The sequence below is a fragment of the Lysobacter gummosus genome (assembly GCF_001442805.1).
Classification (GTDB): Bacteria; Pseudomonadota; Gammaproteobacteria; order Xanthomonadales; family Xanthomonadaceae; genus Lysobacter; species Lysobacter gummosus.
This window is the reverse complement of sequence record NZ_CP011131.1, coordinates 749,427-804,529: the sequence shown is the minus strand read 5'-3', so window position 1 is coordinate 804,529 and position 55,103 is coordinate 749,427. Positions and strand designations below refer to the sequence as shown.

The window sequence follows — 55,103 nt, the reverse complement described above, 5'->3', positions numbered from 1 at the left end:
CGCGCGGGTGGACGTGGCCCAGCTCGAACAGTGCCTGATCAATCTGCTCAAGAACGCGCACGAATCCGGATCGCCGGCCGATGAAGTGCGGCTGCAGTTGCGGCGAGTGCAGGATGCCTGGCGCATCGACATTCTCGATCGCGGCACCGGCATGAACGATGCGGTGCTATCCAACGCGCTGCTGCCGTTCTATTCGACCAAGCGCAACGGCACCGGCCTGGGACTGGCGCTGGCGCGCGAGATCGCCGAAGCGCACGGCGGCCGCATCGCCCTGCTCAATCGCGACGGCGGCGGCCTGTGCGTGTCGATGGTGTTGCCGGATTGATCGCGAGCCGGAGCGGACCGCTCCGCGCCGCTCACCCCTTCGCCTGATCAGCCGGCTTTTTTCGCCGCGCTCTGGCGGCGCTTGGCCGCGCGCGCGCGCTCGGCCGATTGCGCGGCGTGCGCCTGCAGGATCGCCGGCAGCAATCCGGGGAAGCGCTGTTCGATATCGGCGCAACGCGTGGTGTTGTGCATCTCCACCCCGCGGCGCTCGCTGCGGATCAACCCGGCCTCGCGCAAGGCGCGAAAATGCAGGGACAGCGTGGACTTGGGGATGTCGCGGTCGCTGATCTGCAGGAAGTTCGAGCAGTTCATGGCGCAGGCCGACCCGGCGATCTGGGCATAGATCGCCGCGCGCACGGGGTCGGACAGTGCGTGGAGAACGCCCTCCACGGTGATGTCCTCGATCGAGGGGTGCACCAGCGGTTTCATGGCGCCATCTTATCGGCCCTTGATTTCTAGTTCAATAGTTCATATGTTTTGAACCATTGGAATTTAACCCCACTTCACCCACCCCCACAGGAATCAACCGTCATGAGCAACAAACTCGCAGGCAAGGTCGCCCTGGTCACCGGCGCATCCAAGGGCATCGGCGCGGCCATCGCCAAATCGCTGGCCGCGCAGGGCGCGTCGGTCGCGGTCAACTACGCCTCCAGCAAGGCCGGCGCCGACGCCGTGGTCGCGGCCATCGAAGCGGCCGGCGGCAAGGCCATCGCCGTGCAGGGCGACGTGTCCAAGGCCGCCGACGCCAAGGCCATCGTCGATGCCACGATCAAGCAGTTCGGCCGTCTCGATACCCTGGTCAACAACTCCGGTGTCTACGCGTTCGCGCCGCTGGCGGAAATCACGGAAGAACACTTCCACCAGCAGTTCAACGTCAACGTGCTCGGCCTGCTGCTGACCACCCAGGCGGCGTCGCCGCATCTGGGCGAAGGCGCCAGCATCATCAACATCGGCTCGGTCGTCAGCCGCATCACGCCCGCCGACAGCGCGGTCTACACCGGCACCAAGGGCGCGGTGGACGCGATCACCGGCGTGCTTTCGCGCGAACTGGGCCCGCGCAAGATCCGGGTCAATTCGCTCAACCCGGGCATGATCGAAACCGAGGGCACGGTGTCGGCCGGCTTCATCGGTTCGGACTTCGAAACCTGGGCGGTCGGACAGACGCCGCTGGGCCGCATCGGCCAGCCCAACGACATCGCGTCGATCGCGGTGTTCCTGGCCTCGGACGATTCGTACTGGCTCACCGGCGAGCAGTTGCTGGCCGGCGGCGGTACGCGCTGAGGCAAGGCGAACCTCCGCGATCGCGGAGGTTCGATCCATCGCGCTGCGCGCCGCGGTTTCGATCGCGGCGCGCAGCGCTTTTTTTTGCGTATGGGCGATGCAGCGATGTTCGACGCGCGGCCTGCGCGATATCGCAATCGATAAGCGATGGCGCCGTGCATTCACTGCATCGCAGTCGCGGGCGATGCCGCCCGTATCCACCTCGCCGCAATGGCCGGGTAAGCGCCCCTTGGTATCGCGGCGAAGTTGCGCACGTGATCGCATCGCGCGCGAAGCATTGAATCTACGATCGTCGATGTAGGGGAGTGGCCTTCGTCTCCGTTTCTAGACAGGAGGGTCGTGAACCTCAATCGCGACAGGACGTTCGCGCCCGTCAAATCGAATGTTTTTTCCAAAAAACAGAACAGGAGATTCGCCAATGCTTCGCAAATCTACGCTTTTGGCCGCCGGTCTAATGGCATTCCTTGCAAGTTTCGCGGCTTGCGCGCGCAACGTCGTATTCCTGAACAATCCATCGCCGCAGGACGTGAAAGACGTCGGGCACTATGTCGTCACAAGCACCGGCAAGCCGTTCTTCTCCGACCTGGTGCTGTTCGCCGCCAACATCAACGGCAGCACGCCCAACTCGCCCGTGCTGTACTACAACTCGCAGATGAGCGCGATCCTGAACGACAACATCGACATCGTGCGGGAGTTGCAGCAGAAGGGGATCAAGGTCCAGATCTCGTACCTGGGCAATCACCAGAACGCGGGCTGGTCGTGCAACATGACCACCAAGGCCGCGACCAAGCTCGGCAACGCGATGGTGGCCGAAGTGGTGAAGTACGACCTCAACGGCATCAGCGTCGATGACGAATACTCCACCTGTTCCGGCAACGCGACCGCGTTCTATAACGTGCTCAAGGCGATCCGCGCCAACCCGTATTTTTCCGGCAAGACCTTGAGCAAGGCGCTGTGGTCGGACTCGCAGTATTTCAGCGCGCCCACCAACGCGGCCACGCAGCTCACCGAAGGCTATGAGATGACCTACGGCGGCAGCGTCAGCTATCTCGCGCCCTATGTCGGCTACGGCATGCTGAAGAGCAACCTGTTCCTGGGCATCTCGCCGCAGTTCAGTTCGGCCTCGCAAGCCGGAACGATCGCCGGCAGCGTGTCCAGCAACGGCTATCAAGGCGTGATGATCTGGGCGCCGAACGCTTTCCTCGACACCACCACGGCCGCCGCCTACTACACGCAGATCGTCAAGGCGCAGGTGGGCTCGACCGAGACGGTGACCTACGTTCCCTGATCGCGCTCGCCGAAAGGCAAGGCATCGGTTCGTAAGTGTTCGATGATCGGCCCCACCGCGACATCGCCGGGGCGTATCAGAAACTCGGGACGCCGATCGGCGTCCCGAGTCTTCGCAACGAACGGTTTGCCCGGAGCCTCGCGCCCCGCCGCCGCTCAGCCCTGCGGCTTTTTCTTGACCGGCCGCTTCCAGCCTTCCACCGTGGTCTGGTGCGCGCGCGCCACGGTCAGCTGATCCGCCGGCGCCGGCTTGGTGATGACCGAGCCGGCGGCGATGGTCGCGTTGCTGCCGATCGTCACCGGCGCCACCAGCGAGGAATTGGAGCCGATGAAAGCGCCGTCCTCGATCGTGGTCACCGACTTGTTCACGCCGTCGTAATTGCAGGTGATGGTGCCGGCGCCGACGTTGACGCCCGCGCCGATCACCGCGTCGCCCAGATAGGTCAGATGGTTGGCCTTGCTGCCCACGCCGATCTTCGCGTTCTTGGTCTCGACGAAATTGCCCACGTGCGCGCCGTCGGCGAGCACGGTACCCGGACGCAGGCGCGAATACGGGCCGATCTGCGCCGCGCCTTCGACCACCACGCCGTCGAGATCGCAATGCGCGCGCACCAAGGTGCCGGCGCCGAGCTTGACGTCCTTGAGCCGGCAGAACGGCCCGATGATCACGCCGTCGCCGAGTTCCACCGTGCCTTCCAGCACGACGTCGACATCGATCTCCACGTCCTGGCCGACGCGGACATCGCCGCGCTGGTCGAAACGCGCCGGATCGGCCAGGCGCGCTCCCTGCACGCACAGCGCACGCGCGGCGCGGCGCTGGTACGCGCGTTCTAGCTGGGCCAGCTGCCAGGGATCGTTGGCGCCTTCGACTTCGATCGGATCGGCCACGTGGACCATTTCCGCCGGGCTGTATTCGGCGGCGGCGGCGGCGAACACGTCGGTGAGGTAGTACTCGCCCTGCGCGTTGTCGTTGCCCAGCCGGTCCAGCCAGCGCCGCAGCGGTTCGCCGTCGGCGACCAGGATGCCGGTGTTGACGGTGCGGATCTCGCGCTGTTCCTCGCTGGCGTCCTTGTGCTCGACGATGCTGCCGACCCGGCCTTCGGGATCGCGCACGATGCGGCCGTAGCCGCTGGGATCGTCCAGGTCGGCCACCAACACCGCCAGACGCCCCGGCGAGTCCAGCAGCGACTGCAAAGTCTGCGCGGTAATCAGCGGGACATCGCCGTACAGCACCAGCACCCGCGCGTCCTGCGGCACGCCCGGCATCGCCTGCTGGACGGCATGACCGGTGCCCAGGCGCTGCGCCTGTTCGGCCCAATGCAGATCCGGCTGGTCCTGGAAGGCCTGCCGCACCTGTTCGCCGCCGTGGCCGTAAACGACGTGGATGCCAACCGGGCGCAGCGCGCGCGCGGTGTCGATCACCTGGGCCAGCATCGGCCGGCCGGCGATCTTCTGCAGCACCTTGGCCGTCGCCGACTTCATGCGCTTGCCCTCGCCTGCGGCGAGAATGACGATGTGCAACTGGTTCATCGACTCATGAGCCATGTATGAAACCTTCCTTACATTCGGTTGCTTGACGTGGGCCCCCCGTCAGGGCCGAATCTTACCAACTGCCTTACTCAGGACTATGCATGCCCGCTGAGCGCGCTTCCCGGCGGACCGCCGCGCTGGTCGCCCTATTCTTCACCGCGATCGCCACCATCGCGCTGCGCCAGGACGCGAACTGGGATCTGCGTAACTATCACCTGTATACGCCGTTGGCATGGCTGGAAGGCCGGCTGGCGGGCGACATCGCGCCGGCGCAGCTGCAGAGCTGGCACAACCCGATCGTCGATATCCCCTTCGCGCTGATGGTCCGCGCCGGCCTGGGCGGCGTGCCGATCGCGATCTGGCTGGCGATTCCCAGCCTGCTGGCGCTGTATTTCGGCCTGCGCCTGCTGGACACGCTGATGCCGGCGCAGCGCAGCCGCGCGCGCACCTGGATCGCCGGTTTCGTGGCGATCACCGGCGCGGCGGTTTATCCGGGCACGGCGGCGATCTTCAACGACCATATCGTCGCCGCGTTCATGCTCGGCGCGCTGCTGTGGCTGGCGCAGTCGCAGCAGCGGCGCGGGCCGGTCGCGACCTGGCTGCCGATCGGGCTGATGGCCGGCGCCGCCGCCGGCTTCAAGCTGACCGGCGTGACCTATTGCCTGGGCTTCATCGCCGCGGCCGCGGTGGCCGGGCCGGTGCGGCAACTGCCGCTGCGCATCGGCGCGCTGGCAGTCGGCGGCGGCGTCGCCGCCGCGCTGTGCTGGGGGCCGTGGGGCTGGTACCTGTGGCAGCACCACGGCAATCCGCTGTTCCCGTATTTCAATCAATGGTTCCTGTCGCCCGACACCATCGCCGATTCCTGGCGCGATAAGCGCTATCTGCCCGAGAGCGCGGTCGAGGTCCTCGACGCGCCGCTGCGCCTGCTGCGCCGCAGCCGCGACTTCTCCGAACCGCTGCTGGCCGACCCGCGCGTGCTGCTGGGCCTGTGCGCGCTCGCGGCGTGGCTGTGGCTGCGCCGCGATCGCCGCATCGAGGCGGCGCAGGCCGTTCCAGGCCCGGCGCAGGCCGATCCCGAACTCATCGCCGCCGAGCAAAACGCCGCCGCGCTGCGCTGGCCGCTGCTGGCCTTCGTCGCGGTCGGCTATTTCTCCTGGCTGACCTTCTACGGCATCTACCGCTACCTGATGCCGCTGGAACTGCTGTTCTCGCTGCTGATCGTCGGCGTCGTGTCGATGCTGTTCGCCCAGCGCTGGACCCGCACCGCGATGCTGATCGCGATGGTGCTGGTGATCGCGCCGACCAAGCATCCCAACTGGGGCCGCGACCCGTTCCGCTCGCCGATGATCGAGGTGACCTTCCCGGCCTTGCCCCAGGGCAGCATCGTGCTGACCAGCACCGAGAATCCGATCGCGCACGCCGTCGCCTTCCTGCCGCGCGAGGTGCCGGCGATGGCGATCCGCAACAACTTCATGGACCCGCAGCGCTGCACGCGCCTGCAAGAACGCGTGGAGCGCACCGTCGCGACCCACCCCGGCCCGTTGTGGCTGCTGCGCCCGGTGCGCGTGGATCACCCCGCCGCCGAACGCATGGCGCTGTACGGCCTCAGCGTCGGCGGCGCCTGCCTGCCGGTCGCAGACAGCCTGGCCGAGATCGAACTGTGCCCGCTGGCGCGCGCGCCGTTCGCGCCGATTTGCGTGGCGGGGAAATAGGACTCGCCGCCGCTGCAGTGATGGGTGCATGACCGCCGGCCGTCGTCGCGATTCGATCGCGCGACGGCGCCGCTCTGCGCACGCGGAACCGCGACACGCGCGAGGCTTACTCCGACTTGCGATGCACCACTTGGTCGGTAATCAGCCGCAGGATTTCGTTCGAGCGCCGATTCACCGTATCCAGGATCAATCCGGTGGCGAGCAGGATGAACGCGGTCAGCGCCAAGGCCGCGGCGAGCACCGCGGTCGAGGGATGGCTGACTTCGCCGGTCAGGCTGAACTCGTGGAACACGAAGGCGCCGAAACCCAGGCTGGCCAGTCCGGCCAGCAATGCGGCGCTGCCGAAGAACAGCAGCGGGCGCAGGTCCTTGTAGAGAAAACCGATGGTGCGCAGCACGCGGAAACCGTCGCGGAAGGTGCTGAGCTTGGATTCGCTGCCTTCCGGGCGCACGCCGTAAGGCACGGTGCGCTCGCTCAGCACGAAGGCGTTCGCCATCGCGAACACGGTCATCTCGGTTTCGATTTCGAAGCCGCGCGAGAGCACCGGCATGGATTTGACGAAGCGGCGCGAGAACGCGCGGTAACCCGAAAGCACGTCGCGCACCGGCTGACCGAACAAACGGCCGATGCTCCAGCGCACCAGCTTGTTGCCGAAGCCGTGGAAGCGCCGGAACGAGGCGCTGTCGTGCTGTTCCAGGCGCGTGCCCACGACCATGTCGGCGCGGCCTTCGATGATGTCTTCGAGCAATTCGCCGGCGTGGTCGGCAGGATAAGTGTCGTCGCCGTCGACCATCAGATAGACGTCGGCCTCGACCTCGCGGAACATCGCCCGCACCACGTTGCCCTTGCCCTTGGCCGACACCCGGTACACCTGCGCGCCGGCCTGGCGCGCCAGTTCGGCGGTGCCGTCGGTGCTGGCGTTGTCGAACACCCAGATGTCGGCCTGCGGCAGCGCGCGGCGGAAATCGGCGACGACCTTGGCCACCGTGCGCGCTTCGTTGTAGCAGGGGATCAGTACCGCGCTGCGCACTACCGCCACTCTCGATATCCGGATCGCGCGATGGTACAGGGTCTGCCGTGGAGCGTCTGGCTAGAATACGGCCATGACCGTAGCCGCCCCCGTCCTGCCATCGCGCCCGCTTCCGCCATGCCCGCCGCCGCGTCCGGCCGCCGGGGCGCGCGCGTGAGCCTGTCCCGGCAGGGCCGCAACTACCTGATCTTCGGCGCGCTGCAGTACTGCGTGGACTGGAGCGTGATGGTCGGCCTGAGCCATCTGGGCATGCCGGTGGAAGCGGCCAATCTCGCCGGCCGCATCAGCGGCGCGATGCTGGGGTTCTGGCTCAACGGCCGCTTCACCTTCGCCAGCGAGAACACCGCGGTCGGCAAGCGCCAATTCGGCCGCTTCGTGATGCTGTGGCTCGGCACCACCCTGGTCAGCACCTGCGCGATCAGCCTGATCGACACCTACGCCGGGCTCAAGTGGACGTGGGCGGCGAAGCCGGTGATCGAGGTGATACTGGCCGGCGTCGGGTTCCTGGTGTCGCGGCATTGGGTGTATCGCCGCTAGCCGCGCGAAGCCGTCGCGGCTAGCGCGCGCCTGAAACGAAAAACGCCGGCGCGAGGCCGGCGTTTTCGTAAGCGGCGGTGTATCGCCGGCTCAGTGCTTCATGCTCTTGCGCAGACGCTCCAGCGCCTGCAGCTGCGCCATCGCTTCGGCGAGCTTGGCCTGAGCCTGGGCGACGTCCATCTGCGGGCCGCGGTTGGCCAGCGCGCGTTCGGCTTCTTCCTTGGCGGCGCGCACGGCGGCTTCGTCGATGTCCTGCGCGCGGATCGCGGTGTCGGCCAGCACGGTCACGACCTGCGGCTGCACTTCCAGGATGCCGCCGGACACGGCGAAATCCAGCTGTTCGCCGCTGGGCAGGGTCACCACGACCTTGCCCGGCTTCAGGCGCGTGATCAGCGGCGCGTGACGCGGCGCGATGCCGAGTTCGCCGATCTCGCCGGTGGCGACGAGCAGCGTCGCCTCGCCGTGGAAGATTTCTTCCTCGGCGCTGACGATGTCGCAACGGAACGTGGTTGCCATAAAAAAACGCCTCTATTCATTGTCCCCCTCTCCCGCAAGCGGGAGAGGGCAGGGGTGAGGGCACACGGGGCAAAAGCGCGAACGTCACTTAGGTCAAACGAGCAACAGCGCCCTCACCCTAACCCTCTCCCGCTGCGCGGGAGAGGGAACCGTGGGTTTAGCCCACGCCCATCTTCTTGGCCTTCTCGACCGCTTCCTCGATGCCGCCGACCATGTAGAACGCCTGCTCCGGCAGGTGATCGTACTCGCCGTCGCAGATGCCCTTGAAGCCGCGGATGGTGTCCTTCAGCGACACGTACTTGCCTTCGGCGCCGGTGAACACCTGCGCGACGAAGAACGGCTGCGAGAAGAAGCGCTCGATCTTGCGCGCGCGCGACACGGCGGTCTTGTCCTCTTCCGACAGCTCGTCCATGCCCAGGATCGCGATGATGTCCTTGAGCTCTTTGTACTTCTGCAGCGTCGACTGCACGCGGCGCGCGGTGTCGTAGTGCTCGGCGCCGACCACGTTCGGGTCGAGCTGACGCGAGGTCGAGTCGAGCGGATCCACGGCCGGGTAGATACCCAGCGCGGCGATGTTGCGGCTCAACACGACGGTGGCGTCGAGGTGGGCGAAGGTCGTCGCCGGCGACGGGTCGGTCAGGTCGTCCGCGGGCACGTACACGGCCTGGATCGAGGTGATCGAACCGGTCTTGGTCGAGGTGATGCGTTCCTGCAGCACGCCCATTTCTTCCGCGAGCGTGGGCTGGTAGCCCACCGCCGACGGCATGCGGCCGAGCAGTGCCGACACTTCCGTGCCTGCCAGGGTGTAGCGGTAGATGTTATCGACGAAGAACAGCACGTCGCGGCCCTTGCCGCTGGCGTCCTTTTCGTCGCGGAAGTACTCGGCCATGGTCAGGCCGGTCAGCGCGACGCGCAGGCGGTTGCCCGGCGGCTCGTTCATCTGGCCGTACACCATCGCGACCTTCGAGTCCTTGAGGTTCTCGAGCTGGATGACGCCAGCTTCGGCCATCTCGTGGTAGAAGTCGTTGCCTTCGCGGGTGCGCTCGCCGACGCCGGCGAACACCGACAGACCCGAGTGCGCGCGGGCGATGTTGTTGATCAGCTCGAGCATGTTGACCGTCTTGCCCACGCCGGCGCCGCCGAACAGGCCGACCTTGCCGCCCTTGGCGAAGGGGCACATCAGGTCGATGACCTTGATGCCGGTTTCCAGCAGATCGTTGCCCGAGGACTGGTCGGCATAGGCCGGAGCCGCGCGGTGGATTTCCCAATGCTCGGTGGCGTCGATCGGACCGGCTTCGTCGATCGGCTCGCCGAGCACGTTCATGATGCGGCCCAGCGTGCCCGCGCCGACCGGCACGGCGACCGGACGGCCGGTGTTGGTGGCGATCAGATTGCGCTTGAGACCGTCGGTGGAGCCCAGCGCGATCGCACGGACGATGCCGTCGCCGAGCTGCTGCTGCACTTCGAGGGTGATGGCGGTGTTCTCGACCTTCAACGCGTCGTACACCTTCGGCACCGACTCGCGCGCGAACTCGACGTCAACGACCGCACCGATGATCTGAACGATCTTGCCCTGGCTCATGGTTGTAACTCCAGCTAACTTTGTTTGATTCGTTTGTCGGGAATGGGGAATTGGGAATCGGGAATGGGAAGTCAAAAGCCTTTGCTTTTGTCGATTCCCTATTCTCGATTCTCCATTCCCGGCTTAAACCGCCGCGGCGCCGCCGACGATTTCGGAGATTTCCTGCGTGATCGCTGCCTGACGGGCCTTGTTGTAGACCAGGTTCAAGGTGCCGATCAGCTTGGTCGCGTTGTCGCTGGCCGACTTCATCGCCACCATGCGCGCGGCATGCTCGGACGCCACGTTCTCCAGCACCGCCTGGTACACCAGCGACTCGATGTAGCGCGTCAGCACGTGGTCGAGCACGGTCTGCGCATCGGGTTCGTAGATGTAGTCCCAATCGTGCTTGGCGACCTGCGTCTCCGGCGCCGGCAGCGGCAGCAGCTGATCGAACGCCGCGCGCTGGGTCATCGTGTTGACGAAGTCGTTGTAGCTCAGGAACACGCGATCGATGGTGCCGCCGCTGTAGGCGTCGAGCATGACCTTGATCACGCCGACCAGCTGCTCCAGATGCGGCTGGTCGCCCAGGTGGGTGACCGAGGCCAGCATGTTGACCTTGATGCGGCGGAAGAACACCGAGGCCTTCTGACCGATGGTGACCACATCGACCTCGACGCCCTGTTCCTGCCACTTGCGGATTTCGCCGAGCAGCTTGCGGAACAGGTTGTTGTTGAGGCCGCCGGCCAGACCGCGGTCGGAGGACACGATCACATAGCCGACGCGCTTGGGATCCTTGCGCTCGACCATGTACGGATGCTGGTAGTCGGTGTTGGCCTGGGCCAGATGACCGATCACCTGCTTGATCACGCGCGCATACGGACGCGAGGTCTTCATCCGATCCTGCGCCTTGCGGATCTTGGAAGCCGAGACCATTTCGAGCGCGCGCGTCACCTTGCGGGTGTTCTGCACGCTCTTGATCTTGGTTTTGATTTCTCTGCCGCCGGCCATTACTCGCTCCGCTCGTGGGATTGGGGATTGGGGATACGGGATTCGTCAGAGCGGGGACCGGGTTCGGCGCTGCCGAATCCCGAATCCCCAATCACGAATCCCGGCCTTGATCACCAGGTCCCGGTCTGCTTGAACTCTTCGATGCCCTTCTTGAAGGCGGCTTCGATTTCGTCGTTCCAATCGCCGCTGGCGTTGATCTTGTTGACCAGCTCGCCCGCGGTGTTGGTGAAGTGCGCGTGCAGCGCCTCTTCGAACGCGCCGATCTTGTTCACCGGCACATCGTCCATGTGGCCCTTATCGACCGCGTAGATCGACAGCGACTGCAGCGCGATCGACATCGGCGCGTACTGCTTCTGCTTCATCAGCTCGGTCACGCGCTGACCGCGCTCGAGCTGCTTGCGGGTGGCTTCGTCCAGGTCGGAGGCGAACTGCGCGAACGCGGCCAGCTCACGGTATTGGGCGAGCGCGATACGGATGCCGCCGGAGAGCTTCTTGACGATCTTCGTCTGGGCGGCGCCGCCGACGCGCGACACCGAGATACCGGCGTTCACGGCCGGGCGGATGCCGGCGTTGAACAGGTCGGTTTCCAGGAAGATCTGCCCGTCGGTGATCGAGATCACGTTGGTCGGCACGAACGCGGACACGTCGCCGGCCTGGGTTTCGATGATCGGCAGCGCGGTCAGCGAACCGGTCTTGCCCTTCACTTCGCCGTTGGTGAACTTCTCGACGTAGTCGGCGTTCACGCGGGCGGCGCGCTCGAGCAGGCGGCTGTGCAGGTAGAACACGTCGCCCGGGTAGGCTTCGCGGCCCGGCGGACGGCGCAGCAGCAGCGAGATCTGACGGTAGGCCACGGCCTGCTTGGACAGATCGTCGTACACGATCAGCGCGTCTTCGCCGCGGTCGAGGAAGAACTCGCCCATGGTGCAGCCCGAGTAGGCGCTGATGTACTGCATCGCGGCCGATTCCGACGCGGTCGCGGCGACCACGATGGTGTGGGCCAGGGCGCCGTTTTCTTCCAGCTTGCGCACCACGTTCGAGATCGAGCTGGCCTTCTGGCCGATCGCGACGTAGATGCACTTAATGCCGGTGCCCTTCTGGTTGATGATCGCGTCGATCGCCATCGCGGTCTTGCCGGTCTGACGGTCGCCGATGATCAGCTCGCGCTGGCCGCGGCCGATCGGGATCATGGCATCGACGGTCTTGTAACCGGTCTGCACCGGCTGATCGACCGACTTGCGCCACAACACGCCCGGAGCGACGCGCTCCACCGGAGCGCTGAGGGTCGCGCCGATCGGACCCTTGCCGTCGATCGGCTCGCCGAGCGCGTTGACCACGCGGCCGAGCAGCTCGCGGCCGACCGGCACTTCCAGGATGCGGCCGGTGGTCTTGGCGACGTCGCCTTCGCCCAGGTGTTCGTAATCGCCCAGCACCACGGCGCCGACCGAGTCGCGCTCCAGGTTCAGCGCGAGTGCGAAGGTGTTGTTCGGCAGTTCGATCATTTCGCCCTGCATCACGTCAGCCAGGCCGTGGATGCGCACAATGCCGTCGGCGACCGAGGTGACGGTGCCTTCGTTGCGCGCTTCGGCGGCCAGCTTGACCTTCTCGATGCGGGTCTTGATCAGTTCACTGATTTCGGACGGGTTGAGCTGGGTGCTTGCCATTGTCGTTTCCTTGGTCCTGCATCGCGATGGGGCGACGCGCGGGTGCTTTCTTTTGGTCGGGATTAGGGATTTGTGATTCGGGATTCGCTGAAGCTTTTGCGAATCCCGAATCCCGAATCCCGAATCCCAGCTGTTAACCGGCCAATGCCGTCTGCAGGCGCGCGAGCTTGCCCTTGAGCGAGCCGTCGATCACCACATCGCCTGCATCGATCACCGCGCCGCCGATCAGCGATGCGTCGACCGCCGTCTCGACTTCGACCTGGCGGCCGAAGCGCTTGATCAGCGCGGCCTTGATCGCATCGAGTTCGGCCGCGGGCAGATCGCTGGCGGAGGTGACCTTGGCCTTGACCACACGGTCGGCTTCGGCGCGCAGTTGCTCGAACATGCCGGAGATTTCCGGCAGCAGCGACAGACGGCGGTTGTCGGCCAGCAGCGCCAGGAAGCGCTGCACGGACTCGTCCGCGCCATCGATCGCGACCAGGGCGACGGCGTCGCCGGAGGTCAGCTGCGGATGACCGAGCAGCGACTGCACCTGCGGATCGGCCGAAACGCGCGCCGAAAAGGCGAGCGCCTGCGACCAGTCGCCGGGGCGGCCGGCTTCGCGCGCCAGCGCGAATGCAGCGCGGGCGTACGGACGGGCGAGGGTGAGGTTCTGGCTCATCGCGTTGGGCTATCCCCGATCAGATTTCTGCGGCGAGCTCGTCGAGCAACGCCTTGTGGGCGTTGGCGTCGATTTCGCGCTTGAGCAGCTTTTCGGCGCCGGTCACGGCCAGCGCGGACACCTGCTTGCGCAGATCCTCGCGGGCGCGGTCGGCCGCCGCGGCGATTTCGGCATCGGCCAGCGCCTTCAGACGCGTGCCTTCGACCATCGCATCGGTCTTGGCCTGATCGACGATCTGATTGCCGCGCTGATGAGCCTGGTCGATGACTTCGTTGGCCTTGGTACGAGCCTCGCGCACGATCTCGTCCGCCTGCGCCTTGGCCTGCTGGATGAGAACTTCGGCGCCTTCAGCGTTCGCCAGACCTTCGGCGATCTTCTTCTGGCGCGCTTCGATCGCTGCGTTCAGCGGCGGCCAAATGAACTTCATCGTGAACCATACGAGGATCGCGAAGGAGAGCATCTGACCGAAGAAAGTCATGTTGGGATTCATGACGGGTCCTCGACGTTGCTTACGTTGGGCCGGCTAGCGCCGGCCCGGATTGCCGAATCGTGCCCCGGTCGGGGCACGGTTCTGCCTGATCAGCCAGCGGCGCCAGCGAGCTTGACGGCTTCGATCAGCGGGTTGGCGAACGCGAAGAACAGGGCAACGGCGAGGCCGATGATGAACGCGGCGTCGATCAGACCGGCGAGCAGGAACATACGGCCCTGCAGCATCGGCACCAGCTCCGGCTGACGCGCGGCGGATTCGAGGAACTTCGAACCCATGATCGCGATGCCGAGGCAAGCGCCCAGCGCGCCCAGACCGATGATGATGCCGATCGCGATCGCGGTCAGACCCTGAACGTTGGCGATGAACTCCATGGTGCTTCTCCTGGTAGAGGTAGTGCTAAACGGTGAAGGGAAAACGAATAAGGGGCGGTGCAGCGGGTGAGGCGGCTTGAATCAATGGCTTTCGCGGGCGCCTGCGATGTAGACGACCGTGAGGATCATGAAGATGAAGGCCTGCAGCAGGATGATCAGGATGTGGAAGATCGCCCATGCCGCGTTGGCCAGCACGCCGGGCAGGAAGGTGTAGACGCTTCCCATCAGGCCGGCGATGAGCATGAACACCAGCTCGCCGCCGTACATGTTGCCGAACAGTCGCATCGCGAGCGAAACCGGCTTCACCAGCCACTCGATGATGTTCATGATCAGGTTGACCGGCACCAGCACGATCTTCATCACGCCATGCGCGTGGAACGGCGCGGTGACCAGTTCCTTGCCGAAGCCGCCCACGCCCTTGGCCGAAACCGCGTGGCCGATCAGGATGAAGAACACCGAGGCCGAGATCGCGAAAGTGGTGTTGAGGTCGGCGGTCGGCACGGCGCGGAAATACGTGTGGTGCGCCGTTTCCGCGCCGGCGGTGACGTGCACCAGCCAGCCGAACAGATCCAGCGGCAGCAGGTCCATCGTGTTCATGAACACGACCCACATGAAGATGGTCAGCGCCAGCGGCGTCACCGAACGACGGTCGCCGTGGAAGGTGTCTTTGACCTGGCCGTCGATGAATTCGAGGATGATCTCGACGAACGCCTGGCCTTTGCTGGGAACGCCCGCCGTCGCCTTGCGCGCGGCCAGGCCGAACCACAGGATGAACACGAGACCGAGCACCAAAGCCACGATCCACGAGTCGAAGTTGAACTTCGACATCGCCTCGCTGCCAAAGACCTCACTGGTGTTGTGGGTCAAATGGTGCTTGATGTATTCGTTCAGGCCGCCCGAACCGGTCTGTTCACTCACGAAAGACACCTTATCGTTTCAGAAGATTGGCCAGTACGAAGGCCAGCGTCGCCGCCAGCAATCCCACCAGCATTGGTAGCGGCGGCAGATGCCACCGGGCCATACCGAGCCCGAGAACCATCAATACCGCCACCCACTTGAATATGACTCCGGCCAACAACCGACCCATCGCCATTCCGGCCGGTTGCACGCCCCCCCCCAATGCCATCCTGGCCGCCACGAAGCTGCCAGCTACCGCCGCGCCGCCGCCCACCGCTGCCGCCAGCGCATGCATCGCGCCGAGGGAGAAGAAGGCCAGCGAGGCCAGCGCCGTTGCGCCGGCTTGCCAGGCAATCGCGCGCGACGCCAGCCGGCGGCCTGCGGACATTGGATCGTGCACGCGGGTCTCGTCGGTCTGGGGTTGGCGCTGCAAAGCGCCCGGTAGAGCCGCAAAAGTATAGAACGCGGGCGACTTTGCGGCAACCGGCGGCAGTCACGGGACCGCCATAGGCCGGATGTTGCCTAGTCACTACAGCGATCGCGTCCGGTTTCATGCCCGCAACTATGAGGCGAGCGGCTAGTGCGTTGAATTACCTGGGAGGTAAGCAAGGCGCCGCCGGACCCATCCGCCATAGCCGACGGCTATCGAAGCGGTCGCTACATTCGATTTGCTTTTTCCTTGGGTCGGCGTATGTTGAGAATCATTCTCATCTAGGCCACCCCCATGAGCAAGACCCTCAGCTTCGCCTGCATACATTTCTGCGTGGCCTTCCTGGTCGGATACGTGATGACCGGCAGCATCTGGGTCGGCGGCGCGCTGGCCCTGGTCGAACCGGCCTGCAACACGGTGGCCTTCCACCTGCACGAAAAGGTCTGGAAACGCATCGAACGCCGCCGCGCCGAGAACGCATCGGCCAACGCGTTGGCGACTTGATCGAAATCTTTGACCGATTGCGGAACCTTTCGCCGAAGCACCGGTCAGTATCAGTGAACGCCCGCCGCCACTCTCTCCTCGTCAATGGCAAAAGCTGCGGTGGGCACCCCGAAGCCCCGGCATGACCCGCCGGGGCTTCGCCTTTTGTGAAACAGTTCACCTTATTGCCGATACGGCTTTGCCGAATCGGCCACCCCCGTTTTTTTCACGATCACTCCACCCCGCGATTGGCATTCATGTACGCACCAGTACACGAATGTGCTGTATTCCCCCGCATACGGAGTGAACTTGTGACTGCCAAACTTCTTCCCCTGTCGCTCGCGCTGGCCGCGTGCGCCGCGTACGCATTGCCCGCGCACGCAGAAGACGACCGCTTCACCGTGCGCCTGGGCGCAATGTCGGTCGATACCAGCGGCGAACTCAGCGCCGGCACCAATTTCCAAGGCCAGCCCTATCGTTTCAGCCAGGACTTCGACTTCGGAAGCAAGGAAACCGTGCCGCGCATCGAAGGCCTGTTCCGCTTCAGCGAACGCAACCGCCTGCTGTTCAACTACTGGGGTTACGACAAGAGCAAGCGCGCCACGTTGAACGAGAACGTCTCCTTCGACGACACCACCATCCCGGCCGGCAGCTTCGCCAAGGCCAAGGCCAAATTCGAACTGGCCAGCGTGATGTACGACTACTCGGTGATCGAAACCGACACGGTCAGCTGGGGCCTGCAGATCGGCGTGGAATACGCCAAGCTCGAAGGCAAGCTCGACGCCGCCGCCGGCACTGCCAGTTATCACACCAGTTCCAGCGAAGACGGCTACGCGCCGGTGGTCGGCACGCGCGTGACCCTGTCGCCCAGCGATCACTGGCGCTTCGTCGTGCAGGGACAGTACCTGGACGCGGGCTGGGGCGATTTCGGCGACTACAAGGGCGACATCAGCCGCGCCAACGCGCTGGCCGAGTACCGCTTCACGGAAGGCTTCGGCGTGTTCGTCGGCTACGACTGGTTCAAGATCGACGCCCGCCGCGGCGGCAACGACGGCGTGATCGGCCTGGACCAGCGCTTCAAGGGGCCGATGGCGGGCGTGACGTTCTCGTTCTGACCGACGTGACGCAAACAAAAAACGCCGCCGGAAACGGCGGCGTTTTTCATGGCGAACGCGCGATCGCGATCAGCCTTTCTTCTTCGGAATGTACAAATCGGTGATGGTGCCGTCGAACACTTCCGCCGCCATGCCGACCGATTCGCTCAAGGTCGGGTGCGGGTGGATGGTGTGGCCGATGTCGGCGACTTCGCAGCCCATTTCGATCGCCAGGCCCACTTCGGAAATCAGATCGCCGGCGTGCACGCCGACGATGCCGCCGCCGACGATGCGGTGGGTGGCTTCGTCGAAGATCAGCTTGGTGAAGCCTTCGGTGCGGCCGATGCCGATGGCGCGGCCGCTGGCGGCCCACGGGAACTTGCCGACGCCGACCTTCAGGCCCTTGGCCTTGGCTTCGGTCTCGGTGACGCCGACCCAGGCGATTTCCGGATCGGTGTAGGCCACCGACGGGATCACCCGCGCGACCCATTCCTTCTTCTCGCCGGCGGCGACTTCGGCGGCGAGCTTGCCTTCGTGCGTGGCCTTGTGCGCGAGCATCGGGTTACCGACCAGATCGCCGATGGCGAAGATATGCGGCACATTGGTGCGCATCTGCCGGTCCACCGGGATGAAGCCGCGATCGGTGACGCCGACCCCGGCCTTGTCGGCGTCGATCTTGCCGCCGTTGGGCGAGCGACCGACCGCGACCAGCACGCGATCGAACACCTGCGCCTCGGGCGCCTTTTCGCCTTCGAAAGTGACCTTGATGCCTTCCTTCAGCGCTTCGGTGCCCGCGGCCTTGGTCTTGAGATACACCGCCACGCCCTGCTTCTTCAGGCGATCGGCGAGCGGCTTGACCAGGTCCGGATCGGCGCCTGGCATCAGCTGATCGAGGAACTCGACCACGGTGACTTCGCTGCCCAGCGCGCGGTACACGGTAGCCATTTCCAGACCGATGATGCCGCCGCCGACGACCAGCAGTTTCTTCGGGATCTCAGCCAGTTCCAGCGCGTCGGTGGAATCCATCACGCGCTTGTCGTCCCACGGGAAGCCGGGCAGCTTCACCGCCTGGGAACCGGCGGCGATGATGCATTGCTCGAAGCGGATCAGCTGGGTGCCGCCCTCGCCCGTCACTTCCAGTTCGTTCGCGGAAATGAACTTGCCGGTGCCGGCGACCACGCGCACCTTGCGCTGCTTGGCCATGCCGGTCAGGCCCTTGGTCAACTGGCCGACGACTTTTTCCTTGTAGCTGCGCAGTGCGTCGAGATCGATCTTCGGCTCGCCGAAACTGACGCCGTAATCGCTGGCGTGCTTGGCTTCGTCGATGACCGCGGCGGCGTGCAGCAGCGCCTTGGACGGAATGCAGCCGACGTTGAGGCAGACGCCGCCGAGGCTGGCGTAGCGCTCGACCAGCACCGTGTCCAGGCCGATGTCGGCGGCGCGGAACGCGGCGGTGTAGCCGCCGGGGCCGGAGCCGAGCACGAGCATGCGGCATTCCACGTCGGCCTTGCGGCCGCTCGCGGCGGCGGCGCTGGGCGCGGGTGCGCCCGCGGCAGCGGCAACCGGCGGCGCGCTGGCGGCGGGCGCCGGTGCCGGCGCGGCTTTCGGCGCTTCTGCGGCGGCCGGCTTGGTTTCGGCCGCGGCCGGCTTGGGCGCATCGCCCTCTCCCTGCGTTTCCAGGATCGCGATCACCGCGCCCTCGGCCACCTTGTCGCCGATCTTGACGCTGATCGACTTGACCACGCCGTCGGCCGACGACGGCACTTCCATCGTCGCCTTGTCCGATTCCAGCGTGACCAGGCCCTGATCCTTCTTGACCGTGTCGCCGACCGCGACCAGCAATTCGATGACCGGGACGCCGTCGTAATCGCCGATGTCGGGAACCTTTACTTCAATGCTGCTGGCCATCGCGCTGCGTCCTCTTCGGTGCGTTGCGGGCGCGCGGTGCGCGTCCGTCGTGGGGGCGCACGGCCAGGCCGTGCGTTCGGCGCCCGCCGCGAAGGCCGGCGCCTGCGATGCTTGCCCGGCGATGCGCTGAGGCAGCGCGGGCCGGCGCGCGGCTTATCGGGCCGGCGCCGCGGTGTCCGTCAATTCCTTGTCGAGTTCGTCCAGCGACTCGCCCAGCGCGCGCCAGCGGCGCTCGCGCTTGGAGGCGCTTTCGTTGGAGGCCTCGGTCAACAAACTCGCCTGCTTCATGATGATTTCGCCGGCGCCGCAATCCGGGCGCACGCCGCTCACGCGCAGGCCATCGACCACGAACAGCAGTTGGTCCTTGTCCTGGTATTCGGCCGGTTTGTCCTTCGGCGCCATGCTTTCCAGCGCGCGCTTCCAGCCGGCGACCAGACGCTGCGCGAGCGCGGCCGGGATCGGCGCTTCCTCGTTATCGACTTCCTGCTCCACGCGCAGTTGCAGGGCGCCGCTGGCGCGCCCGGTGTTCCACACCGCGACGCGCTCGTTGGGCATGGCGTGACGCAGCGTCCAGTCGGCGTCGCCGCTGCCGGGGATCAGCAGCAGGCCGCTTTCGGTGCCGCGGGTGGGCAGGTAGGTCAAGGTCAGACGCGCTTCGGCCTTGGCCGCCAGCAGTTGTTCCACCGCCGAGCCGTGATTCTCGGTCGCCGGCGGCCAGCCGCGGCCGAGCGCGAACTGGCACTGATCGGCGGCCTGCGCGAACGGCGCGGCCAGCGCGGCGGCGAGGCCGAGCCAGGCCAGGCGGCGGGAGGCGGAAGCGGTACGCGAGGAACGAATCATTGCGGCGGGGGATCCTGTTGGGCGACGGCGGTGACGAATCTCGAACACGAGGGCGGCGCGAATTCGGCCGCCGTCGGCGACGGCGCGGGCGGCGATGCGGGGCGAAACCGCCGCGCATCGACCGCAGACTTGACGTGCGATCGGCGCGTTACAGCAGCACGCGGCGCATGTCGGCCAGCAACTGCGCCAGATACGCGGTGAAACGCGCGGCGGCGGCGCCGTCGATGACGCGGTGATCGTAGGACAGCGACAGCGGCAGGATCAGGCGCGGCGCGAACTGCTTGCCGTCCCACACCGGCTTGGTCGCCGACTTGGACACGCCGAGGATGGCGACTTCCGGCGCGTTGACGATCGGCGTGAACGCGGTGCCGCCGATGCCGCCGAGCGAGCTGATCGAGAAGCAGCCGCCGCTCATGTCGGCCGGGCCGAGCTTGCCGTCGCGCGCCTTGGCGGCGAGTTCGCCGGTTTCCTTCGCGATCTGCAGCACACCCTTCTTGTCGCAGTCGCGCACCACCGGCACGACCAGGCCGTTGGGCGTGTCGGCGGCGAAGCCGATATGGAAGTACTTCTTCAGGGTGAGATTTTCGCCGGTCGCATCCAGCGATGCGTTGAAGTTCGGGAACTTCTGCAGCGCCGACACCGAGGCCTTCATCAGGAAGGCGAGCATGGTCAGCTTCAGGCCGGCCTTCTCGTTCTCCTTGTTGAGCGCAACGCGCAGCGCTTCCAGGTCGGTGATGTCGGCATCGTCGTGCTGGGTGACATGCGGGATCATCGCCCAGTTGCGCGCCAGATTGGCGCCGGAGAGCTTCTGGATGCGCGACAGTGGCTTGGTTTCGGTCTCGCCGAACTTGCTGAAATCGACCTTCGGCCACGGCAGCAGATTGAGGCCGCCGCCCAGGCTCGGCGCCGCACCGGCGCTGGCCGGCGCACTGCCGCCGCCCTGCATGACGCCCTTGACGAAGGACTGCACGTCTTCCTTGCTGATGCGGCCGCCGCGGGCGCTGCCGCTGACCCGCGCCAGATCCACGCCGAGCTCGCGCGCGAACAGGCGCACGGCCGGGCTGGCATAGGGCACCTTGTCGGGCATGAGCTCGTCGGCGGTGAAGGCGACCGGCGGCGTGCGCGGAGGCATGGCTTCCGGGTCGGTGCCGGCATTGGCGCCGGCGATGGGCGCGGGGGCAGCTTCGGACTTGGCCGGGGCCGCGGGTTGCGGGGCTTCCTGTTTCGCGGGCGCGGGGGCTTCGGCTTTGGCCGGGGCGGCGGGCGCGGCCGGGGCGGCGGGTTTTGCGGATTCTTGCGGTTGCGCTGGCGCCGCTTTTGCTTCCCCTTCGGTTGGCTCGATCAACGCCACCACGCTGCCTTCAGCCAGCTGATCGCCGATCTTGACCTTGAGTTCGCGGATGATGCCCGCGAACGGCGCCGGCACTTCCATGGTGGCCTTGTCGGATTCCAGCGTGACCAGTCCCTGGTCCTGGGTCACCGTGTCGCCGACCGCGACCAGCAATTCGATGACGGGTACGCCGTCGTAGTCGCCGATGTCGGGGACGCGTGCTTCCTTCAGATCAGCCATGTTCGTGGGGCTCCGCAATGCGCGAAAACCCTATTGTGGCGTGTGCAGGCGGTCACGCCAACCGCACAGGGCACGGTGCAGTACTAAAGGCCTAAGCGGCACAGCCGGCGCGCCGTGGCGGACTTGCGTACGCCACAGTACTGGGAAACGACCCGGTCGCTTCGATGGGTCGTCCGGGTTGCCGAGTCGGGGGGCGGCGCCGCGGGAAGCACGTCAACGCCCGGGATGGCCGACTACTTCGCCTGCTTTTCCCTGGCCTCGACCTTGAGCAGCTCCAGCGGCTGACCATCGAAGCGGTAGCTCAAGGCATTGTCGAGCGCGTCCAGCTCGCGCATGCGCCGGCACAGGCCGTCGGCGCGGCGGCCCAGCGCGTCGGCGCGGGGCTGCACCGCCGCTTCGATCTGCGCGTCCAGATTGTCCAGGCGCTTGAACTTGTCGGTGTCGCCGCTGAAGGCGGCGGTGACGGTGCCGCCGACCAATTCGCCGATCACGGTCGGCAGGGTCTCGCCGAGCGCGTCGGCGATGCCGTCGCCCAGCGCCTTGCCGCTGAAACGGGTCGGGGTGATGACGTGGCTCAGGCGGGTGTCGAGCTGCTTGCGCGCCTTGTCGACGTGGGCACGGGTGCGGTCGGGATGGTTGCCGAGCACCGCGGCGACTTCGCCGAGCGCGGTGAAGGCGATATCGGCGGCCTCGCGGCCGATGTGCTGGGCCTCGGGCATGGCCGCGCGCGTGCCGCGCTCGAACTCGGCGATGCGTACGGCGTCGGCACTGCTCAGTTGCACCCAGCGGTCATCGACGAACATCCGGCCCTGGCGCATGACGATCGCCTTGGGCGCGCCGTCCTCGCGGGTCAGGATCAGGCTGCGCTCGTTGAGGGTCAGCTCGAAGGGGCTGTCGATTTCGCAGTTGGCGTCCACATGGACGTCGGCGAAGGCGGCGCCGCAGGCCAGCGTCATTGCGGCCAGGGCGGTGAGTCGGAGCGGAAGGCGAGTGCGCATCGTCAGATCCTCGACGGTGGAATGGCATTCAGATTGCCTTGAAGGCCCGCGCGCTGCCCGTGCCGTTGGATGGCGTGACATTAGTCATGGCTATTCGCCGTGCCGGTTGTGGCGGTTCGCGAGGTGCGGCGTGTGCCAGTCAGGAAACATTTGGAGCGCAGTGGACAGCCGCGAATGGTCCGCGCTTATCCATACGATGAGAAAGTTCCACGCATGGATCCAGCTTTCAATTCGATGCAGAAAAACAGGCGTTTCTACGCTGTTTAGGTGCGCGCTGAAGATATTCCGATCGCGTCAACCGCGTTGAACGCATCGCCTTCGGATCGCAATTCATGCGATCCACGATTCGTTCATCGAGCGCATGAACGCACGGAAATCGCTGTTTCAAAGGCTTTTCGCTGCCATGAGCGAACATATGAGCGCAAACGTCAAACACTGAACAACACGCGGCGATAAAAAATCAAACACCGTTTCCGACCAGTCCGAATATATTCATTTCGTTCATTTTTCCCTTGAAAACAGGCATCTAACACGCTTCTCGCGTGAAAAGTTCCTTCACACCGATTCGCGCGGCAAGTTCGGTTCATGGATGCGTTGTTACCTTGCGCACCGCCTCCCCCAAGGCGTCGTGCAACACACAACACAACAACAGGAGTCCACTCCATGATCCGTTTTCGTCATTTGACCCTTGCCATGATCGGCGCGCTGGCGTTCGCCCCCGCCGCCTTCGCTCAGGATGCGTCCACCGACAGCGCCAGCGGCAAGCGCTTCGCCATCGTCGGCGGCTATGCGCTGACGCAGCCGACCAAGAATCCGCAGATCGCCGGCACCCGCACCGACCTGGACGGTGACGGCGCGCCGACGCTCAGCGCCAGCTACTTCATCAACGACAACATCGCCATCGAGGCGTGGGGTTCGGCGGACAAGTTCGGCCACCGCGTCAACGCCGGCGGCGGCAAGATCGGCAGCGTCGATTCGCAGCCGATCGCGCTGAGCGGCCAGTACCACTTCCGCGGCGCCGACTCCATCGTGCGTCCGTTCGTGGGCCTGGGCTATTACGAAGCCAACTACAGCAATGAATCGCTGTCGGGCGGTCAGCGCCTGGGCGTGGAAAACGCCAAGGGCGCCATGGCCACGGCCGGTGTCGATCTCAACATCAACCCGACCTGGTTCGCCCGCGCCGACGTGCGCTACATGCAGGGCAAGCCGGACGTGAAGCTGGACGGCGTCAAGGTCGGCGAAGCCGAACTGAACCCGGTCACCGTCGGCGTCGGCATCGGCGCGCGCTTCTGATCGACCGGGCCGGTTGAAACGGCAAGCGCAGTAACGCAGTTGCAGTAGACGCTGCAGCGACACCGCAGCGGCAGTAAGCAGTACCAGAACGGGCTCCTTTGGGGCCCGTTCTGTTTTGTGGCGGCGCGACCGCGCTAGCGCCCGGCTTCGCCGACAAAATGGATCACGTAGAACCCCGCGCCGGTCGGATCGTTGAGGCGGGCGATGCGGGCCACGCCGGTGGCGTCGAACGGCGCGAACGCGAGTTGTCCGCCCAGCGCCAGCGCGCGCTCCACGTACAGGTCCACATCCGGCACCTGCACGTAGATCGACCAGTGCGGCGGCAGATCGCCCCAGTCGGGCTGCATCTGCAACAGGCCGCCGAGCATGCGCTGCTCATCGACGAACACGCGATAGCCGGTCGGCGCATGCGGATGCGCCTGCATGCGCCAGCCGAACAAGCGCTGGTAATAGGCCTCGGCGCGGGCGATGTCGCGGGTCGCCAGTTCCGCCCAGCACACCGCGTTGTCCACGCCGATCGCGTCCACGCCCGGATGCGCGCGCTGCTGCGCCAGCGAAAACACCACGCCTTCCGGATCGGCGCATACGGCCATGCGCACGTGTTCCATCAGTTCGAACGGCGCGGCGATCATCTGCCCGCCCAAGGCCACCGCGCGCGCGGCCACCACGTCGCAGTCGGCGGCGCGGAAATACACGCCCCAGTGCGAGGCGGTGTTGCCGTCGGGCCCGGGCAAGGCGCCGGGCACCAGACTGTAGGTGCCGGCGACATCCAGGCCGTTGAGTTTGAAAATCGTATACGCGCTGGCGTCGGGCATCGGTGTGCGTTCGACCGTCCAGCCGAACAGCGCGCAGTAGAAAGCCTCCACGGCGGGTTGATCGTCGCTCGCCAACTCGAACCAGCACGGTGCCCCGGGAGCGTGGACGAGCGCGGTCATGTTGCTTCTCCCCTGACTACGCTTCGACACTACGCCGTGGCGAAGCGATCGTCATGGCGCGCTGCGGCGAAGCGCGCACGCATGTTCACTCTCGTTCACACGCGACCGCGCACGCGAGGTTGCGGGACAACTGTATAGACGCGTGATCGCGGCGTTTACCGATCCGCTTGCGCGAGATCGCGCTTAAGGATGTTCAGCTTCCGCGTGAACGCGCTCGCGGCGCAGCAGGTACAGGCCGCTGGCGACGATGATCGCCGCGCCCACCCAGGTGATCGAATCGGGCAGCACGCCCCACAGGCTCAGATCGAGGATCACGCCCCAGATCAGCGCGGTGTATTCCAGCGGCGCGATCAGCGAGGCCTCGCCGAGACGGAACGCCTCGGTGATCGCGTACTGGCCGAGCGAACCGGCCACGCCCAGGCCCAGGATCAGCCACCAGTCCTCGCCGCGCACCGGCACCCAGCCCGACCAGGCCAGGGCGCCGGCGCCCAGGCTGATCATCACCATCAGCCACACCATCATCGACTGGGTGCTGTCGGTACGCGACAGCACGCGCACGGTAATCGCGGTGACCGCATACGCCAGCGACGCGGCCGCCACCGCCAGCGCGGCGGTGCTGAGCATGCCTTCGCCGCTGGGGCGCAGCAGCACCAGCACGCCGAGCAGGCCGACGCCGATCGCGATCCAGCGCCGCGGCCCGACCCGTTCGCCGAGGATCGGCCCGGACAGCGCGGTGATCAGCAGCGGCGCGATGAAGAAGACCGAGTACGTGGTGGACAGCGGCAGCCGGTTCACGCCGTAGACGAAGGCGGCCATCATGCCCACGCCCAGCACGCCGCGCAGCAGATGCAGCGGCCAGCGCACCCGCAACAGCGCGCGCAGGCCGACGCTGGCCAGCGCCCAGGTCAGCACGAACGGCAACGACGACAGGCCGCGCAGGGTCGCGACCTGAAACGGCGGATAGTGCTCCGACAGCAGCTTGAGCAGCGCGTCCATCATCGAAAACATCAGCACCGCGATCAGCATGCTCGCGATCGCGCGGCGCTGCCGCGACGCGATCGCGGTCATGGCGTACGCCCGCGGGCGCTGCACGGAGGGATGCGGGGACGAAGCAGGACTGTCATGGCGGCCGGCACGAACGGGACCGGTCATCATGCCGCGCCCGCGGCGGGTGCGTCACCTGCGCTGTGTCACCTCATCGCGCCGCGGCGAACGCGCGCGCATGCCGGCGCAGGCGCCGCCGCAGTCCCAGGGTGTAGATCTGGTAGTAACCCAGCAGCACACCACCGACCGCGAGCAGGCTGCCTTGGCGCGGCAGCCAGCCTTCGTGCATGTCGCTCCAGGCGTGCGCGGCCTGCCACAGGCCGTAGACGACGCGCGCGGCGACGATCAGGGTCAGACCCAGCACCAGCCAGCGGTTGGGGGTGTAGTACAGGCCCCGAGCTTCGTCTTCGAAGCGGGTCAGCACCAGGCCCAGAGCGCCGAGCGCGCAGCCCGCCGTCAGCCCGGCGGCCGCGTACACCGGCGCGTCGTCGATCCAGTGCCCGATCACCCAGGCGCTGGCGAAGAACAGCAACAGCGAGATCAGCGACAGCGCCGTCGCCAGAGCGACCGCCCACGGCAGCGCGCGGCGCCGCGCTTTGCCGTAGCGGTAGCGTTGGATCAGGCCGATCGGAATCAGCAGCGCCCACAGCGCCAGCAGGACCAACAGCAGCAGGGGAATCAGCAGCAGTAGCGGCATGGCCGCAGCTTACCCGGCTGCGATGCGGTGGGGCGTGGCGAGCGGGCGCGGACGTCTGTGGAGTCCCGCCTTCGCGGGGATGATGGCTTGGAACGAAGCCGCGCCGTCCCCGCCTTCACGGGGACAGCGGCTTCGAAACCGGCGACCGTCGCGCCGCCTCAGGCCGCCTTGTCGAAGCTGGCGATATCGATCACGAAGCGATAGCGCACATCGCCCTTGAGCATGCGCTCGTAGGCCTGGTTGATCTGGTCGATGTCGATCAGCTCGATATCCGAAGCCACGCCGTGTTCGGCGCAGAAGTCGAGCATTTCCTGGGTTTCGCGAATGCCGCCGATCATCGAGCCGACCAGCTTGCGGCGCTTGCTGATCAACAGGCCCGCCGCGACCGGCGCCGGGGTTTCGGGAATGCCCAGCAGCACCATCGTGCCATCGACCTTGAGCAGGCCCAGGTAAGCGTTGTAGTCGTGCTCGCCGGAGACCGAGTCGATGATGAAATCGAACTTGCGCGCCAGTTGCTTGAACGTGGCCGGATCGCGGGTCGCGGCGAAGGCGTGCGCGCCCAGCGCCAGCGCGTCGGCGCGCTTGGACTCCGACGTGCTCAGCACCGTCACGTGCGCGCCCATCGCCACCGCCAGCTTGACCGCCATATGGCCCAGGCCGCCCAGGCCGACCACCGCGACCTCGTCGCCGGCCTTCACGCCGTAATACTTCAACGGCGAATAGGTGGTGATGCCCGCGCACAGCAGCGGCGCGGCGCGATCGAGCGGAATCGACTCGGGGATGCGCAGCACATAGGCCTGATCGACGGTGATGCGGGTCGAGTAGCCGCCGTAGGTCGGCGCGCCGGTGGCGCGTTCGCGCGAGTTGTAGGTGCCGGTCATGCCCTGGTCGCAATATTGCTCATCGCCGGCCTTGCACTGCGGGCATTGCCGGCACGAATCGACGAAACAGCCGACGCCGACCGCGTCGCCGGGCTTGAACCGGGTGACGTTGGCGCCGGCCTGGGCGACCCGGCCGACGATTTCGTGGCCCGGCACCATCGGGAACACCGACCCGCCCCATTCGTCGCGGGCCTGGTGGATGTCCGAGTGGCAAACGCCGCAATAGAGGATGTCGATCAGCACCTCGTCCGGGCCGGGCTCGCGGCGGTCGATCGAAAACGGGGCCAGGGGCGAAAGCGCGTTCTGCGCGGCGTAGGCAGCGGTCTTGTGCATGGCGGTTCCAGGTGAAGTGGAGACGGGCGCGGCGGCGAGGGGTCGGTGCGGTCGCGGGGACTGCGGGGACCGGGCGGGCGGCGGATGCGCCGGCGCCGAAGCCGAAACGGTGCCCGGCCATTCTAGGCCGGCGATGCGCCGGCGGCGTCAAACCGGCCGATAGTTGACCGCATCGCGGCTGCAACGCTGCGTATCGCCGCCGCGCTTGCGTTACCCTTTGCGGCGTTTCCCTTCATTACCTGCGAGTGCGCCATGCCTTCTTTCGACGTCGTGTCCGAAGTGGACACCCACGAATTGACCAACGCGGTCGATCAGGCCAATCGCGAACTGTCCACCCGCTTCGATTTCAAAGGCGTGGACGCCAAGTTCGTGCTCGACGACAAGCACATCACCCAATCGGCTCCGAGCGAGTTCCAGCTCGAACAGATGACCTTGATCCTGCGCCAGCGCCTGGCGGCGCGGCAGATCGATGCGCGCTGCCTGGAATTCGGCGAGGTCGAGAGCAATCTGGCCGGCGCGCGGCAGAAAGTCACCGTGCAGCAGGGCATCGAGCAGAAGCTGGCGAAGAAGATCGCCGCGGCGATCAAGGACGCCAAGCTCAAGGTCGAGACCCAGATCAACGGCGACAAGCTGCGCATCACCGGCAAGAAGCGCGACGACCTGCAGACCGCGATCGCGCTGCTGAAGTCCAGCACCTTCGAGCGGCCGCTGCAGTACGACAACTTCCGCGACTGAGTTCGCCATGAGCCAGGCCCCCGCCGCCGACCCGATCGAAACGACCCGCCGCTGGCTGGAGCGCGCGGTGATCGGCCTGAACCTGTGTCCGTTCGCCAAGGCGGTGCTGGCCAAGGGCCAGGTGCGCTTCGTGCTGAGCCAGGCGCTCACGCCCGAGGATTTGCTCGAAGAGCTGGCCTCGGAACTGGTGCTGCTGGAGCAGAGCGATCCGGAGAAGATCGACACGACCTTGTTGATCCATCCGAAGGTGTTGACCGACTTTCTGGACTTCAACGATTTCCTCGACCTCGCCGACGGCGCGGTCGCGGCGCTGGACCTGGAGGGCGAGATTCAGGTCGCCAGTTTCCATCCCGACTATCAGTTCGCCGGCACCGATTTCGACGATGTCGGCAATTGCACCAACCGTTCGCCCTACCCGACCTTGCATCTGCTGCGCGAGCTCAGCGTCGAGCGCGCGGTGGCGGCGTTTCCGGATCCGGAGGTGATCGTGGAGCGGAATCTGGAGACGTTGGACAAGTTGGGGTTTGAGGGGTGGCGGCGGTTGATGGGTTAGGGGAATTTGGGTTTATCGCTTAGAAGCAAAAGCGAATCCCCCCTGCCCCCCTTTTTCAAAGGGGGGAACAGCAAAAGATTGCTCGCAACGAAGTCGCGCGCCCATCCGCCCCTTCGCCTCCCCAAGAACGCTTCCCCCCTTTGAAAAAGGGGGGCCAGGGGGGATTTGCTCTTAACCGCGAACCCCACCCGCAACCCGCCCATCCCCACCCCGCAGCACCGCATCGAGCAATTCATGCGCCCGCCCCAGCGAGGCGACGATGCGATGGCCGAAGCCGCGCAACTCCTCTCCGGGCGCGACCAGATCCGGCACCTGGATCGGCGTCGCCCCGGCCGCGAGCGCCGCGCGCACGCCGGGTTCGGAGTCTTCCAGCACCACGCACCGGCGCGGGTCCACGCCAAGCTCGCGCGCGGCCAGCAGATAGATGTCCGGCGCCGGCTTGGGATGTTCGACATCGCTGCCGGTCACGATCACGCCGAAGCGATCGATCAGCCCGCTGGCGGCGAGCTTGCTCAGCGCGCGCTCGCGCCGGGTCGAGGTCGCCACCGCCTTGGCGATGCCGCGGGCTTCCAGCAGATCCAGCAATTCCAGCAAACCGTTCTTGCGCGGCAAGCCGGCGACCACGCGCTCGTCGTACAGGCGATAACTGGTATCGCGCAGCCGTGTCGCCGCGTCTTCGCCCAGATGCCCGGCCAGCATCGCGAAGCTGGCGCGATCGTGCATGCCGACCATCGACAGCCACAGGCCGTCGTCGGCGTCGATCGACTCGGTCAACGCCGCTTCGCGCCAGGTTTCCAGCATCGCCCGTTCGCTGTCGAGCATCAGCCCGTCCATGTCGAACAACACCGCGGCGGGGACGAAATCGAGCGGACGCACGGCGAACTCATCCACGGAACAAGGTCTCAAGGTCGGTGGAATCGAGCGTGCGCCATTGCCCGCTCGGCAGATCCTGCAGCGACAAACCGCCGATGCGCGCGCGATGCAGCGCGTCCACGTGGTTGCCGACCGCGGCGAACATGCGCCGCACCTGGTGATAACGGCCCTCGGTGAGGATCAGCCGCGCCCGGCGCGGTTCCAGCACTTCCAGAGCGGCCGGCGCCAGCGGCGTCTTCTCCGCTTCCAGCATCAGCTCGCCGCTGGCGAAGATCGCACCTTCATCGCCGCGCAGATCCGAGGCCAGCGTGGCCTCGTAGACCTTGGCCAGATTGGCCTTGGGCGAGACGATCCGGTGCAGCAGGCCGCCGTCGTCGGTCAGCAGCAGCATGCCGCTGGTGTCGCGATCCAGCCGGCCGACCGTGGACAGCAGCGGCGAACGCAGACGATAACGCGGCGGCAGTAGGTCGTAGACGATGCGGCCGGGGTCCTTGGTCGAACACGTGTAGCCGACCGGCTTGTGCAACAGAATCGTCAAGCCCAGCGGCGGATCGATCGCTTCGCCGTCGATGCGGATGGCCGCGTGCTCGACTTTGTCGTCGGCGTACAACACCTCGCCGTCGGCATCGGTAATGCGGCCCTGGCGGAACATCGCGGTCACGTCCTTGCGGCTGCCGTAACCCAGGTTGGCGATCAGCTTGACCAGCTTCATGCGCGGCCCCGCGCCTTGATCGCCTCGACCACCTTGAAGCCGCCCTGCTGGGCGACCGTGCGCACCTGGCCGAAGCGTTCGTCGAGCACGACCTCGTAGGGCAGATGGCGATTGGCGACCAGCCACAGGCGGCCGCCGGGATTGAGCGCCTCGGCGGCCACGGCGATGAAGCGGCGGCCGATGTCGGGACGCTCCTCGCGGCCCTGGGCGTGGAACGGCGGATTGCTGACGATCACGTCGTAGCGCTTGGACAGGCCGGCGGTGACGTCGTGCCAGAAGAATTCCATCGGCACCGCGCTCTGGATGCGCTGCATGTTGATCCGCGCCAATTGCACGGCACGCCCCTGCGCTTCGTACAGATCCAGCGCGGTGATGCGCGGGCAGCGCGCCAGCAGTTCCGCCGACAGATAGCCGTAACCGGCGCCCAGATCGGCGGCGCGACCGGCCAGATCGGCCGGCAGGTGCTCGGCCAGCAGCGCCGAGGCCGGATCGACCCGGTCCCAGGCGAACAGGCCCGGACGGCTGCGGAAACGGCCGCCGAGGATCTCGCGCGGCGCGTCCAGCGCGGCCCATTGCCGCGCCAGTTGCGGATCCGGCGCGCCGTCCAGCGGCGGGGTCCAGAACACCCGGCATTTGCGCTTGGACAGGCTGGCGACCTTGCCGGCGATGCGGGCCAGATCGTCCTCGCCCGAACGCGCGCCCTCGTCGTTGCGCAGGCAGGCGACCACCCGCCCGCCCGGCGCGGTGTGCGCGATCGCCTGCGCGAACAGCGCGCGCGCTTCATCGCGCTGGCGCGGCGGCAGCACCAGCACCAGCGGATAACGCTTGGACGCCGCTTGTTCGGGATCGGCCGATTCGAGCTCGATCGTATCCAGGCCGCCGCGATGCAGGGCATCGAGCGCGGGCTTGTAATCCTGCTCGCAGACCAGGCCCGGACGCGGCCGCTGGCGCAGGCCGACGCCGTCGCGCGCGCGCAGGAACAGCACGCCGCCGTGTTCGGGCCAGCTCAGTACGCCGTCGGCGAAAGGCTGGAACAGGGTATCGAGCGCGTCGTCGGAGGGATCAACGCGCATGGCAATTGCGAAGGGATTCGATCATCGCGCCGATTTTACGCGGCTGCGCGCTAGGGTGTGGCATTGGATCGCAAGGAGGATGCCGTGCGCCTGCCCGTCCTGATCGCGGCTGCGCTGATGCCGGCGGTGGCCTGGTTCGCGCAGCAGGGCTATTTCGGCCCCGACACCGGCGAAATCTCCGATCGCTACCCCACTTTGCTGGTGCCCGCCGGTTACGCGTTCTCGATCTGGGGCCTGATTTTCCTGCTCGATCTGGCCTTCGCGCTGTGGCAGCTGCGCGGACGCTGGCGCGAGCACGAGACCCTGCTGCGGCTGCGCCCGGCGGTGGCGGCCGGTTTCACCCTGACCGCGCTGTGGATGCCGATCTTCTCGCAGCAGTGGTTCTGGCTGGCCCTGGCGGCGATCTGGCTGGCGCTGGCGTGCATGGCCTGGGCCGCGGTGGTGCTGGCCCGCGACCTCTCGCCCCTGCCCGGACAGACGATCTGGGCCAAGTTCGCGATATCCCTGCACGCCGGCTGGCTGTCGCTGGCGGCGCTGCTGAACACCGCGCAGGTGATCGTGGCCTATCGGCTGCTGCCGACCGATCGCATGCTGGCATGGAGTTTGGCATTGCTGGCGCTGGCGGCGGCGTTGCTGCTGGCGCTGAACGCGCGCATGCGCGGCAGCACCGGCTACACCCTCGCCGCGCTGTGGGGTTTGGCCGCGGTTTATGTGAAGCAGGCCGATTCGGCGCTGAGCGGCGCCATCATCGCCGCGTGGGCCGCGCTCGCCGTCGCGGCGCTGTTGCTGGCGCAGACCTTGTGGCTGCGGCTGCATCCGCGTCATCGGGTGTTTTCCGGGCATCTGTCGCCGGGCGAATGAGCGCGCCTCGCGCTTATCGCAAATCTCGCTGCGATTTCGCGCTGGCGCAACGCCGGCTTCATCGCATCGCAACGCCGCGATGGGGACGATGCAAGACGATCCCTGAATCAGGAGCGACAACTGATGCGAGCCCTATTCGTCGGCGGCACCGTCGACAACAGCGAACTCGACTTCGACAGCGGCGAGCCGCCGCTGCATTACCCGCCCGATACCGGCAGCGGCACTCAGCGTTATCGATTGCATCATGTCGGCCTGCGCGAAGGAGCGATGGTGTACGTCGTGTACGCGGCGGCGGACCTGGCCGATACCGAGGTCGAGCGCGTGGCGGAAGAGCGCGGCTATGCGCGCAGGTTTCAGGCGCAGCCGCAGTTGCAGGTTTAAGAGCGTTCCCTCACCCCAACCCCTCTCCCGCAAGCGGGAGAGGGGCTCCAAGTTCCGAGTCGCAAGTACTCCCTCTCCCGCAAGCCGGAGAGGGGCTCCAAGTTCCGAGACGCAAGTACTCCCTCTCCCGCAAGCCGGAGAGGGGCTCCAAGTTCCGAGACGCAAGTACTCCCTCTCCCGCAAGCGGGAGAGGGGCTTCAAGTTCCGAGTCGCAAGTACTCCCTCTCCCGCTTGCGGGAGAGGGCTGGGGTGAGGGCCGCCTCAGCCCTGCAACTCGCGCAACGTCACCGAAGGCGGCGCATCCAGCACCCGTCGCGTCGCGAACATGCCGGCCGCCAACGCCGCCAGCACGCCCAGGCCGCCGCCGGTCGCGGCCATGCGCCAATCGAATTCCCACGGCAGATCGAACACCTGCACCGCGACCACGCCGGCCAGCACGGAAGCGGCGATGGCCGCGGTCAAGCCCGACAACAAACCGATCGCGGCGAACTCCGAGGCTTGCGCCAGGCGCAACTGCCTGCGGCTGCCGCCGAGCACGCGCATCACCCCGCCTTCAAGCAAGCGTTCGTCCTGGCTCGCGCTCACCGCCGCCATCAGCACCAGCAAGCCGGCGATCAGCGAGAAATAGAACACCACCTCGACCACGGTCGACACTTGATCGGCGGTGCTGCGCACTTGCTTGAGCACGGCTTCCACGTCGATCACGGACAGATTCGGGAACTGCTCGACCAGCTGCGAAGTGAAGCGGGTCTGCGCCGGCGGCACGCTGATCGCGGTGATGTAGCTGGCGGCGTAGCCGTCCATCGATCCGGGCGAGGCGATCACGAAGAAGTTCGGGCGGAAGCTCTCCCAATCGACCTTGCGCAGGCTGGTGATCCTGGCGCTGAAGGCTTGCCCGGCGATATCGAAACCGACCGTGTCGCCGACCTTCCAGCCCAACGTCTCGGCGAAGCCTTCTTCCACCGAAACCTCCGGCTGAGCGAGCTTGCGCGGCGCCCAGAACTTGCCGTCGACCAGTTTGTTGTCCGCACGCAGCGTCTGCGCCACCGACAGATTGAACTCGCGCTCGGCCAGTTGCTTGGCGCGATCGCCGCGTTCGGCGTAGCTGTCGCCGGTCACCGGCTTGCCGTTGTACGACACCAGCCGTGCGCGGATCATCGGAAACAAGGTCGGCGCGGCCAGCCCTTGCGCGCCGATGAACTTGCGCACATCGACCAGCTGATCCTGCTGCACGTTGATGATGAAACGGTTGGGCGCATCGCTGGCCAACGCCAGCTGCCAGCGATCGAGCAGATCGGTGCGCACGAAGGTCAGCAGCAACAGCGCCATCAATCCCAGTCCCAACGCCGAGACCTGGGCGATGCTGGTGCCGGCGCGGCGGCTGACATTGGCCAGGCCGTAGCGCAGGCTGCCGCGCAGGCGCGAACGCAACCGGCGCACCAGCACGATCATGCCCCAGGCCAGCAACGCCAATACCGCCAAGGTCGCGGCGATGCCGGCGAGCATGTACGCGCCCAAGGCCACCGAGCCGGCCTTCCACCACAGCAACGCGCCCAGCCCGATCAGGCCGGCGACACCGACCAGCCATGCGCTGGGTTCGGTCGGGTCCAGGTCGCGGCGCAGCACGCGCAGCGCCGGCACCCGGCGCAGCGCCAGCACCGGCGGCGCGCCGAACGCGAGCAGCACCACCAGACCGACGCCGAAGCCCTGCAGCGCCGGCATCGCGCTCGCGGCCGGGATCGACATCTTCAAGGATTGTTCGAGCCAGCCGCCGATCGCCCATTGCAGGCCGAAGGCGAGCGCGACGCCGATGGCGCTGGCGATCAAGCCCAGCAACACCATCTCGCCGACGTGGATGCCGACCAAGGTGCGCTGGCTCGCGCCCAGGCAACGCATGACCGCGGTGCCGGACAAATGGCGCTCGCTGTGCCGACGCGCGGCCATCGCCACCGCGACCGCGGCCAGCACCACCGACACCAGCGCGGCCAGGCCGAGGAAACGCCCGGCGCGATCGAGCGCCGAGCGCACTTCCGGGCGCGCATCGGAAATGGTCTCAAGACGCTGGCCGCGGCCGAGCGCGGGCTTGGCCGCGGCGACGAAGCGTTCGACCGCGTTGGGCGCGCCGGCGACGACCATTCGATAACGGATGCGGCTGCCGGGCTGGATCAATCCGGTCGCGGGCAGATCGGCGAGGCTGAGAAACACCTTCGGCGCGATGTTGAAGTAGTCCAGCGACGCGTCGGGTTCCTGCGTGACCAGCGCGGCCAGACGCAGGCGCGAATCGCCGATGGCGATGTCCTGCCCGATCTTCGCCCCGAGCGTGTCGGCCCCGGCCTGACTCATCCACACCGTGCCCGGCGCGGGCACGCCGGTCGCATCGCGTTCGGCGCCGCCGGCGCGATCGGCGATGCGGAAGCTGCCGCGCAGCGGAAAGCCCCGCCCCAGCGCGCGCAGATCGCCCAGTTGCAGGCGCTCGCCGACCCGGATCATGGTCTGCAATTCGGTGGCTTCGGCGCGGCGCAGCTGCGCCACCGAAGCGGCTTCGCGCAACTTGCCCTGGATCGGCTGATCGGCGCGGATCACCGCGTCGCCGCCGAGCAGACGGTTGGCTTCGATCGCCAGCGCACGCTCGGCGCGATCGGTGACGAAACCGACCGCGGTCACCGCCAGCACCGCCAACACCAGCGAGGCGAGCAGGATGCGCACGTCGCCGGCTTTCAGGTCGCGGCGCAATTGCCGCCACGCCATCCCGATGATCCGGCCCACGGTCAGCCCTGCACCAGTCGGCCGCTGTCCAGGCGGATGCGGCGATGGCAGCGTTCGGCCAGATGCTCATCGTGGGTCACCAGCACCAGCGTGGTGCCGGCGTCGGCGTTGAGCTGGAACAGCAATTCGATGATCGCCTGACCGGTGTGGGTGTCGAGATTGCCCGTGGGTTCGTCGGCGAACAACAGCGACGGCCGGGTCACGAACGCGCGCGCCAGCGCCACGCGCTGTTGCTCGCCGCCGGACAACTGGCGCGGATAGTGCTCCAGTCGCTGGCCCAGCCCGACCTTGTCCAGGATCGCCTGCGCCGGCGTGCGCGCATCGCGATCGCCGCGCAACTCCAGCGGCAGCATCACATTTTCCAACGCGGTCAGCGACGGCAGCAGTTGGAAGCTTTGGAACACGAAGCCGACCTTCTCGCCGCGCACGCGCGCGCGGCCGTCTTCGTCCAATGCCGAGATGTTTTCGCCGTCGAGCTTGACCGTGCCGGTGCTGGGCGAATCCAGGCCCGCCAGCAGCGACAGCAACGTGCTCTTGCCCGAGCCCGACGCGCCGACGATGGCGACGGTGTCGCCCTTGGCGATCGAGAAACCGACCCCATCGAGGATGGTGAGTTCGCCCGACGGCAACGCGACGTGCTTGCCCAGGCCATCGACTTCCAGCGTCGCCACGCCGCGCGCCGCCGGTTGCCTCGCTTCAGCCTGCGGTTCGTCACCGTCTTTCACGATGCCCTCGGCCATGATCGAATCAGCGAGATTGGAAACTGCCATGATCGTCCTTCTGCTTGCCTCGCCGCATCATCGGGAGACGTTATTAAATGATCTTTAAGAACCTTGGCGCCCGGCATGCCGCCGCGAGCCTGCACTACGGCGGCGCCGATGCCGCTGACGACACTCGCGCGAATGAAGGATATGCGGCACGGCGCGGCCCGGTTCAATGGGCCATCGGCCATGCCCGCGAGGCCGGCAGGGGCGGCGCACGGGCCGCATTGTTGGCCGCGGCCGTGCTGCTGAGCGCCTGGGCGCCGCTTTCGGCCCAGCCCGCGCCGGCCGCCAAACCGGCGGCGGCGGCCCCCGCGGCCAAGGCCGCGCGCACGGTGTTGTTCATGGGCGATTCGCTTTCGGCCGGTTACGGCCTGGCCGCCTCGCAGGGCTGGGTGTCGTTGACCGCCGAGCGCATCGCCAAGACCCAGCCCGGCTGGCGCGTGGTCAACGCCAGCATCAGCGGCGAAACCACGGCCGGCGGCGCGGCGCGCGTCGCCGGCGAATTGCAGCGCAATAAACCGGCCGTGGTGGTGATCGAACTGGGCGCCAACGATGGTTTGCGCGGCCTGCAACTGGCGCAGAGCCGGGCCAATCTGGAGCGCATGATCCAGGCCGCGCAGGGCGCCAAGGCGCAGGTGCTGCTGATCGGCATGCGCATGCCGCCGAACCTGGGCAAGGAATACACGGAAGGCTTCGAGCGCAACTATCGCGAGCTGTCGCAGAAGTACCGCACCCAGTTGCTGCCGTTCCTGCTCGAACCGGTCGCGATGGATCGCGCCGCATTCCAGGCCGACAACCTGCATCCGATCGCCAGCGCGCAACCGAAGCTGCGCGACCATGTGTGGACGAAGTTGGGTCCGATGTTGAAGTGAGATCGCTTCGCCGCAGCGTTTGCTGTTGCCCCCTTTGACAAAAGGGGCGAACGGCCGCGAAGCGGACGTGGGGGATTTGCTTTTTCTGTTGCTCTTCGCAACGTGCGGCTAAAAAGCAAATCCCCCCTAGCCCCCCCTCTTTCAAAGGGGGGATCCGGTACTACGGAACGGTTCGCGTCTTGTCGTTACGTCGCTACCTTTGCTGTTGCCCCCCCTTTGACAAAGGGGGCGAACGGCCGCGAAGCGGACGTGGGGGATTTGCTTTTGCTGTTGCTCTTCGCGACGTGCGGCTAAAAGCAAATCCCCCCTAGCCCCCCTTTTTCAAAGGAGGGTATCCGGTACTACGGAACGGTTCGCGTCTTGTCGTTACGCCGCTACCTTTGCTGTTGCCCCCTTTGACAAAGGGGGCGAACGGCCGCGAAGCGGACGTGGGGGATTTGCTTTTGCTGTTGCTCTTCGCGACGTGCGGCTAAAAGCAAATCCCCCCTACCCCCCCTTTCTCAAAGGGGAGAACAGCAGCAATTTCGGGGTTCGGCGTTATTGGGGAAACGCACGCCACGACGGCGCGCGATGCCAAAATCACGCACTACGCCGTGCCGCCGTCGACCGCGCGCGTTGATCCGGCCGCTCCGCATCGCGCCCCAGATACGCCTTGCAGCGGAACTGGTCGATATCGTTGATGCGCAGGATATTGCGCTTGCGGCTCACCAGGCCACTGCGATGCCAGGTCTGCAATTGCGCGTTCAACTTCGGCCGGCTGGCGTTGACCATCGCCGCCAGAATGCTCTGCGTCGGCGGCAAGGCCACTTCGAAATCGCCTTCGCGCGGTCGCGACTGGTTGTGCATCAGCGAAAGCAGATAACGCGCCAGACGCGACTCCAGCCGATGCAGGCACATGGTCTCCAGGCTCTCGACCGCATGCCGCAAACGCAGGCACAGCGATACGTGGGCGCGTTCGATCACTCCCGGATCGCAGGTCAGGCTGGGAAAGTGCCGCCGCGACAGCAGCAACACCCGCGTGGCGCTGTAGGCCACCGCGGTGAAGGTGTGCGAATGCGTATCCAGCAGCGGCGTCTCATCGACCGTCTCGCCGCTTTCGATCGTATCGACGATCAACTCCTGCCCATCGGGCCCGTACAGCAGCTTGTAGATCCGCCCGTGCACGACGAAGGCGAGAAAATCGCTGGGATCGTTCTTGAAGAACAGCGCGTCGCCTTCTTCCAGATTCAGTTCGGTGCTGTGACGCGCGATGTGCTCCAGCAACGTCGGCGGCAGGCCGCGCAGCAGCGCGCAGCGGTCCAGGCCCCAACGGCGCCGGCGCACCGCGTTGCCGTCGTCCGGTGTCAGGGACATAAGCTCGGCCGCGCGCCGGCAGCGGCGGCGGCGTGGCGACCGCTGCGGGCGCCCAGGTGATGACGGCCGCGACCGCGGCCGGTGGCAGGTTTCATAACGCCCCCTGTGGACGTCTGCGTTCGAAAGCCGCGGCGAGGACGATGGCCGAAACAGCGATGGTTCCCCTGCAGTCGTGGCGTCGTTGCCGTACTGCTGCTCGCGGCGCGCGTGGCCGCTACGATGCCGGCGCCCTGCGGCGGTCCGGCATCGCGTCCGTCGCGGCTTACAGGCCGGACGGCGATTTGAACGCGTTCAACACGGTCAACAGACTGGTCAGGTTGTCGGCCACGCCGGTCTGGCCGATCTTTTCCGTCGCGCCCGCGGCGGCCGTGGTGTCGACGCTGTAGACCTGCATCACGCCCTGGTTGGCCGCGGCCAGCGCCAAGGTGTTCTGCTGCTGCTGAGCGGCGACCGAGTTCTCGAACAGGATGCCGGTGGAATGCGCCGAGGCCTGGAAGATCGAGCCCATCGCGAAGGCGGGGCCCTCGGCGATGACCTTGACGTTGGACTGGGTGACGGCGTCGGTGATCTGGTTGTTGACTGCGGTGGGATATGCCATGAGTGAATCCTCGGTAGCGGTAATCGGATTTCAAGCGTCACAAGCGACGAAGGCCGATGCCGGCCCGGCTCATACCAACCGCGAGCCGGCATCTTCGATCCGACCGGTGCGGCCGGATCGCGGCGATCGACGGCTTAGGACTTGAACGCCTGCAGCACGGTCATCAGGCTGGTGAGGTTGTCGGACACACCGGTCTGGGCGACCTTCTCGGTGGCGCCGGCGGCGGCGGTGGTATCCAGGCTGTAGATCTGCATCACGCCCTGGTTGGCGGCGGCCTGCGCCAGCGTGTTCTGCTGCTGCTGCGCCGAGACTGCGTTCTCGAACAAGATGCCGGTGGAGTGGGCCATCGACTGATAGATCGAACCCATCGCAAAGGCCGGCGCTTCGCCGATGACCTTGACGTTGGACTGGGTGACGGCATCGGTGATTTGATCGTTGACGGCGGTAGGGAATGCCATGTCGAGCTCCTTAGGATGAAGTACGGCCGATGCCGTACGTTGCTGAAGAACGAGTCATCAATCGCGTTGTGAAGCCGGCGCCGCGCTCTTGGCGGACTTGTCGCGCGCTTCGCCCGCGGCGGCGGTGGCAGCTTTTTTTTCCGTGTTTTTTTCGCTTTTCGACGCGTCGCCGGCAGTGTCGTCTTGGTCTTTTTTCGGCAGCAGGCCCTTGGCCTGGGCGGTGTCGATCACCGCCTGCAGTTGCAATGCGAGCGGGCCGAACTGTTGCTGGAAGCAGGCATCGACTTCGGCCTTGATCAGCTCGGTAAGGCGTCCTGCGATCTGCGAGATCAACGGCGGCTGGGCGCCCGGCGGCAGATCCTTCGGACGCAGGCCTTCGAGCGAGTCGGTGCGTTCCAGCGCGCCGAGCACGGCGCTCTCGGCCGCGCGCTCGGCCTGGGCGTTGCTGATCAGCGCGGCCTGCGCGCGGCCCAGGCTTTGCTTGATCACCGCCTGGATGCGCTGGCGCTCTTCGTCGATCGCATCCCCGGCCTGGCCGCGGCGGCCGCCGGCCGCCGTGCGCGCATCCGACGCGGTCAAGTGCAGGGCCAGCTCGGCGCGTTGCGCCTCGGTCAGCTCCAGGTCGAAGTAATTGCGCGCGAACACGCGCAGTTGCTCGTCCAGGCCCGAGCGCGCGGCCTGCGCGGCAAGCGGATGTTTCGCCACGGCCGACATTCAGCGCACGCCCAGCAGACGCGTCAGCGCCTGCAACACTTTCGGTTCGGCCAGCAGCTCGATCAGGCGCTTGATCATCGCCTCGGTCGAAAGCTCCAGCTCGGCGGTCTGCGCCGACGGCGGCGCGACGGCCGTCGCAGTTGTCGCAGTCGATGCGGCGGTGACGGCCGGCTCGGCCGCCGTTACGCGTTGTGGCGCCGGCATGGCGGCCGCGCCCGTCACCGCCCCGACGCTCGCAGTTTTTTCCGGCGCCACCGGCGAATCGAACAGGCCTTCCAGCTCCTCATGCAACAGATAATGCAGATTCTCGTCCATAGCGAACTCCGGTCCTACAAGTCATGCGATACGCAATGCGGGCGGATTTCAGGCCGGGGCCGCGCTGCGCGTCACGGTGACGACCGACGCGGGCGCCTTGTAGCCGGCGATGGTCGCGGTGGTCTGACGCTGGCTGGAATAGCCCGCCAACGGCCCGATGGTGCTTTGCCAGTAAGCGGCGGCGACATCGCCGACCAGTTGCTGCAGTTGGGTGCCGACTACGTCGGTCGCGCCCGGCGCGGAATCGAACGGCACCAGGTTGTAGGCCAGCAGCAGCACGCTGCGCAGGTATTCGTCCTGGATGTCGGTGTGCTCCACGCCTTGCGCGTCGGAGCCGAGCAGATAGCAGCGCCAGTTGATGAACAGGTTCAGCGCGCGCGCAAGAGCGGCGAACCACACGCTGCGCGATTGATTTTCGCCGATCATCGCCGCGACCAGGGTCTGGAATCCCTGGTAGCAGTTCGCCGCGCCGATGCTCTGGATGATCGGCGCCATCGCCGCGCTCAGCATCGGCGTGATCACCGGCGCGCCGGCGGTGAACAGCAGCGGCAGGGTCTTCGCGCTGCGCGCCAGTTCCATCAGCTGATTGACCTGATCCGCGCTCAGGGCCTGCAAGCCGGTGAACATCACCGTGTCGGTGACGGCGGCGAGCAGGTCGGTATCGACATAGCCGTCGAGATGGCGGAAGCCGCGATTGAGCCGGTAGCCCTCCACCGAAGCGAACAGGCCCGAGGCGCCGGTGATCGCGTTGCTGCCCAGGTTGGTGTCGAAGGCGATCACCGGATACCGCGCGGCGACGAAGCTGCGGTAGTAGTAGGCGTGGCCCAGGCGGAAGCTCAGCAACGTCGCCGGCGCGGTCAGCAGCGTGTAGTAACTGGGCGCGGGCGGCGGTGGCGGCGACGGCGGCGCGCCCGCGGGAGGCGGCGCCGACGCCAGATCCAGCGATTCGCACAGCGCCATCATGTTGCGCTTGCCTGCATACGCGACCAGTTCGCGGGTGCGCGCGCTGTTGCCGTCGTAGCGGCGCAGGGTCAGTCCGCCGACGGTCAGCGCGTCGTTGCGGAACAACTCGTCGAACAGGCCCGAGACCTGATTGTCCGACAGCGCGTGGGTGCCGGCGCTGCCGCGCGGATGATCGGCCTGGCGCCCTTGTGCGGCGGCCAGGCAGGTCAGCACGTAGTCGGCGTAGGCGCGGTAGAACGGCGCGTCGGGCAATTGCGCCGAGTACGCCATCGCATAGCCGATCGCCGAGCGGTTGTCGGCGGCCACGCCCATGCCTTCGCCGCAGTGGATGTGATTGACGAACTGCAGCGCGCGCGCATTCGCGCCGCTGCCGAAGTACTGCGTCAACGGCGGCGTCGCCTGGCTGGCCTGCACGGTCAGGAAGGCGAACAGCTCGGCGTAGTTGCCGACCTTGTTCTCGCTGCCGAGCAGATCGATGCCGACCACTTCGGTCAGGCTCGCGTCCTGGAACAGCGGCAACAGCTTGGTGTTGAGGTCGCGTTCGAGTTCCTTGTCGCCCCCGTACACCGCCGAAGTGTGGCCCAGCAGCTTGTACTGGGTGCTGCGCGCGGTGTTGTAGCTGCTGGCCACGGCATTGGCGGCGCGGATCTCGTCCTCGCCCAAGGCCAGTTGGGCATGGCCGATGCCTTCATTTTCCAGATACAGCAGGCTCATCGCCATCCATTGCAGATAGCGCTCTTCGCCGCCGGGCTCGGCGCGCAGCTTCTTCAAAGCGAACGAACGCGCGCGGTAGGCATCGTCGAACGGAGTGTATTTGCTCGCGCTGTAGATCTTGTCGTTGAAGTAGCGCAGCGTCGGCAGCAGCGGCGCCAGCGTATCGGCCGCGCCCGGCAAGGACGAGCGCTTGGCGATCGATTCCAGCGCGCCGCGCACGGTCTTGTACAACACCGGATCGGTCGCCGCCGCGCCGCTCAGGTCGGCCAGTTCCAGGCGCCGGACCAGGCACACGCAGGCGATGTAGATGTCCTCCGCGATGCATTCGCCGCGCTCGTAGCGCTGGCGATTGCCGCTGGCGGCGAGGATCGCCAGCGGATTGCTTTCCTCCATCAGCGCCAGCGCCTTGAGGAACAACGACAAGGCGCCGCGCCGTCCCTGCCCGGCATCGGCGGCGCCGCCGAACGCGCCGGCCAGCGACAACTGCTGGCCTTGCGCGATCTGCACGTTGACATCGACCTCGATGGTGCCGTCGCGGCCTTGCTGGGTGTAGGCCACCGGCAGCTGCACCGCCTGCGCGGCCGTCGCGGTCTCGTCCTCGACCGGCAGGATGCCGCCGAAATGGCTGTGGTAATCGAATCGGTAGCAGGGCAGCGTCAGCGAGGGCAGGGAAAAGTAAGCCACGGCCTGGATCCTTTGCGAAATTCGCGGCGACAGCGCGGCGTGGCGGGCGCGAATGCAGCGCCCGCGCGCTGGCGGCGGCGACGGTGGTGACGGAATGTCGGACGGAGCGATGAAACGAAACGGCTACGGCGATACGGCGGCGGCGCGTTCCCGAGCGCTGAGCGCTCAGGAACTCTTGCGGTTCTGCAACAAGGTGGAGTACTTGTCGATGCTCTTGTCGATTTGATCGATGGCGTAGCTCGCCGATGCGGCTTCCATCGCGCCCGCGGCGGCGGCGACGGCGGCGGCGGCGGCAATGAAGATGTCCGTGGCGAGGATGCCCAAAGCGTCTTCCGCGGCCGGTTCGATGTTGCCTTCGACCAGTTCCTGCGTCATTTGCTTTATCAGCACGCCCTGGCTGGCCAGCGCCATCTTGGTGACGCCGTCGAAATACACCGCGGCCGATTGCGCGACCAGGCCGGCGGCCTGGCTGATCATCATGTCCGGGCCGGTGGCGATCTGCGAAGGCGAGTACGACGCGATTTCGGCGTTGGTGAACTGCACCGCCTGCACGATCTTCTGATTGAGCGCGTCGGTCGGCGGCGGCGGGGGCGGCGGCGGCGGTGTCGGTGGTGTTGTCGGCGGCGTAGTGGGCGGCGTTGCCGATGCTCCCGGCGGTGTCGTGCCGCCGCCCTGGGCCGCGCGTTCGCGCGCCGCCGCCAGCGGTGTTTTCGGCGGCGCGGCGGCGAATACAGGCGATGGCGTGGCGGCGGCGGCGGTCGGACTCGGACTCGGATCGGCCGCGGCTGCGTTCGCGGGCGCCGCGTTGGACGCGTTCGTGCTCGCGTTCGAGTTCGGCGCGGCGGTTGATGCAGGCGTAGCGGCTGCGGCCAAAGGCGCGGTCGCGTCGCCGCCGGAGGACGGTGGCGACGACGCGGCCGCACCACCGCCAGGCGATGGCGTGACAGGAGACGCGGCTGGCGCGGCGGCCGCGGCAACGGCAGCGGGCGCAGACGACGCGGGCGCGACTTCCGCAGTCGCGGCCAACGTCGGCGCCGCAGGCGAAGACGCAACCGACTCGGGCGCGACCGCCGCGGCTGGCGGCGCGCCGACCGCGGGCGAAGGCGCGGCAACGCCGCTCGCCGGCGCCGCGGGGTCCTTGTCTTTACCGAACCAGAACGTCATCGCACCTCTCCCGCGCGTCGAAAACCCTCTTCCCGCTCAATCCCGGCATGCATGGTCGGCAGCGGGCGCATCACGTCTTGTCGCCCACCGCCATGATCAGCTGCACCGCCTTGGACACCACCGCGGTCGAGATCTGATTGAGCACCTGCTGGCTGTGCACGGCGTTCTGCAAGGCCAGGCCCGTGGAATGGCTGGACACCTGGTACAACGAAGCGATGGCCTGCGCCGGCGCTTCGGCGACCACCTTGACGTTGGTCTGGGTGACGGCGTCGGTGATCTGCGAGTTGACGGGGGTATCGGCCATGAGCCTGTCCTTGGGTTGAGTTCGTTATGGGTCTATCCGGGTGGAACGCGGTCCCGGTGGGCTTGTGAAGCGCGGCGCGCGGCCGCGCCGGTTCAATCGCGCGACATCACCAGCTTCAGGCGATTGCGCAGCAGCTCCACCCGTTTGCGCGCCAGCGGCTGATTGATGTGCAGTTTCTCGGCGATCACCGGATACGGCAGGTCGTCGATGAAGCGGTAGGCGAACAAGCGCCGTTGCTCGCGGCTCATCCGCGCCACCGCATCGACCACGCGGTCGAGCTGCTGGTCCAGTTCCAGCTTCTGCAAGGCGGTCAGGCCGTCGTGGGCGAAACCGGCCGAGTCGCCATCGACCTCGCGGTTGCGGTCGAACACCTCGCGGTCGCGCCCGCGCCGGCGCACGCTGTCGAGAAATACGTGACGCAGCACCACGAACAGGAAGCCGCACGGATCGGTGATGGTCTGCGGCGAGCGGCGCATGAACAGCAGGGCCTTGATCGCGGTATTGGCCAGCAATTCCTCGGCGCGGTCGCGCTGGCCTTCGGCGAAGCGCCGCGCCCGCGCTTCCAGCTCCGGCAGGCTCGCCCGCCACGCGTTGGCGAACATTTCATCGGCGGCCTTGAAATCGGGACGTTCGAGTCCTGTACGTTCCATCACTCGCCTCTCCTGTTGTATGCATGTCAGGCGAGTCTGGTGAGGGGGTCCGGCGATGGCTGTTACTTGGGTGACACGCGCAGGGCACTGATGACAGCGAACTGCGCACGCCGTCGCGATACCGCAAATGCGCGGATGCGGTTTCGCGTTTTGCTCGAGCGGTCCGCCCGTTTCGAGGTTGTTGTGGCGCAGGCTTGAGCCCCTCCCACGACGAACCTCGCCGATTCGCGCTCGCGCGCGCACGCGAGGACGCGCGCGCAAGCTTGCGCGAGGCGGCGTTCAAAGCATGCGGGGGTTCACATCCGGCGATGGGCGGATGCGGGGCAAGGCATGCCATCGCAGGCGCGGGATCGCCCGACCGGCGCGTGCGCGACGCGGCCGCTTGTTCGAACGGGATAGAAAATTTCCGCAGCGGCAAACGCCGTGGACCCGGGCGTTGCCGTCATCGCTGCGCGCGCCGCCGCAGACCGCGGCGCGGCGGGCGCTCAGCCGATCACGCCGTATGCCGGGGCGGGGCGTCCAGGCCGATCGCGCGGGCGACGCCTTGCCAGCCCCAGGTCAGCAGACAGCAGCCGCCGGCCAGCGCGCCCCAGGACAGGCTGCCGGCCGGCACCTGCGTCTGCAATGCCGGCCACCAGCTGTCGCTGCTCGACCAGACTATCGCCACGCCCGCCACCACCAGCGCGGCGAGCAGGAGTTGCTGCAGATAGCGTTCGACCCGGTCGTTGCCGGCGGCCAGGGCCTGCGCGCGGCGCGCGACCTGTTCCGCGAAGCCGTACGGAATGGGCTCTGTCACCGGCGCACGCAAGGCCCGGGTCAGCAGGCGGTACTGAGCCAGGCGCGGATCGGCCTCATCCATCGGCGCACCGCCGCGTTCCTCGCGCTGGGCGCGTTCCTGCAACTCCCATTCGCGGGCGATGCGCGGATCGTCGAAGCGGGCCGCGGCGTCGGCGGCGGTGTTTTCGGGTTTGCGGTTCATGCGAATTCTCCCAACCGGGCTTCCAGGCGCTGGCGCAGGCGCGCGCGGGTGCGGAACAGGTGGCTCTTGATCGTGCCCTCGGCCAGGCCGGTGATCTGCGCGATTTCGCCGATGGGCACTTCTTCCAGGTGATACAGGGTAAGCAGCGTGCGCTGCAACGGCGGCAGCGCCTCGATCTCGGCATGCAGGCCGGCGGCGATTTCCTCGTCGGCGCAGGCCGCTTCCAGATCGAAGCCGTCGCTGACCCGGTCCAGCGGCGACAGCGCATCCTCGTCGTCGGCCACTTCCACGATCGGAATCCGCTTGCGCTCCAGATGGCGCTTGGCGACCGAATACGCGACCTGGCCGATCCACGACTTGAGCGGGCTCTCGTGACGGTACTGGTGCAGGCACTGGTGCACGCGCAGGAAGGCTTCCTGACACAGCTCGCGGGTGTCGTCGGGGTGGCGGACCATGCGCTGGATGATGTGCCAGCACAGCCCCTGGTACTCGCGCACCAGACGCTCGAACGCGCCCGGCGCGCGCGCCAGTACGGCTTCGACCAGAGTGCGGTCGTCGTTCATGGGGATGTACCGGTCATGGCCCAGAGGATGCGGTCAGGGCGCGCGCGGTTGCAGTGGCGAGCGCACCGCTCGCGCGGTGATACCTGTCACTTGCCCGCCGCCGCGTCGGGCCGGCGATGGGGCCGGGGGCGGCGGCGCCGTCCCGCGTGCTTCCGGGCCGGGCCCGGCCGGCGGCGGGGCCGACTGCAACCGACGGCGAGGGCCCCGTATCCATTGCAGCCAGACCCGAACCCACAGAGACTGCCGCCATGCCCGAGATCCTCGTCCCCATCTCCCTGTTCGTCTGCATCGTCTTCGCGATCAAGATCGTCGTGGAAGCGCGTTTCCGCAGCAAACTGCTGCAGACCGGTGGCGCCGAAGAGCTGTTGCGCTCGATGGCCCGCGACGAAGACATCCGCCGCCGCCACGGCGCCCTGCGCTGGGGCATCGTCATGGTCCTGCTCGCGATCGGCTTCGGCATCATCGAAAGCGCCGGCTGGCGCGACGCCAACCCCGGCACCGTCGCGGTGCTGCTCGGCGCGATCGGGATCGGCAATCTGGCCTACTACTTCATTTCGCGCAAGCTCGACTGAGGCGCGCCCCCCGGGCTCGGCGGCGCACGCCGGCCCGCGTCGCAGGACGCGGGCGGCGAACGCGACCGGCCATTTAGCGACCCATGCCGCGACTGCGAACCGCGGCGATAGGCAGGCGGCGCCGGCGCGGCGATGATCGGCGCATCCCCGATCGGAGGTCCGCATGCGCCCGTTCGCCACGCTCCATTCGACGCTCGCCCATTCCACGCTCTTGCGCTACCTCTTCGCCGGCCTGTTGCTGCTCGCAGGCAGCGCGGCGGCCGCGGCGCCGCAAGCCAAGACCGCGCCGGACCGGCGCATCGCGATGACCGTGGACGATCTGCCCTGGGTGCAATTGCCCGCCGTACCGACCGCGCAGATCATCGCCGACCACCACCGCCTGATCGCCGCGATCGGCCGCGCCGGCGTGCCGGTGATCGGTTTCGTCAACGAAGGCAAGCTCGAAGACGGCGGCCAGTTGCAGACCGAACGCGTGGCGATGCTGCGCGACTGGCTCGACGCCGGCGCCACCCTGGGCAATCACAGTTACAACCACGCCGATCTGCACGCGGTGGGACTGAAAGCGTATGAAGACGACATCCTGCGCGGCGAGCGGCAACTGCGGCCGATGCTGCAAGCGCGCGGGCAGACCCCGCACTGGTTCCGCCATCCCTACCTGCGCGCCGGGCGCAGCGCGCAGGACAAGATCGATCTGGCGAAATTCCTCGACGCGCACGGCTACCGCATCGCGTCGGTGACCGTGGACAACTCCGACTGGATATGGGCCGCGGCCTATCTGCACGCCGCCGAACGCCCTGGCGCGGCCAAGCTCAAGGCCAGGCTGCGCCGCGACTACATCAAGTACATGGGCAGCAAGCTCGACTACTACGAGCAGCAGTCGATCGCCCTGCTCGGCTACAACCTGCCGCAGGTGTGGCTGATCCACGCCAACGCGCTCAACGCCGCCAGCTACGGCGACCTGATCACGATGGCGCGCAAACGCGGCTACCGCTTCATCGGCCTGGACGAAGCCATGCGCGATCGCGCCTACCAGCGCACCGACGCCTACACCGGCCCGGCCGGACCGAGCTGGCTGCATCGCTGGGCGATCGGCGCGAAGCAACCTACGAGCTTCTTCGCCGGCGAACCCACGGTGCCGGACTGGGTGTTGACGCTGGCGAAGCTGGATTCGGAGTAAGCCGCGCTTACCTGCGATCGAGCGCCGTGCGCAGGATCGGGATCGTGGTGACATCGTCCACGCCCTTCATCGCCGCGACCCGCTCGCGCAGGTCGGCCAACTCGCCGGGCGAGCGCGTTTCCACCAGCACCATCAGATCGGTTTCGCCGGCCACGCTGTGCACCAGCCGCACCTGCGGCCATTGCGACAACGGCGGCACGATGTCGTCGCAGCTGAAGCCTTCCGCGTAACGCAGCATCAGCCACGCGCACAGCGGATCGCCGCCGCTGCCCAGGCGCACGGTGTATTGCGCGATCACCCCGGCCGCCTCCAGGCGCTGCAGACGTTCCTGCACGGTGCTGCGCGACAGGCCCACCGCCTTGGCCAGGGCCACCGTCGACAGACGGGCGTTGTCCTGCAGCAACGCGATCAGCTTGCGATCGACTTCGTCCAGCGTCTTCATGATGGGAACCCGTGGCGGCTGTCCGGCCGCGCCGGCCGGGACCGTCATTGTGCCGGGTTGAGACCGGCACGGAGCAATGCGCACCATGCCGCATCGCCCAGCGCGCCGCGCCCGTCCCGACCATGTCCGCGTCCGATTCCGCTTCCCGCTTCGCCGATCTGCCCGCGCCGCCCTACTACGCGGTGATTTTCTCCTCCCAGCGCAGCGGCCAGGACGAGGCCGGCTACGCCGTCGCCGCCGAGCGGATGGTCGAGCTGGTCGGCCGGCAACCGGGCTTCCTCGGCTTCGAATCCACTCGCGACGGCGACGGCTTCGGCATCACCGTGGCCTATTTCGACAGCGAACAGTCGATCCGCGCCTGGCGCGATCAGGCCGAACACGCGGCCGCGCGGGACCTGGGCCATCGGCGTTGGTACCAGCGCTTCGAACAACGCGTCGCGATCGTGCATCGCGCTTACGGCGGGCCGCGGCGCGATGCCGATTGATTGCCCGCGCGCCCCATTCCACCGGAACGAACCGATCCCCATGAACTCATCGCATCGCACCGCCCTCATCCCCATCGACGTCCAGCGCGGCTTCGACTATCCGCCGTGGGGGCCTCGCAACAATCCGGCGATGGAGCACAACGGCCAACGCCTGCTCGCGGCCTGGCGCGAACGCGGCTTGCCGTTGATCCATGTGCGCCACGACTCCATTCACGATGGCTCGCCGTTGCAGTCCACGCATCCGGGCCACGCCTTTCGCGATGGCTTCGAACCGCTCGATGGCGAAACGATCGTCGGAAAATCGGTCAATGCCGCCTTCATCGGCACCGATCTGGACTTGCGCCTGCGCCGGTTGCGCATCGACACCGTCGTGCTGTTCGGCATCAGCACCGACATGTGCGTATCCACCACCGCGCGCATCGCGAGCAACCTGGGCTATCGCACGATCGTGGTCGGCGATGCCTGCTGCTGTTTCGATTTGACCGACGCCGACGGGACGGTGATCGCGGCCGAAGCGATCAGCCGCGCGCATCTGGCTACGTTGCGCGCGGAGTTTGCCGAAGTGATCGATACCGATGCGTTGTTGGCGAGAGTCGGCGAATTCTGATCGCACGCAACGCATGCGCACCGTCCTGCACCGCTTTCCCTCCCTCTCCCGCTTGCGGGAGAGGGCCGGGGTGAGGGCACGCGCAACCTCAAACCATCATCGCAACTAAAAACCTCTCGCCACATCCCCCCGAATCGATCACACCGACCGCGAAAAAACCTTTCGCGGGACGACGAACGGTCTTGCATCCGTAATTTCGCGAGCGTAGAGTTCGCGCCCATCGTCCTTGCGACGCAATCAACCGACCGCCTTCACATGCATCTCGACAACCACATCGCCAAACAGAACGAACTGCGGCCCTCGTGCCCCGGTCTGTTCGACTGCGCGTTGTCGATGCGCGGTCGCCAGGCGCAACACACGCCGGATTGATCTTCTTTGCCAAGGAAGATCGGTCGCCCGATCTTCCGAGGAAGCGAACGCCCTCGGTCAAACACCGGGGGCGTTTTCGTTTCAGCGCTCGCAAAGGACACCATAACCCTTGAAAACAAGCTTGATCGCACACGGCCCCGAAGCATCGTAGACACAGGGGTTCGACCGCAGAGGCGCTTTGAGCGCTGTGCTCCGGTGCTTCGGCACGAGCGGTGCGTGCGCGATCGACTCACATGGGCGCTTGCGCCCGAACGAATTGCCGTGTGGAGACACACGGCAATAGGCAGCATCCGATGAAACGCATTACAGCGGTACGGGTTCGTATCCCGTCCGGTGCGCGCGGCCGTGCCGTTGCGTATGCCGAGTGCGCGAATAGGTGCTGCCCTGGAAGGTAGCTCACAGGTTAGAGCGGCGACTTAGTGCGCAGGTAGTCGGTTCGAGTCCGGCCCTTTCGAATTGGATATAGCTCAGTCGGTAGAGCGCAGCGTCTCGATGCTGTGGTCGCGGGTTCGATTCCCGTTATCCCATCCACTGCCTGAAAAGCAGTCTTGAAGGAACGAAAGTTCCAACCCAGGAAACGCCCCGTGCGGCGTTTCGCCAAGCGCCGCTGTTACAGGACGCGCAACGAAACGCAGCAGCGGCGGCACCGCCGGACCCACGCCTTGAAGGCGCAGGAACGGCGCGGCGCAAGCATCGGCGACAAGGATCGTCGCGATGCCTGGCGGCACCGGCTCCGCGCAGTCCGCGCGCGGGTTTCGCGGTGACGGCGTCAGGGGCGTTTCCACCTTTTGCGTTCGCCGACTCGCGCGGCGAACAAGCTCCAACGCCCTGCGCGCCCGGCGCGCACGGCGGACCCATCGCTGCGCCCGCGGGCGCCACGACCGCCCTCGTTTTTCACCGCGCCCTTGCGACGACCGATTCGGTCGCAACGGTCACCACCACGGATCGGACCCACCGGAACCTCAAGGAGAACACCATGTTCTGGATGAAGAAGGTCGTGGTCGGCGATGCCGAGCGCGTCCTGGTTTACCGCAATCGCCGCATCGAGCGCGTGCTCGGCGCCGGCGTCCATCGCCTCAGCGACTTCAAGCGCGAGCTGGTGCTGGTCACGCACGACATCGGCAACAGCCAGTACACCGGTAACGATGGCGAGGCGTTGATCGCCGGCCTGGGCGAGCGCCTGCAGATGCATTTCGTCCTGGCCGACATCGGCAACGACGAAGTCGGGCTGGTGCTGCGCAACGGCCGTATCGCCGATGTGCTGGCGCCAGGCACCCGCCGTTTGTACTGGAAGGGCCTGGCCAGCATCGAGATCCGCGCCATCGCTCTGAGCGAAGGCCTGGAAGTCGAGCGCGAGGTCGCCAACGGCCTGCGTCAGCTCAGCTACCTCGACCGCGTCGCGGTCGCCGGCAACGTGCCGACCGAATCGGCCGGACTGCTGTTCGTGGACGGCAAGTTCGTGCGCCGTCTGGAGCCGGGCGCGTATGCGTTCTGGAATCTGCGCAAGAACGTCGCCGTCGAGGTGGTGGAACTGCGCGTGCAGGCGATGGAAGTCTCGGGCCAGGAGTTGCTGACCCGCGACAAGGTGTCGCTGCGCGTGAACCTGGCCGCGAGCCTGCGCGTGACCGACCCGGTCGCGGCGCGTACCCGCGTCGCCAAGTACCTGGATCACGTCTATCGCGAGCTGCAGTACGGCCTGCGCAAGGCGATCTCGTCCAAGACCCTGGACGAATTGCTCGGCGACAAGGCTTCGCTCGACGCGGACATCTTCGCCTACGTGCGCGGGCCGGTCGCCGAGGCGGGACTGGAAGTGCTCGGCGTCGGCGTCAAGGACGTGATCCTGCCGGGCGAGATGAAGGACATCCTCAACGGCGTGGTGCAGGCGGAGAAGACCGCGCAGGCCAACGTGATCCGTCGCCGCGAAGAGGCGAACGCGACGCGCAGCCTGCTCAACACCGCCAAGCTGATCGAGGAAAGCCCGGTCTTGATGCGCCTGAAGGAGCTCGAGGCCTTGGAAAAGATCACCGAGAAGATCGACAAGCTGACCGTGTTCGGCGGTCTGGAGGGAGTCATGAAGCAATTGGTCAGCCTGAAGGGCAACGGCTGAACGCAGGACCGGACGGCGCCATCGCCGTCCGGCTTCCGATAGCGCGCACGCCGTCGAGCAAACGCGAACGCCGCCCCGAACGGGGCGGCCATCTCACCGCGCGCGGTCGCAAGCCGCGACGCGGGGTTATCTATCGGATCAAAGTTTGTATGCGAAAGGACATGTTCAAAGTGATCGTCGAGCGGCCGCGGCAAGGAGGACTCGACACTCCGCGCCCGCGTCCGCCTGGCGATCGCGAAGACGAAAGACAGTACGAAAGCCTGCGCTTTCGCCATCAACGCCATCCCAAGTGGCTCAACGAAAACCTGCGCCCGCTGCAACGCTACCTGGAACGTCAGGTCGGCCGACCGTGGGATCGGGTGTTCTCGGACCTGTGCAGCGGCATCGACCGGCGCAATACCGTGCAGCAGCATATTCATCAGCACCTGGATGATTTCGTTGCCACGAAGGTGGGCGCCGTCGACGGCGAGTTGTACGAACTGGGGCGTTACGGCGGTCCCAGGCCGCTGGCGCAATCCGGGCAACGGCTCTATGTGCACCCGGACAACGGCCTGCTGCTGTTCAATCAGGCCGGTATCCGCTTCATGTACGAGCAGCGCCTGGGTTGGTACGAGAAGCGTCGGCGACGTCGCGACCCGGAACGGCAGGACGTGGTGGCGATCGACGAATGGACCCAGCTGCGCTGCATCGGTGGGGTCTGGTACGAAGTCGAGCTGGCGCCGATCCCGGCGATTCCGGCCCGTCCCGGATCGGAGCAGAAACGGCGCACTTTGGCGTACTTGCAGCCTTTCGACGTGATCGCGCGGCGGCCGGCGTTGTCGCACGCGTGCTCGGCCTGCGGTCGCTGCGATCGCGACTGCGGCGGTCGGTTGTACGACCGCGGCGATGTGTATGCCCGCAGCAAGCGTCAGTTGAGCCGCGTCGAACTGCAACGGCACCGGCTGAAGAACGAAACCGGGGCGGACTCGCAGGTTACGGGCGAGCCCGGCGACCGATTGCCCCGGCGAAGAAACCAACACCGCGGGCCCGCACGAGTCGGCCCGCGCAACAAGGAACATTGACATGAGTACATCAAGCTTCGAACTGCTCTACGCCGAAGAAGGCGCGGTGCCGGTCAAAGGCTGGGTGCGCGGAGTGACGGTCGACGAAGGCGCGCGGCGGCAGCTGCGCAACATCGCCGCCCTGCCCCACGTCGGCCCCTGGGTCGCGGTGATGCCCGACGTCCACCTGGGCAAGGGCGCCACCGTCGGCTCGGTGGTGCCTACGCGCGGCGCGATCATCCCGGCCGCGGTCGGCGTCGATCTGGGCTGCGGCATGGCCGCGGTGCGCACCACGCTGCGGGCGAAGGATCTGCCCGACAGCCTGGCCAAGGTGCGTTCGGCGATCGAGCACTGCGTGCCCGTCGGTAACGGCCGCGGAGGCGAGCACCGACGCCTGCCCGACAGCCACGCCACGCGCCTGGCCAAGTCGGGTCTGGCGTCGCGGCTGGAGGTCATCCACGGCAAGCACCGCAAGCTGCGCACCGACAAGCTCGACAAGCAGATCGGCACGCTCGGCGGCGGCAACCACTTCATCGAAGTCTGTCTCGACGAGGCCGGCGCGGTGTGGGTGATGCTGCACTCCGGCTCGCGCGGCACCGGCAACCTGATCGGCAGTTACTTCATCGAGCTGGCGCGGCTGAAACTGGAACGGCGCGTGCTGGGCTTCCATCTGCCGGACAAGGACCTGGCTTTCCTGCTGGAAGGCGAGCCTTTGTTCGACGACTACGTCGAAGCGGTCGGCTGGGCGCAGGACTACGCCCGCCATAACCGCGAAGCGATGATGGAGCGGGTGTTGCACGCGATGCGCATCCAGCTGCCGAAGTTCCAGCTGGAAAAAACCGCGGTCAACTGCCACCACAATTACGTGCAGCGCGAGGAACATTTCGGCGAATCGTTGTGGGTGACCCGCAAGGGCGCGGTCAGCGCGCGCGAAGGCGAGCTCGGCATCATCCCCGGCAGCATGGGCGCGCGCAGCTACATCGTGCGCGGCAAGGGCAACGCGGACAGCTTCCACAGCTGCAGCCACGGCGCCGGCCGGGTCATGAGCCGTACGCAGGCGCGGCAGAAGATCACGCTGAAGGACCATCGTGAGGCCACGGCCCACGTGGAATGCCGCAAGGACGCGGCGGTCATCGACGAATCACCGGCGGCGTACAAGCCGATCGAAGCGGTGATGGCGGCTCAGACCGATCTGGTCGAGGTGGTTCACACCTTGCGTCAGGTGATCTGCATCAAGGGTTGAGCGCACGGAAGCGCTCGGGCGCCGCCCCTGGTGGGCGGCGTTTTTTTGCCGGCGGTGCATCCGGCGGCGCCCGTGGAAACGAATGGTTTATCGACGGCCAGTCCGTCGCGCGGCCGCGACGCGGCGTACCCGCGAACATCCTGCGCATTCAGCACCCGCCCCACTCAAGGTTCAGTTTGACGGCGCCGCGCCTCCGACTTTCGGCGGAGGACGAACGAACGCGCGAAAACCCGAATGCATGTTTGCGACCTGGCTCGCGTTTCGGATGTGAGCTAGCCACGTCTCGTAACCCCGGCCGAACATAAAACCGATATCGTCCTAATGCAAAAGGAATGCCAACGGATCCTCCCATGCCCCCTCGCTACGTCGACTGGCTTTCCTCTTCGCCCGAGAGTGAACCGGGCGACCCGGCTTCGGCGAGCGCGGCGGCGATCTCGCATCACACCCGCGAGCTGGCGATCACCTACGGCATCGGCGCGCGCCTGCATCACGGCGAGCGCCACTGGGACGACATCCGCGACGAACTGGCCCGGGGCTGGGAACGCCTGCGCGGTACCGAGCAGGTGCCGTGGACGCTGATCGAAGACGATGTCGAAGGCGCCTGGCGGCTGGTGCTCGCGGACTGAGCCGCGATCGGCTC

The 55,103-nt window shown here is 66.8% G+C and carries 59 protein-coding genes and 2 tRNA genes (1 of these 61 only partly in view); 23 read left to right on the top strand and 38 right to left on the bottom strand.

What is annotated here, in order from left to right; translation table 11 throughout:
- Positions 1-325, top strand: the end of a protein-coding gene (locus tag LG3211_RS03260) for a sensor histidine kinase (RefSeq protein ID WP_057941574.1). 980 nt of this gene lie to the left of the window's left edge; only the last 325 of its 1,305 coding nucleotides appear in the window; its start codon lies beyond the left edge, outside the window; it ends in the stop codon at positions 323-325.
- Positions 326-372: 47 nt separating this feature from the next.
- On the opposite strand, the gene LG3211_RS03255 is transcribed toward LG3211_RS03260, so the two are convergent.
- Positions 373-753 (bottom strand): ArsR/SmtB family transcription factor, encoded by a 381-nt coding sequence (locus tag LG3211_RS03255; RefSeq protein WP_057941573.1) that lies wholly within the window; start codon positions 751-753, stop codon positions 373-375.
- Positions 754-855: 102 nt separating this feature from the next.
- Here LG3211_RS03255 and LG3211_RS03250 point away from each other — a divergent pair, with 102 nt between their 5' ends.
- Positions 856-1,605 carry a glucose 1-dehydrogenase gene (locus LG3211_RS03250; protein ID WP_057941572.1) on the top strand — a complete coding sequence of 250 codons (750 nt, stop codon included), beginning with the start codon at positions 856-858 and terminating at the stop codon, positions 1,603-1,605.
- Positions 1,606-2,059: 454 nt separating this feature from the next.
- The gene (locus LG3211_RS03245) at positions 2,060-2,893 is read left to right on the top strand and encodes a glycoside hydrolase family 18 protein (RefSeq protein WP_057941571.1); all 834 of its coding nucleotides are present in this window, start codon (positions 2,060-2,062) and stop codon (positions 2,891-2,893) included.
- 155 nt (positions 2,894-3,048) lie between these two features.
- On the opposite strand, the gene glmU is transcribed toward LG3211_RS03245, so the two are convergent.
- Positions 3,049-4,422 carry a bifunctional UDP-N-acetylglucosamine diphosphorylase/glucosamine-1-phosphate N-acetyltransferase GlmU gene (glmU, locus tag LG3211_RS03240; RefSeq protein ID WP_057941570.1) on the bottom strand — a complete coding sequence of 458 codons (1,374 nt, stop codon included), beginning with the start codon at positions 4,420-4,422 and terminating at the stop codon, positions 3,049-3,051.
- Between the two features lie 101 nt (positions 4,423-4,523).
- On the opposite strand from glmU, the gene LG3211_RS03235 reads away from it, so the two are divergent.
- A complete protein-coding gene (locus tag LG3211_RS03235) occupies positions 4,524-6,134 on the top strand; it encodes a glycosyltransferase 87 family protein (RefSeq protein ID WP_057941569.1) in 1,611 nt (536 codons plus the stop codon).
- 106 nt (positions 6,135-6,240) lie between these two features.
- Here the strand turns inward: LG3211_RS03235 and LG3211_RS03230 are convergent, their stop codons facing one another.
- Positions 6,241-7,173, bottom strand: a complete 933-nt coding sequence (locus tag LG3211_RS03230) for a glycosyltransferase (RefSeq protein ID WP_222837567.1) — start codon at positions 7,171-7,173, stop codon at positions 6,241-6,243.
- Positions 7,174-7,317: 144 nt separating this feature from the next.
- Between LG3211_RS03230 and LG3211_RS03225 the strand changes: the two genes are divergently transcribed.
- On the top strand, positions 7,318-7,701 hold the full coding sequence (locus LG3211_RS03225; RefSeq protein ID WP_057945240.1) for a GtrA family protein: 384 nt from the start codon (positions 7,318-7,320) through the stop codon (positions 7,699-7,701).
- Between the two features lie 90 nt (positions 7,702-7,791).
- Here the strand turns inward: LG3211_RS03225 and LG3211_RS03220 are convergent, their stop codons facing one another.
- From LG3211_RS03220 to LG3211_RS03180, 9 genes are all read right to left on the bottom strand, one after another.
- Positions 7,792-8,217, bottom strand: a complete 426-nt coding sequence (locus tag LG3211_RS03220; protein ID WP_057941567.1) for a F0F1 ATP synthase subunit epsilon — start codon at positions 8,215-8,217, stop codon at positions 7,792-7,794.
- 157 nt (positions 8,218-8,374) lie between these two features.
- Positions 8,375-9,799 carry a F0F1 ATP synthase subunit beta gene (atpD, locus tag LG3211_RS03215; protein ID WP_057941566.1) on the bottom strand — a complete coding sequence of 475 codons (1,425 nt, stop codon included), beginning with the start codon at positions 9,797-9,799 and terminating at the stop codon, positions 8,375-8,377.
- 123 nt (positions 9,800-9,922) lie between these two features.
- Complete coding sequence (gene atpG, locus LG3211_RS03210; protein ID WP_057941565.1) at positions 9,923-10,786, bottom strand: F0F1 ATP synthase subunit gamma; 864 nt, start codon at positions 10,784-10,786, stop codon at positions 9,923-9,925.
- Positions 10,787-10,896: 110 nt separating this feature from the next.
- Positions 10,897-12,447: a F0F1 ATP synthase subunit alpha gene (gene atpA, locus LG3211_RS03205; protein WP_057941564.1), complete on the bottom strand. Its 1,551-nt coding sequence runs from the start codon at positions 12,445-12,447 to the stop codon at positions 10,897-10,899.
- 133 nt (positions 12,448-12,580) lie between these two features.
- Positions 12,581-13,108, bottom strand: a complete 528-nt coding sequence (locus LG3211_RS03200) for a F0F1 ATP synthase subunit delta (protein WP_057941563.1) — start codon at positions 13,106-13,108, stop codon at positions 12,581-12,583.
- A 19-nt stretch (positions 13,109-13,127) separates the two neighbouring features.
- Positions 13,128-13,598, bottom strand: a complete 471-nt coding sequence (locus tag LG3211_RS03195; protein ID WP_057941562.1) for a F0F1 ATP synthase subunit B — start codon at positions 13,596-13,598, stop codon at positions 13,128-13,130.
- Between the two features lie 89 nt (positions 13,599-13,687).
- Entirely contained in the window at positions 13,688-13,969 is a 282-nt protein-coding gene (gene atpE / locus LG3211_RS03190) for a F0F1 ATP synthase subunit C (RefSeq protein WP_031371118.1), read from the bottom strand.
- Positions 13,970-14,050: 81 nt separating this feature from the next.
- Positions 14,051-14,887, bottom strand: a complete 837-nt coding sequence (gene atpB / locus LG3211_RS03185) for a F0F1 ATP synthase subunit A (RefSeq protein ID WP_057945239.1) — start codon at positions 14,885-14,887, stop codon at positions 14,051-14,053.
- 10 nt (positions 14,888-14,897) lie between these two features.
- Positions 14,898-15,254, bottom strand: a complete 357-nt coding sequence (locus LG3211_RS03180) for a hypothetical protein (protein ID WP_057941561.1) — start codon at positions 15,252-15,254, stop codon at positions 14,898-14,900.
- 336 nt (positions 15,255-15,590) lie between these two features.
- Between LG3211_RS03180 and LG3211_RS03175 the strand changes: the two genes are divergently transcribed.
- Positions 15,591-15,800: a DUF2061 domain-containing protein gene (locus tag LG3211_RS03175; protein WP_057941560.1), complete on the top strand. Its 210-nt coding sequence runs from the start codon at positions 15,591-15,593 to the stop codon at positions 15,798-15,800.
- A 290-nt stretch (positions 15,801-16,090) separates the two neighbouring features.
- Positions 16,091-16,894 (top strand): hypothetical protein, encoded by an 804-nt coding sequence (locus tag LG3211_RS03170; protein ID WP_057941559.1) that lies wholly within the window; start codon positions 16,091-16,093, stop codon positions 16,892-16,894.
- 69 nt (positions 16,895-16,963) lie between these two features.
- Here LG3211_RS03170 and lpdA read toward each other — a convergent pair whose 3' ends face one another.
- From lpdA to LG3211_RS03150, 4 genes are all read right to left on the bottom strand, one after another.
- Positions 16,964-18,781, bottom strand: coding sequence for a dihydrolipoyl dehydrogenase (gene lpdA / locus LG3211_RS03165; protein ID WP_057941558.1), 1,818 nt, complete (start codon positions 18,779-18,781; stop codon positions 16,964-16,966).
- 153 nt (positions 18,782-18,934) lie between these two features.
- The gene (locus LG3211_RS03160; protein ID WP_057941557.1) at positions 18,935-19,621 is read right to left on the bottom strand and encodes a hypothetical protein; all 687 of its coding nucleotides are present in this window, start codon (positions 19,619-19,621) and stop codon (positions 18,935-18,937) included.
- Between the two features lie 148 nt (positions 19,622-19,769).
- Positions 19,770-21,191: a dihydrolipoyllysine-residue acetyltransferase gene (locus LG3211_RS03155; protein WP_057941556.1), complete on the bottom strand. Its 1,422-nt coding sequence runs from the start codon at positions 21,189-21,191 to the stop codon at positions 19,770-19,772.
- Positions 21,192-21,424: 233 nt separating this feature from the next.
- On the bottom strand, positions 21,425-22,189 hold the full coding sequence (locus LG3211_RS03150; protein ID WP_187313128.1) for a DUF2884 family protein: 765 nt from the start codon (positions 22,187-22,189) through the stop codon (positions 21,425-21,427).
- Between the two features lie 663 nt (positions 22,190-22,852).
- Between LG3211_RS03150 and LG3211_RS03145 the strand changes: the two genes are divergently transcribed.
- Positions 22,853-23,482, top strand: a complete 630-nt coding sequence (locus LG3211_RS03145; protein ID WP_057941554.1) for an OmpW/AlkL family protein — start codon at positions 22,853-22,855, stop codon at positions 23,480-23,482.
- 134 nt (positions 23,483-23,616) lie between these two features.
- Here LG3211_RS03145 and LG3211_RS03140 read toward each other — a convergent pair whose 3' ends face one another.
- From LG3211_RS03140 to LG3211_RS03125, 4 genes are all read right to left on the bottom strand, one after another.
- Positions 23,617-24,417, bottom strand: coding sequence for a VOC family protein (locus LG3211_RS03140; RefSeq protein WP_148648722.1), 801 nt, complete (start codon positions 24,415-24,417; stop codon positions 23,617-23,619).
- Between the two features lie 183 nt (positions 24,418-24,600).
- On the bottom strand, positions 24,601-25,485 hold the full coding sequence (locus LG3211_RS03135) for a DMT family transporter (protein WP_235111630.1): 885 nt from the start codon (positions 25,483-25,485) through the stop codon (positions 24,601-24,603).
- A gap of 127 nt (positions 25,486-25,612) precedes the next feature.
- Positions 25,613-26,158, bottom strand: coding sequence for a CcdC protein domain-containing protein (locus LG3211_RS03130; RefSeq protein ID WP_057941552.1), 546 nt, complete (start codon positions 26,156-26,158; stop codon positions 25,613-25,615).
- A gap of 158 nt (positions 26,159-26,316) precedes the next feature.
- A complete protein-coding gene (locus tag LG3211_RS03125) occupies positions 26,317-27,372 on the bottom strand; it encodes an NAD(P)-dependent alcohol dehydrogenase (RefSeq protein WP_057941551.1) in 1,056 nt (351 codons plus the stop codon).
- Between the two features lie 252 nt (positions 27,373-27,624).
- Between LG3211_RS03125 and LG3211_RS03120 the strand changes: the two genes are divergently transcribed.
- Both LG3211_RS03120 and LG3211_RS03115 read left to right on the top strand, forming a co-directional pair.
- Entirely contained in the window at positions 27,625-28,107 is a 483-nt protein-coding gene (locus LG3211_RS03120) for a YajQ family cyclic di-GMP-binding protein (RefSeq protein ID WP_057941550.1), read from the top strand.
- Between the two features lie 7 nt (positions 28,108-28,114).
- Entirely contained in the window at positions 28,115-28,660 is a 546-nt protein-coding gene (locus tag LG3211_RS03115) for a DUF1415 domain-containing protein (RefSeq protein ID WP_057941549.1), read from the top strand.
- Between the two features lie 171 nt (positions 28,661-28,831).
- Here LG3211_RS03115 and LG3211_RS03110 read toward each other — a convergent pair whose 3' ends face one another.
- From LG3211_RS03110 to LG3211_RS03100, 3 genes are read right to left on the bottom strand one after another with little or no spacing between them, the layout of a single operon-like run.
- Positions 28,832-29,494, bottom strand: coding sequence for an HAD family hydrolase (locus tag LG3211_RS03110; RefSeq protein WP_057945237.1), 663 nt, complete (start codon positions 29,492-29,494; stop codon positions 28,832-28,834).
- Positions 29,495-29,543: 49 nt separating this feature from the next.
- Positions 29,544-30,245: a pseudouridine synthase gene (locus LG3211_RS03105; protein WP_057941548.1), complete on the bottom strand. Its 702-nt coding sequence runs from the start codon at positions 30,243-30,245 to the stop codon at positions 29,544-29,546.
- Entirely contained in the window at positions 30,242-31,318 is a 1,077-nt protein-coding gene (locus LG3211_RS03100) for a class I SAM-dependent methyltransferase (protein ID WP_057941547.1), read from the bottom strand. The genes LG3211_RS03105 and LG3211_RS03100 overlap by 4 nt, the downstream gene beginning before the upstream one ends.
- Positions 31,319-31,402: 84 nt before the next feature.
- On the opposite strand from LG3211_RS03100, the gene LG3211_RS03095 reads away from it, so the two are divergent.
- Together LG3211_RS03095 and LG3211_RS03090 are read left to right on the top strand one after the other, a co-directional pair.
- Complete coding sequence (locus tag LG3211_RS03095) at positions 31,403-32,179, top strand: hypothetical protein (RefSeq protein ID WP_057945236.1); 777 nt, start codon at positions 31,403-31,405, stop codon at positions 32,177-32,179.
- Between the two features lie 123 nt (positions 32,180-32,302).
- Positions 32,303-32,560 (top strand): hypothetical protein, encoded by a 258-nt coding sequence (locus tag LG3211_RS03090; RefSeq protein ID WP_057941546.1) that lies wholly within the window; start codon positions 32,303-32,305, stop codon positions 32,558-32,560.
- Between the two features lie 261 nt (positions 32,561-32,821).
- On the opposite strand, the gene LG3211_RS03085 is transcribed toward LG3211_RS03090, so the two are convergent.
- The 3 genes from LG3211_RS03085 to LG3211_RS26965 form a co-directional block, all read right to left on the bottom strand.
- Positions 32,822-35,308, bottom strand: coding sequence for an ABC transporter permease (locus LG3211_RS03085; protein ID WP_057941545.1), 2,487 nt, complete (start codon positions 35,306-35,308; stop codon positions 32,822-32,824).
- Between the two features lie 20 nt (positions 35,309-35,328).
- The gene (locus LG3211_RS03080) at positions 35,329-36,096 is read right to left on the bottom strand and encodes an ABC transporter ATP-binding protein (RefSeq protein ID WP_237049824.1); all 768 of its coding nucleotides are present in this window, start codon (positions 36,094-36,096) and stop codon (positions 35,329-35,331) included.
- 163 nt (positions 36,097-36,259) lie between these two features.
- Positions 36,260-36,433: a hypothetical protein gene (locus LG3211_RS26965; protein ID WP_237049823.1), complete on the bottom strand. Its 174-nt coding sequence runs from the start codon at positions 36,431-36,433 to the stop codon at positions 36,260-36,262.
- On the opposite strand from LG3211_RS26965, the gene LG3211_RS26960 reads away from it, so the two are divergent.
- Entirely contained in the window at positions 36,432-36,962 is a 531-nt protein-coding gene (locus LG3211_RS26960) for an arylesterase (RefSeq protein WP_237049822.1), read from the top strand. The two genes, LG3211_RS26965 and LG3211_RS26960, sit on opposite strands and share 2 nt — an antisense overlap.
- Positions 36,963-37,541: 579 nt before the next feature.
- Here LG3211_RS26960 and LG3211_RS03070 read toward each other — a convergent pair.
- The 11 genes from LG3211_RS03070 to LG3211_RS03020 form a co-directional block, all read right to left on the bottom strand.
- Complete coding sequence (locus LG3211_RS03070) at positions 37,542-38,315, bottom strand: Crp/Fnr family transcriptional regulator (RefSeq protein WP_083512277.1); 774 nt, start codon at positions 38,313-38,315, stop codon at positions 37,542-37,544.
- 262 nt (positions 38,316-38,577) lie between these two features.
- The gene (locus LG3211_RS03065; protein ID WP_057941544.1) at positions 38,578-38,913 is read right to left on the bottom strand and encodes a RebB family R body protein; all 336 of its coding nucleotides are present in this window, start codon (positions 38,911-38,913) and stop codon (positions 38,578-38,580) included.
- Between the two features lie 134 nt (positions 38,914-39,047).
- Positions 39,048-39,371 (bottom strand): RebB family R body protein, encoded by a 324-nt coding sequence (locus tag LG3211_RS03060; RefSeq protein ID WP_057941543.1) that lies wholly within the window; start codon positions 39,369-39,371, stop codon positions 39,048-39,050.
- A gap of 57 nt (positions 39,372-39,428) precedes the next feature.
- Entirely contained in the window at positions 39,429-40,076 is a 648-nt protein-coding gene (locus tag LG3211_RS03055; protein ID WP_148648721.1) for a hypothetical protein, read from the bottom strand.
- 9 nt (positions 40,077-40,085) lie between these two features.
- A complete protein-coding gene (locus LG3211_RS03050) occupies positions 40,086-40,400 on the bottom strand; it encodes a hypothetical protein (protein WP_057941541.1) in 315 nt (104 codons plus the stop codon).
- Between the two features lie 48 nt (positions 40,401-40,448).
- Positions 40,449-42,761: a hypothetical protein gene (locus tag LG3211_RS03045; protein ID WP_057941540.1), complete on the bottom strand. Its 2,313-nt coding sequence runs from the start codon at positions 42,759-42,761 to the stop codon at positions 40,449-40,451.
- A gap of 165 nt (positions 42,762-42,926) precedes the next feature.
- Positions 42,927-43,634 carry a hypothetical protein gene (locus tag LG3211_RS26955; protein WP_057941539.1) on the bottom strand — a complete coding sequence of 236 codons (708 nt, stop codon included), beginning with the start codon at positions 43,632-43,634 and terminating at the stop codon, positions 42,927-42,929.
- 361 nt (positions 43,635-43,995) lie between these two features.
- On the bottom strand, positions 43,996-44,229 hold the full coding sequence (locus LG3211_RS03035; protein WP_057941538.1) for a RebB family R body protein: 234 nt from the start codon (positions 44,227-44,229) through the stop codon (positions 43,996-43,998).
- A gap of 92 nt (positions 44,230-44,321) precedes the next feature.
- Positions 44,322-44,879 (bottom strand): RNA polymerase sigma factor, encoded by a 558-nt coding sequence (locus LG3211_RS03030; protein WP_057941537.1) that lies wholly within the window; start codon positions 44,877-44,879, stop codon positions 44,322-44,324.
- Between the two features lie 493 nt (positions 44,880-45,372).
- Positions 45,373-45,858, bottom strand: coding sequence for a hypothetical protein (locus LG3211_RS03025; protein WP_057941536.1), 486 nt, complete (start codon positions 45,856-45,858; stop codon positions 45,373-45,375).
- Entirely contained in the window at positions 45,855-46,421 is a 567-nt protein-coding gene (locus LG3211_RS03020; RefSeq protein ID WP_057941535.1) for an RNA polymerase sigma factor, read from the bottom strand. The genes LG3211_RS03025 and LG3211_RS03020 overlap by 4 nt, the downstream gene beginning before the upstream one ends.
- A gap of 248 nt (positions 46,422-46,669) precedes the next feature.
- Here LG3211_RS03020 and LG3211_RS03015 point away from each other — a divergent pair, with 248 nt between their 5' ends.
- Together LG3211_RS03015 and LG3211_RS03010 are read left to right on the top strand one after the other, a co-directional pair.
- Positions 46,670-46,993, top strand: coding sequence for a DUF6249 domain-containing protein (locus LG3211_RS03015; RefSeq protein ID WP_057941534.1), 324 nt, complete (start codon positions 46,670-46,672; stop codon positions 46,991-46,993).
- A 163-nt stretch (positions 46,994-47,156) separates the two neighbouring features.
- Positions 47,157-48,170, top strand: a complete 1,014-nt coding sequence (locus LG3211_RS03010; RefSeq protein WP_148648720.1) for a polysaccharide deacetylase family protein — start codon at positions 47,157-47,159, stop codon at positions 48,168-48,170.
- A 7-nt stretch (positions 48,171-48,177) separates the two neighbouring features.
- Here LG3211_RS03010 and LG3211_RS03005 read toward each other — a convergent pair whose 3' ends face one another.
- Positions 48,178-48,612, bottom strand: coding sequence for an Lrp/AsnC family transcriptional regulator (locus LG3211_RS03005; RefSeq protein WP_057941533.1), 435 nt, complete (start codon positions 48,610-48,612; stop codon positions 48,178-48,180).
- 122 nt (positions 48,613-48,734) lie between these two features.
- Between LG3211_RS03005 and LG3211_RS03000 the strand changes: the two genes are divergently transcribed.
- From LG3211_RS03000 to LG3211_RS02965, 8 genes are all read left to right on the top strand, one after another.
- On the top strand, positions 48,735-49,097 hold the full coding sequence (locus LG3211_RS03000; RefSeq protein ID WP_057941532.1) for an antibiotic biosynthesis monooxygenase family protein: 363 nt from the start codon (positions 48,735-48,737) through the stop codon (positions 49,095-49,097).
- Positions 49,098-49,137: 40 nt separating this feature from the next.
- Entirely contained in the window at positions 49,138-49,704 is a 567-nt protein-coding gene (locus LG3211_RS02995) for an isochorismatase family protein (protein ID WP_057941531.1), read from the top strand.
- Between the two features lie 754 nt (positions 49,705-50,458).
- A tRNA-Thr gene (locus LG3211_RS25375) sits at positions 50,459-50,528 on the top strand.
- A 1-nt stretch (position 50,529) separates the two neighbouring features.
- Positions 50,530-50,604, top strand: a tRNA-OTHER gene (locus tag LG3211_RS02985).
- Positions 50,605-51,049: 445 nt separating this feature from the next.
- A complete protein-coding gene (locus LG3211_RS02980; RefSeq protein ID WP_057941530.1) occupies positions 51,050-52,180 on the top strand; it encodes a slipin family protein in 1,131 nt (376 codons plus the stop codon).
- A 161-nt stretch (positions 52,181-52,341) separates the two neighbouring features.
- Entirely contained in the window at positions 52,342-53,241 is a 900-nt protein-coding gene (locus LG3211_RS02975) for a hypothetical protein (protein WP_057941529.1), read from the top strand.
- A 1-nt stretch (position 53,242) separates the two neighbouring features.
- Positions 53,243-54,463 carry an RtcB family protein gene (locus LG3211_RS02970; protein ID WP_057941528.1) on the top strand — a complete coding sequence of 407 codons (1,221 nt, stop codon included), beginning with the start codon at positions 53,243-53,245 and terminating at the stop codon, positions 54,461-54,463.
- Between the two features lie 350 nt (positions 54,464-54,813).
- Positions 54,814-55,089 (top strand): hypothetical protein, encoded by a 276-nt coding sequence (locus tag LG3211_RS02965; RefSeq protein ID WP_057941527.1) that lies wholly within the window; start codon positions 54,814-54,816, stop codon positions 55,087-55,089.
- Positions 55,090-55,103: the final 14 nt, after the last annotated feature.

Excerpts from the sequence above, each read along its gene's own strand:
- LG3211_RS03255 (WP_057941573.1), bottom strand. The coding sequence starts at position 753 with ATGAAACCGCTGGTGCACCCCTCGATCGAGGACATCACCGTGGAGGGC.
- LG3211_RS03250 (WP_057941572.1), top strand. The coding sequence starts at position 856 with ATGAGCAACAAACTCGCAGGCAAGGTCGCCCTGGTCACCGGCGCATCC.
- LG3211_RS03245 (WP_057941571.1), top strand. The coding sequence starts at position 2,060 with ATGGCATTCCTTGCAAGTTTCGCGGCTTGCGCGCGCAACGTCGTATTC.
- glmU (WP_057941570.1), bottom strand. The coding sequence starts at position 4,422 with ATGAACCAGTTGCACATCGTCATTCTCGCCGCAGGCGAGGGCAAGCGC.
- LG3211_RS03235 (WP_057941569.1), top strand. The coding sequence starts at position 4,524 with ATGCCCGCTGAGCGCGCTTCCCGGCGGACCGCCGCGCTGGTCGCCCTA.
- LG3211_RS03220 (WP_057941567.1), bottom strand. The coding sequence starts at position 8,217 with ATGGCAACCACGTTCCGTTGCGACATCGTCAGCGCCGAGGAAGAAATC.
- atpD (WP_057941566.1), bottom strand. The coding sequence starts at position 9,799 with ATGAGCCAGGGCAAGATCGTTCAGATCATCGGTGCGGTCGTTGACGTC.
- atpG (WP_057941565.1), bottom strand. The coding sequence starts at position 10,786 with ATGGCCGGCGGCAGAGAAATCAAAACCAAGATCAAGAGCGTGCAGAAC.
- atpA (WP_057941564.1), bottom strand. The coding sequence starts at position 12,447 with ATGGCAAGCACCCAGCTCAACCCGTCCGAAATCAGTGAACTGATCAAG.
- LG3211_RS03200 (WP_057941563.1), bottom strand. The coding sequence starts at position 13,108 with ATGAGCCAGAACCTCACCCTCGCCCGTCCGTACGCCCGCGCTGCATTC.
- LG3211_RS03195 (WP_057941562.1), bottom strand. The coding sequence starts at position 13,598 with ATGAATCCCAACATGACTTTCTTCGGTCAGATGCTCTCCTTCGCGATC.
- atpE (WP_031371118.1), bottom strand. The coding sequence starts at position 13,969 with ATGGAGTTCATCGCCAACGTTCAGGGTCTGACCGCGATCGCGATCGGC.
- LG3211_RS03180 (WP_057941561.1), bottom strand. The coding sequence starts at position 15,254 with ATGTCCGCAGGCCGCCGGCTGGCGTCGCGCGCGATTGCCTGGCAAGCC.
- LG3211_RS03175 (WP_057941560.1), top strand. The coding sequence starts at position 15,591 with ATGAGCAAGACCCTCAGCTTCGCCTGCATACATTTCTGCGTGGCCTTC.
- lpdA (WP_057941558.1), bottom strand. The coding sequence starts at position 18,781 with ATGGCCAGCAGCATTGAAGTAAAGGTTCCCGACATCGGCGATTACGAC.
- LG3211_RS03160 (WP_057941557.1), bottom strand. The coding sequence starts at position 19,621 with ATGATTCGTTCCTCGCGTACCGCTTCCGCCTCCCGCCGCCTGGCCTGG.
- LG3211_RS03155 (WP_057941556.1), bottom strand. The coding sequence starts at position 21,191 with ATGGCTGATCTGAAGGAAGCACGCGTCCCCGACATCGGCGACTACGAC.
- LG3211_RS03150 (WP_187313128.1), bottom strand. The coding sequence starts at position 22,189 with ATGCGCACTCGCCTTCCGCTCCGACTCACCGCCCTGGCCGCAATGACG.
- LG3211_RS03145 (WP_057941554.1), top strand. The coding sequence starts at position 22,853 with ATGATCCGTTTTCGTCATTTGACCCTTGCCATGATCGGCGCGCTGGCG.
- LG3211_RS03140 (WP_148648722.1), bottom strand. The coding sequence starts at position 24,417 with ATGACCGCGCTCGTCCACGCTCCCGGGGCACCGTGCTGGTTCGAGTTG.
- LG3211_RS03135 (WP_235111630.1), bottom strand. The coding sequence starts at position 25,485 with ATGACCGCGATCGCGTCGCGGCAGCGCCGCGCGATCGCGAGCATGCTG.
- LG3211_RS03130 (WP_057941552.1), bottom strand. The coding sequence starts at position 26,158 with ATGCCGCTACTGCTGCTGATTCCCCTGCTGCTGTTGGTCCTGCTGGCG.
- LG3211_RS03125 (WP_057941551.1), bottom strand. The coding sequence starts at position 27,372 with ATGCACAAGACCGCTGCCTACGCCGCGCAGAACGCGCTTTCGCCCCTG.
- LG3211_RS03120 (WP_057941550.1), top strand. The coding sequence starts at position 27,625 with ATGCCTTCTTTCGACGTCGTGTCCGAAGTGGACACCCACGAATTGACC.
- LG3211_RS03115 (WP_057941549.1), top strand. The coding sequence starts at position 28,115 with ATGAGCCAGGCCCCCGCCGCCGACCCGATCGAAACGACCCGCCGCTGG.
- LG3211_RS03110 (WP_057945237.1), bottom strand. The coding sequence starts at position 29,494 with ATGGACGGGCTGATGCTCGACAGCGAACGGGCGATGCTGGAAACCTGG.
- LG3211_RS03105 (WP_057941548.1), bottom strand. The coding sequence starts at position 30,245 with ATGAAGCTGGTCAAGCTGATCGCCAACCTGGGTTACGGCAGCCGCAAG.
- LG3211_RS03100 (WP_057941547.1), bottom strand. The coding sequence starts at position 31,318 with ATGCGCGTTGATCCCTCCGACGACGCGCTCGATACCCTGTTCCAGCCT.
- LG3211_RS03090 (WP_057941546.1), top strand. The coding sequence starts at position 32,303 with ATGCGAGCCCTATTCGTCGGCGGCACCGTCGACAACAGCGAACTCGAC.
- LG3211_RS03085 (WP_057941545.1), bottom strand. The coding sequence starts at position 35,308 with ATGGCGTGGCGGCAATTGCGCCGCGACCTGAAAGCCGGCGACGTGCGC.
- LG3211_RS03080 (WP_237049824.1), bottom strand. The coding sequence starts at position 36,096 with ATGGCAGTTTCCAATCTCGCTGATTCGATCATGGCCGAGGGCATCGTG.
- LG3211_RS26960 (WP_237049822.1), top strand. The coding sequence starts at position 36,432 with ATGGGCGATTCGCTTTCGGCCGGTTACGGCCTGGCCGCCTCGCAGGGC.
- LG3211_RS26965 (WP_237049823.1), bottom strand. The coding sequence starts at position 36,433 with ATGAACAACACCGTGCGCGCGGCCTTGGCCGCGGGGGCCGCCGCCGCC.
- LG3211_RS03070 (WP_083512277.1), bottom strand. The coding sequence starts at position 38,315 with ATGTCCCTGACACCGGACGACGGCAACGCGGTGCGCCGGCGCCGTTGG.
- LG3211_RS03065 (WP_057941544.1), bottom strand. The coding sequence starts at position 38,913 with ATGGCATATCCCACCGCAGTCAACAACCAGATCACCGACGCCGTCACC.
- LG3211_RS03060 (WP_057941543.1), bottom strand. The coding sequence starts at position 39,371 with ATGGCATTCCCTACCGCCGTCAACGATCAAATCACCGATGCCGTCACC.
- LG3211_RS03050 (WP_057941541.1), bottom strand. The coding sequence starts at position 40,400 with ATGGACGAGAATCTGCATTATCTGTTGCATGAGGAGCTGGAAGGCCTG.
- LG3211_RS03035 (WP_057941538.1), bottom strand. The coding sequence starts at position 44,229 with ATGGCCGATACCCCCGTCAACTCGCAGATCACCGACGCCGTCACCCAG.
- LG3211_RS03030 (WP_057941537.1), bottom strand. The coding sequence starts at position 44,879 with ATGGAACGTACAGGACTCGAACGTCCCGATTTCAAGGCCGCCGATGAA.
- LG3211_RS03025 (WP_057941536.1), bottom strand. The coding sequence starts at position 45,858 with ATGAACCGCAAACCCGAAAACACCGCCGCCGACGCCGCGGCCCGCTTC.
- LG3211_RS03020 (WP_057941535.1), bottom strand. The coding sequence starts at position 46,421 with ATGAACGACGACCGCACTCTGGTCGAAGCCGTACTGGCGCGCGCGCCG.
- LG3211_RS03015 (WP_057941534.1), top strand. The coding sequence starts at position 46,670 with ATGCCCGAGATCCTCGTCCCCATCTCCCTGTTCGTCTGCATCGTCTTC.
- LG3211_RS03010 (WP_148648720.1), top strand. The coding sequence starts at position 47,157 with ATGCGCCCGTTCGCCACGCTCCATTCGACGCTCGCCCATTCCACGCTC.
- LG3211_RS03005 (WP_057941533.1), bottom strand. The coding sequence starts at position 48,612 with ATGAAGACGCTGGACGAAGTCGATCGCAAGCTGATCGCGTTGCTGCAG.
- LG3211_RS03000 (WP_057941532.1), top strand. The coding sequence starts at position 48,735 with ATGTCCGCGTCCGATTCCGCTTCCCGCTTCGCCGATCTGCCCGCGCCG.
- LG3211_RS02995 (WP_057941531.1), top strand. The coding sequence starts at position 49,138 with ATGAACTCATCGCATCGCACCGCCCTCATCCCCATCGACGTCCAGCGC.
- LG3211_RS02980 (WP_057941530.1), top strand. The coding sequence starts at position 51,050 with ATGTTCTGGATGAAGAAGGTCGTGGTCGGCGATGCCGAGCGCGTCCTG.
- LG3211_RS02975 (WP_057941529.1), top strand. The coding sequence starts at position 52,342 with ATGTTCAAAGTGATCGTCGAGCGGCCGCGGCAAGGAGGACTCGACACT.
- LG3211_RS02970 (WP_057941528.1), top strand. The coding sequence starts at position 53,243 with ATGAGTACATCAAGCTTCGAACTGCTCTACGCCGAAGAAGGCGCGGTG.
- LG3211_RS02965 (WP_057941527.1), top strand. The coding sequence starts at position 54,814 with ATGCCCCCTCGCTACGTCGACTGGCTTTCCTCTTCGCCCGAGAGTGAA.